The following is a 43,973-nucleotide window of genomic DNA, read 5'->3' on the forward strand; positions in this document are numbered from 1 at the left end:
GGTTTAGAGGCTTTCGAGTTGCTGTTTCTGGGCTTTTCCCTGCAAAATCCGCCAGATGAGTAACTTCTGTTCACTGCTCAGCAGTGAAGCCCAGGGTCTTTTCTGGGCCGCCCAGGGTCTGCCTCAAAATGCTCAGCCATGTCACCAGATGGAACACAGTCAGGCAACCTGCAAAGCATTTTCGCTTTTCGCCAAAAGCGAAAATGCTGCGAACCTGCCGAATGGTCCAACCTCTGGAAAACAGAGTCACCATAAGGCTTTTTCATCAAATACCATATTTCACTGCATCAGTGAAACACATGATAAAATGAAAACATGCTTGCTGCTGAAGCATTTCAGGCCGAAAATCGACTCCTCACCTTGCTCAGCCGACCCAGTCTGGGCCTGCAGGTCCAGAAAACAGTGCACTCCACCCACGACGTGCAAGTCATCACCCCGCAAGGTGAAGCCCACACCTTCACCTTGAAGCACCTGCAGCACAGCACACCCGGAAGGGTGAAGGACTGGCTGAAACGCAACTGGACCGGATCCCGTCCGAACCACACCCTGGTCCTGTCGTTCCCGTGGGTGTCCGAACACACCCTGGACCTCCTGGAAAGTCATGGGGTGAGTGCCCTGGACCTGGCCGGAAACCACCGGCTGCGTTTCGGGACATACCTTCTGGAACGCACCGGACACCCGGCACCCAAACACGCCCCGGGGGACACCTCACTGTTCACCCCGAAAGCCAGCCGGATCCTGCGGGCCTTTTTTGCGGACCCCCAGCACCCGTGGGGCACCCAGGAACTGGCAGACAGGTGTCAGGTGAGCCTCGGACAGGTCAGCAAAATCCGACAGAAACTCATCTCCGAAGGTCACCTGGTGGACGGCCCACAGGGGCTGCGCCTTTCAGACCCGCAGGCCCTGCTCAGCAGCTGGGTCGAGTCCGGCCTGAACGTCAAATCCCAGCCCCTCTCTGCATACACCCCCCTGCACGGCAAGCGCCTGGAGGACGCCCTGAGAACCCTCTCCCCCCACGCCACTGAAGTGCTGCTTTCCCACGAGAATGCCGCTGGGTGGATGAGCCCTTTCCTCACCCCCACCCGCACCCACCTGTACGCCAGCACAGACGGCTGGCACCACCTGCAAAAAGTGCTGCAGGCCGAGACGGCCGACAAAGGGGGCAACCTGACCGTGCACCTCACCGACGACCCTGGGGTGTTCCTGGACCGGGTGGAGGTCGCTGAGAACCTGTGGACCACCAGCCCGGTGCAAACTTACCTGGACCTCCATCAGCAGGGCAACCGGGGCAAAGAAGCCGCACAGAAACTCCTTGACTTGCACCTGCTTCCCCTCTGGCAGGGCACTTTCCCTTACCGTTCCTGGCCCCTGAGAGGAGAGAGGTATGCCTAAACCCCAGCACCACAGTGGTTACAGTGACCGCACCACCGAAGCCGTCCGGCGGGTGCTGCTCGACCTCGCCCACCTGCTCGGACCATATCGGGACCGGATTGTCATCGTGGGCGGCCTTGCCCCTTCCCTGCTCATCACTGATGCGGAAGAACCGCACGTGGGCACCATGGACATTGATCTGGCCCTGGACGCCAGTGGGCTGCAGGATGGGGACGCTTACGCCCACATGATCGAACTGCTCGAACACCACGGCTTTTACCGCAACACCACCGACCCGGAACTGAGAGGCTTCCAGCTGGCCACCCGGGTGGACCTCAAAGACGGAGGCCCAGCTGTGGTGGTGGAAGTGGACTTGTTGATTCCCAAAAACGTGAAACTCAAAAAACACCGCCCTCCCCTCACAGCAGGGCTTCGCACCCAGCAGATGCCCGGCATAGACCTGGCTTTACAGCACGTGGTGGACACCCCCCTCAGGGGCCGCAACCGCAAAGGACAACAGGACCCGCCACCCTCAGGGTCACCGCCCCCGAAGCGTTCCTGGTGCTCAAAGGCCTTGCCCTGTTGAACCGCACGGAACCCAAAGACGCATATGACGTGCACTACGTGATCCGCCATCACCCTGAAGGTCCAGAGGCACTCGGAGAGAAATGCCAGGGGCTGCTGCACGACCCCCTGGCGGTGCAAGCCTACCAGGCCATTGAGGAGAAATTTTTGCACCTGGACAGTCGTGGGCCCGGCGATGTGGTGGATTTCCTGCAGGGCCGTGACCCCGGGGTGGATGAGGACTTCCTCAGGCTGGATGCCCAGCGGCAGGTCCGACTGTGGGTGGAGGGCATGAAAAAGTAGTTGAGGTCCTGTTCGCAAGCCAGGATGCTGGCTTGCTGGGTGTCCCGGCAGGACTCACTTGCGCCGGGTGCGGTGTGTCCCCTGCTGTGCTGACGGGAGCATGTTCGCCAGTCAAACGGTTCTTTGACCCGTTTGGCCTGAATTTCATGGAACTTGCTGAGGTGTTGTATTCGATCCGGGGTGCAAACGGTGTTTCACCTTGGGGAAGGCTGACCTGGACTGCCTAAATCGTCTACGGCATGCACTGCTTTGCACTTGTGGGTGACGTTCGGTAGGGGATTTCCCTGAGGATCCACTGTGATCCACTGGTCAGGAAAATGAAAAACATTGGCTTAAACTGAATTTCAACTGTGGAATCTTCCTCTCCGCTCTTTGACCACCTGGACCACAATGACCCTGGGGACAGCACCCTCAACAGGTACCGTTACCAGCATGCTTACGGGGTGATCCTCGCCCTGGCCTCCGTCCGCAAAACTGCGGTCGGGTTTCAATCGATCTACTGTGAGCACCACGAAGACCTGCTGGGGGTCACCCCTGACCTCAAAGTCCATGCTTTTCAGGTGAAGACCACCAACGGTGACAAATGGCAGACTACCACCCCGGCGTTTTGCCATGCGATTGCACGATTCATCGAACTTCACCGCAAGTACGGGGAACAGGTGGCACGGTTTCATTTTGTCTCCAACCAGGATTTCAGCCGGGTGGGCCGGGACGCCCAGAGCAACAGGGACAAGGCGAAAAGCCCCACACTGCTGCTGGACATCTGCAAGGACACGACCCTGGAAGCGTACCCGGAGTATTTCCTGGATGCCTGTGACCGTTTGACAGACCATTGCCACTGCACCATGGAGGAATTGCTTTCGGTGCTGAAACGCACCGTGCTGGTGCTGGGTCCATCCCTGAATGGTTTCATGCATGAACTGGTCGCCGAGCACCTGCCCAAAACCCTGGGGACCACGGAGATGAGCATCGAAAGTGCGAGCCAGACGTGCCGGGAGCTGCTGGAGTTGTTCACGGTGGCGTCGGGTTTGCCTTCAGATCCGGATGCCAGGGTGCTTCCGGTGGAGCAAACCAAGTCGGGCACCACCACGGTGGAGGCCAAACGCATCTGCCTGGAACAGGTGCAGGGGGTGCTCGGTCGGCGGTTGCAGCGGTCCCGTCTCGGTGCTTTGCCAGATGATCCCACCCTGGAAACCCTGGAGCAAAGCAAAGGGGCAAAGCGTTTGATCAAGAAATTGCAGCGGGGTGGGCTGGATGCCCAGGTCAGGACCATGCAACGCCGCAAGACCACAGCTTTTGATTTTTTCATGCGGTGGCAGCACCGGAATCCGGTGGAGGCAGAGCAGGCCTTGCAGGCCGTTCAGGCAGAGGTGGAACGCTGCCACGCAGACCACCATGTGAGGATCTCCAGTGAGCACGAGGTGTTTGGCCGCAAATTGTTTGCCGCAATGGATAAAGAATTTGAAAGAATGATTATCAATCAACCTCACATGATTTATAATGTGGGTTATGATATACTGTTTGGTGTCACTGCCATGCGAACTGAAGATTGTATCTTATGGTGGAGTGAGCCATTTGATTTAGAGGAAGCCACATGAGCATGCTGTTGTTGAAAGAGGCCAGAGAAGTGGAGCAGAGCCAGGAATTGCACATGGCCAGGCTGCTGGTCTTGATCAATGCCCGAAAAGGCAAGAAACACATCGATGGCATCATGAAACTGGCCAAGCTTGACTTCCTCCTGAGGTACCCCACATGCCTTGAGCAGGCCCTGGAACACAGTGGCCTGAGCCCTTCTCTGGTTCAACTGGAAGAACATGAAAAAACCTCCATTGAAAGCAAAATGGTGCGCTTCAAATACGGACCCTGGGACGCCCGTTACCGGCAGTGGATTGGCCTGCTGGTGGCCAGGGGCCTGGTCCAGACCGAACTGAAAGGCAGGAGCGTGCAAGTGACCCTCACCGAACAGGGCCAGAGGATCGCACAACAACTTGAAAGCCTGCCAGACTTTCAGGACACCCTCCTGCGCAGCAAGGTGATCCAGGATCACTTCGGTCACCTGGGCAGCACCCGCATCAAAGAATTCGTGTACCAGGTGTTCCCGGACCTGAAAAACATGCGTTGGGGAGAAGAGATCACACCATGAAATTCGAACTGATCCAGTTGCACCTGCAATTCAAACAGTCCCTGGAAACCATCCGTTTCAAGCACTTCAATTACATCCATGGTGGTATCACCACCGGAAAATCCAGCATTGCCCAGCTGGTCGATTACTGCCTGGGCGGGAACATCAAGCTGACCCCGGCCCTGCAATCCGAACTGGTGCACGCCTCTCTGCACCTGGAAATCGAATCCCATCCCCTGCACCTGCAACGCACCCAGGATTCCGACGACATCCTCGCCGAATGGATCGAAGAAGGTCGGGCTTACACGGTCAAGTTGCCCTCCCGCACAGCCCTGGACACCGAAGTGATCCCGAACACAGGGATCAAGGTCCTCAGCGACCTGCTTTACCACCTGGCAGGGATTCCTGCACCCAGGGTCAAAAACAAAGCCAACAAAGAATCAGGCATGGCCCGACTCAGCTTCCGTGACCTGTGGGAGTACTGCTACCTGATTCAGAAACACATTGACAGCGATTTCTTCTCCCTGGCCATGGACGAAAAAATCGACGCCAACCGCAGGCACAAGGCCCGCAGTGCCCTCAAATTCATCCTCAAGCAACACGCTGAACAGGCCGAACTACTCGGGGCAATGCTCGACAAAACCAACAAACTGATCAAAGAAAAACGCCTGACGGTGGAATCCACCAAAACCGTGCTTTCCACCCTGGGCATCAAATCCACCGCAGACCTGAAAAAGCAACTGGGCACCCTGGATGGCAAAATCAAAAAGGCTTCTGAAGCCATCGCCAAAAACAAAACCCGCATTTACCCGACCACCGACCATGAAGTGGACCTGCTCAAAGAGCAGGCCAGAAGCATCCAAAAAGAGCTTGATCACCTGCAAGAAAACATCCGTGACCTGCAACTCCTTCTCCAGCAAGACGAGCGGCAGAAAAACGAGCTCCTCACCCTGCAAAACAAATTCAAACGGGACACCAGCGCCAGGGGGGTGCTCGGAGCCCTTCAGTACACCCATTGCCCCAAATGCACCCAGGCCCTGCCACACCGAGAAGAACCCCTCTGTCAGGTGTGTGGACAGCCCGACCTCCCACAACACCCCTCCGATAAGAACCACCAGGCGGCCGAAGCGGACCTCAAAGACCGCCTCCTGGAACTCGATGCCATGATCACGGGTCAAAGGCAAGAAATCACGGACCTGCAAAAAGACCTGAAATTGGCCCGGCGGGAGAAGCAATTTCTGGACAGCCGCATCAACCAGGCCCTGGAAAAGTACGACTCGGCTTACCTCTCACAGGCCCTGGAACTGGAACGCGAACTCGCCCGACTGGAACGGCAGCGGTTCGACCTTGATCGGCTGTCCACCCTGCCAGCGCTCATCGAAACACGCAAAAATGAAATCGATTTGCTGAAACTCGACGCCAGCAGGATGCGCGAGGACATCCAGGAACTCAAAGCGCAAATGGAAGCGGATGCCCAGAACCTCAAGCGTTTCATGGAACTGTTCCTGGACTGCCTGGTCAGGTGCAAACTGCCCAACGTTGCAGAGACCGACCAGATCGAATTCGATGCCAAAACCCTGTACCCCAGGATTTCTTCGGCGGGAAACCCCGATGTGGTTTCCACCTTCACAAGCATCGCCAGTGGGGGCAAGATGACCCTCTTCAAATGCTGTTTTGCCCTGGCCCTGCACAGGGTGGCTGCACGGATTGACAGTCCACTGCCTGAAATTCTGGTGATCGACACCCCCTCCAAAAACATGAGCCCGGACGAGGACCACGAGCAATACGAAGCCTTCCATGATTTGCTTTACCAGTTGGCTGCAGGAGAACTCAGGTCCACCCAGTTCATTTTCATCGACAACGACTTCCGTGCTCCGAAAGACGACAGTTTTGCAGAAGAAGACATCATGACCCGGTACCTGTCAAACACCGATCCCCAGCATCCTCCCTTGATTCCGTATTATCGGGGGCAGTGAGGATCTGCTTCTGGGCGCCTTGTAAGTGAAACGCAGGCACATCCAGGGGGATAAGCCCAAATGGGCGCCTGTAGATGAGGAACGTCCTACAGGGAGCCTTGAGAGTTCACCAGATAATGTGAGGTTCAGGAGGTCAGTAGAGGGTGGTGGGCACCTGGAATACCGCAATGATCTCCCGCAATTCTTGTGGGGTGAGGCCTTCCCCTTGCCCTCCAGATGACAGGTCCAGGTACTCGTATCTGGCTGCGGTTTCAGCGTACTCAATGCGGTCCACCACTTTGGTCACCGACTGGTCGCTTCTGGCCATCACCCCGTGTTTGCTCCACAACACGATGCGGTGCTGTTGCAGGGCCTTCACGGTGTGCTGCATGAGGATGCTGGAACCCGGCAGCATGAAGGGAAGCACCCCGATGCCTTCAGGGAGGTTGACGATGGTCTCGGGTTGCCAGCGCATCAGTTTGTGGTTGAGCACCAGGGTGTCCTGGTGGCTTTTCAGGTGGCTGAGGTAGGTGAGGTGCAGGGGCTGGGCGTGAACCACTGCATGAAAATTGGTTCCGGACCTGCCAATCTGGTCGTTGTGCACGGCAAGGTGTGAGTTGAATTCGCTGGTGATTCGCTCAAACAACCGTGCAGGGGAACTCAGCAGGGTGGCGGTCACTCCGTCCTGGTGGACCTTCACCACTGCAAGGTTGCCGTGCGGGTCCCGTTTGACGTCCCTGAGCCGGCGTCCGGAGCCGGTGACGATCAAGGTGCGGCCTGCGAGGTGAGGCACCACTTCGGGGAGGGTGTACGTTTCCCGCTGGGTGAACTCGGCTTCAGGGTAGAGTTCCCAGTTGACACAGAGGGAAATGTTGCCCGCAGCACCTTCACTGGCTTCGATGCTGGAGATGCGTTCTCCTGCGGCGCCCATGGCGGCAAACAACTGGTGGAGGGTGGGCTGGCTGATGTTCATGTTGACTCCTTTTGATAAATTTTATCAGAATATTGTTAAAACATGTCAAATTGTTGTTCATAAAGGGCCATTGAAACCAAAAAAGCCGTCCCAGCTGGACGGCCCCTGCAAAACCTCTGAACGTCAGGGGGTGGCAGAAGCCACCACCAGCTTCACCCCATGGTCCAAAAGGAATTTCCTCATGCCAGCATCCGGCTCCTGATCGGTGATCAAAACATCAATTTCAGTTGGTGAGACGATGCTGGAAAATGCCAGCACCCCAAACTTGGTGTGGTCAATCAGGGCAATGGCGGTTTTGGCAGAGTGGATCAGGCGGTTTTTGACTTCAGCTTCCACCAGACTGGCATCGGTGAGACCCCCTTTCAGGCTGAGGCCCCGGGCAGAGAAAAACACCTTGTCAGGATGCAGACGGCCCAGAATGAGTTCACTGATCGGACCCGAAAAGCCCCTGACCACCGGGTTGAACGTGCCGCCCACCACCGTGAAGGGCACCCGGGCCTGGGCCAGCACGTTCGCAGCATCCAGGCTGGAGGCCAGCACATGGACATCCTGCCTGGCCGACACCACCCGAGCCACTTCCAGGGTGGTGGTGCTGGCGTCCAGGGCGATGGTGTCCCCATCTTGAATGAGCCCGAGCGCTGCCGCTGCAATGCGGCGTTTGGCTTCAAGTTCGGCCTGGGCCCGCATTTCGTAAGCCACATCCACCTGCGCTTGCTCAATCAGCCTGGCGCCACCCCGCACCACCTCCAGCACCCGCTGCTTTTCCAGGTCCTGCAGGTCACGTCGGATGGTGATGTCGTGCACCTCCAGGCATGCAGCGAGGTCACGGATGGGGACGAATTTCTCCACCAGCAGGGTTTCGAGGATTTTGCGTTTGCGTTCCGAGGCATTCATGTTGAAAGTATATCAAGTGTGAACAAAGTTCTGCTGGGTTTGCACATCACAGGTTGCAAGGTGATTGGCCGCCACCCACCAGGAGAAAACCCTGTTCAAAACCGTGCCATGGCCAATTTGTGCAGGGCATTTGTGTGGGATGGTGAACGCAAAACCCTGGCAATTCTGCAACATGAACAGACAATGTTGCATAAAAATGTTCGTTCATGCTAAAAATGTGCTATATTCAAGCCATGAGCACCGACAACCCAGCGGTGTCGGACTTCCGGCACCAGCGCATCCTGCGCCTCGCCACCACCCAACCCGAAGTCCGCATCCGCGACCTCGCCCAAAAGCTCGGGGTCAGCGACATGACCATCCGCCGGGACCTGAAAGAACTCACCGACCAGGGCCTGCTCGAACGCACCCACGGCGGTGCCCGCCTGAAAGCCCAGGGAAACACCGAACTCGCCCTCGGCCACCGGCTCCAACGCCAGACCCACGCCAAAGAACAGATTGCCCGCACCGCCCTCAGCCTGATCCAGGATGGGGACACCATCGCCCTGGACGCCAGCACCACCACCCTTTACCTCGCCCACCTGCTGGCCGGGCGCAACGTGCACTGCCTGGTGACCGGCCTGGACGCCGCCAACACCCTCAGTCAACTCCAGGTGCCCTTCACCCTCATCGGCGGCACGTTCCACCCAGCGGCACGCAGCTTCATCAGCGGGCTGTTCAACGACATCCAGGGGAGGCTCCATCCGGACAAAGTGTTCTTCTCCTGCATGGGTTACACCTCCCACGCAGGCTTCACCGACGCCCACCTCCCAGAAGTCTCCAGCAAAGCAACACTCCTCTCCACGGGCAAGCAGGTCATTGCCCTGCTCGACCACACCAAATTTGGCCAGCAAGCCGTGGCCACCATCACCCGCATGCACAGCGTGCACACCCTGATCACCGACGCACCTCCCCCCGAAGGGGTCACCCGTGACATTACCCTGCACCACACCGAGCTCATCATCACCCCGTGAAAAGAGGAAGACATGAACGAAGACTCCATCAAAAACCACCTCAGACAACAAAAAATTGAGACGCCCAGCTGGGGATACGGCAACTCCGGAACCCGCTTCAAGACCTTCCCGGCAAAGGGCGCAGCCAGCACCGTGTGGGAAAAAGTCGAAGACGCTGCGTTCATTCACACGCTGACCGGAATCGCCCCCTCCGTTGCCCTGCACATCCCCTGGGACCGGGTCGAGGATTACGCGGAACTGAAAAAATACGCAGAAGACCGGGGCATTCAACTGGGAGCCATCAACCCGAACGTGTTTCAGGACCGGGAGTACAAGCTGGGATCTGTGACCAACCCGGATCAAAGCGTGAGGGAAAAAGCCACAAGGCACCTGCTGGACTGCGTGGAGGTCATGAAAGAAACCGGATCCCGGGACCTGAGCCTGTGGTTTGCAGACGGCACCAACTACCTCGGGCAAGACGACCTCAGAAAACGCAAACGGCACCTGCGTGAAGCCCTGCAAAAGGTGCATGACGCATTGCCCGACGGAACCCGCATGCTGGTCGAATACAAACTCTTCGAGCCTGCCTTCTACCACACCGACCTCGCCGACTGGGGCCTGGCCCTCACCCACTGTCTCGCAGTGGGCGAAAAAGCCCAGGTGCTCGTCGACCTCGGACACCACGCGCAGGGCACCAACATCGAACACATCGTCTCCACCCTGCTGGATGAAGGCCGCCTCGGGGGCTTTCACTTCAACGCCAGACGCTACGCCGATGACGACCTGGTGGTCGGCACCACCAACCCGCTGGAGCTGTTTGCCATCTACTTTGAAATTGCCCAGGCACAACAAGATGAGAATGAACAGCTGAGGAAACACACCTCTGAAGTGGCGTTCATGATCGACCAGAGCCACAACATCGAACACAAACTCGAAGCCATGCTGCAGAGCGTGCTCAACTGCCAGGAAGCCTACGCCAAAGCACTCAGCGTGGATTTTGACCTGTTAAAAGAAGCCCAGGAAAAAGGTGAAGTCCTCAAAGCCAACCGCATCGTGATGGACGCCTTTTACAAAGATGTGCGGCCCCTCCTGAGGGACCTGCGCGAAGAGATGGGGGTTCCCGTCGATCCATTCCAGGCCCTCGAAGAGAGTGACCACCTGAAAAAAGTGCTCCGTGATCGCCAGTCCACGGACACCGGCGGCGGCTTCCCCTCTTGAATCCACCCACCCCCATGCCTCCCACAAACCCCCAACACAGGAGAATGACCATGCCCAAAAACCTCTGGAACACCGAACTTGCCCCCCAGACCGACGGCCTTGACGCCCTCACCTACCGCAGCCAGCTGCTCGGCTCAGACCGCACCCTCGTCAACATTTACGGGGGCAACACCAGCGTCAAATCCACCGAAAAAGACCACGTTGGGCGCGACGTGGAGGTGCTGTGGGTGAAAGGCAGCGGCAGCGACATTGCCACCATCACCTCCCGTGGTTTCGCCGGACTCAAACTCGATGAGGTGCTGCCCCTGATCGAACGAGAAAGCATGACCGACGAGGAGATGACCCAATACCTGGACCGCACCACCTTCGAACCTGGACGCCCCAGGCAGAGCATCGAAACCCTGCTGCACGCTTTTGTGCCCTTCAAGCACGTGGACCACACCCACCCGGACGCCATCATTGCCCTGGCCTGCAGCCCGGACGGTGAACAGGTGATGCGCAAAATCTACGGGGACCGTGCCGCCTGGGTGCCTTACATCCGCCCCGGATTCACCTTATCGAAACAGATTGGTGAGGCCGTCCGCAACAACCCCCATCTGGAGTGCGTGGTGATGGGCAAACACGGGCTGGTCACCTGGGGGAACACCAGTGAAGAAAGCTACCTCAAAACCCTGAGCATCATCCAGGAGGCCGAAGATTTCATTGCTGCGAAACTCACCGGCGATGAATTCGGACCCCAGGTGGTTGAAAGTGTCCCTGCAGCAGACCGCAGAAGAATCTACGGGGAAATTGCTCCGGTCCTCCGGTCCAGCCTGGGCAAAGCGGGAAGCTTCATCAGCATCTTTGATGACAGTGAAGAAGTCCTCTCCTTCGTGAACAGTGAAAAAGCCCCCACCGTGTCCCAGGTGGGTGCAGCCTGCCCCGACCACCTGGTGCACGTCAAGCGCACCCCGATGTTCGTGAACTGGAAACCCGAAGACGGCCTGGAAAGCCTGGAAACCGCTGTGCAACAAGCCAGCGAGGCTTACCTGAAAGAATATGCCGAGTATTTTGATGCCCACAAAGGCGAGGGGGACAAAATGTTCCCCGCTTACCCCCGGGTGATCCTGATTCCCGGACTCGGCATGGTCAACACCGGATCAGACATTCAAAATGCGGACGTTTCCAACCAGCTGTACTACCGTGCCATTGCCGTGATTCGTGGTGCAGAAGCCCTGGGCGGTTTCGTGTCCCTGAGTGCCGCTGAGGCGTTTGCCATCGAGTACTGGCCGCTGGAGCTTTACAAACTTTCTCTCAAGCCCGCCCCCAGATCCCTGGCCGGCAAGGTCGCGTTTGTGACCGGAGGGGCCAGCGGCATCGGCAAGTCCATCGTGCACCGCCTGGCCGCAGAAGGGGCGCACGTGGTGGTCGCCGACATCAACGCCGAGGGTTCTGCAAAAACCGTGGAAGAAGTGGAACAAAAACACGGCAAAGGCAAAGCCCTGGCCGTACACTGCGATGTGACCAGCGAACAGGCCATCCAGAACGCTTTCCAGCAAACCCTCGAAACCTACGGGGTGGTGGATGTGGTGGTGTCCAACGCTGGCATTGCCTCTTCCGCCCCCATCGAGGAAACCAGCCTCGCCATGTGGGAGCTCAATCAGAAGATCCTCTCCACCGGGTACTTCCTGGTGTCCCGGGAGGCCTTCAAGGTGTGGCGCAAACAGAACGTGGGGGGAAGCCTGGTGTACGTGGCATCGAAAAACAGTGTCGCTGCCGGGAAGAACGCCGCTGCCTACAGTGCCGCGAAAGCCGCCGAGCTGCACCTCGCACGCTGCCTGGCCGAAGAAGGCGGGGCTGCAGGCATCCGGGTGAACACCGTGCTGCCCGACGCTGTGCTCTCCGGCTCCAGCATCTGGGACGGCAAATGGCGTGCAGAACGGGCCGCCACCTACGGCATTGCCCCCGACCAGCTGGAAGAGCACTACCGCAAACGCACCACCCTGCGCGTGAACGTCTTCCCGGAAGACATCGCCGAGGCTGTCAAATTCTTCGCCACCAGCGATTCCGCCAAAACCACCGGCGGGGTGCTGACCGTGGACGGCGGGGTGCCGATCGCCTATGTCCGCTGAGACCCGGCACGTTGCCATCGACCTGGGGGCCTCCAGCGGCAAGATTGCCCTGGTGACCGTCCGACCGGACGGACTTGAGGTGCAAGAGATTCACCGCTTCGACAACATTCCAGTGGAGACCCCCCAGGGGCTCTACTGGAACATGCTTTCCCTCTGGAAAGACATCGTTGCGGGCCTGAGGAAACTCTCCGGTCAAAACATCCACTCCATCGGGGTGGACACCTGGGCGGTGGATTTTGCCCTGCTCGACGAGCATGACCTGCTTCTGGATGGGGTGCACCACTACCGGGACCCTCGCACAAACGGCATCATGGAGAGGGTGCAAGACGAATACGGCAGCTGGAAGGTGTACCAGCGAAACGGCATCCAGTTCCTGCCGTTCAACACCCTGTACCAGTTGCTCTCCGTGAAACAGGACCACCCCCAGTTGCTCACCCAGGCCAGAACCCTCCTGATGGTCCCGGACCTGCTGCACTTCTGGCTGACGGGCGTGAAGAAAACCGAGCGCACCAACGCCAGCACCACCCAGTTCCTGCATGCCAGCACCGGGCAGTGGGACACCCTGCTCCTCGAAGACCTGGGGCTCCCCCACCACTTCCTGCCTCAGATCACAGAGGGAGGTGAGGGGGCATTCCCACTCCGGGAGGACCTGCAACAAGAATTGAACTTTCCTTCGGTCAAAGTGGTGCCACCCGGCACCCACGACACCGCTTCCGCCGTGGTGGCTGTTCCTGCAGAGGGGGAAAACTGGGCGTACATCTCCTCAGGCACCTGGTCCCTGGTCGGCACCGAACTGGAACACCCGGTGCTCACCGAAGAGGCTTTTGAGCGGAACTTCACCAACGAACTCGGGGTCTCAGGCACCGTCAGATACCTCAAGAACGTGATGGGCCTGTGGATCCTGCAGGAATGCCGTCGCAGCTGGGGGCATGCGGACTACCTGGAACTCTACCGGGAGGCCGATGAAGCCCGGGACACCTCCCTTTTCGATGTGGACGACCGGCGTTTCCTGGCCCCCGGACTGGACATGCCTGCACGGATTCAAACGTGGTGCAAGGAACATGGTGGAGAAGTGCCCACCACCCGTGGGGAAGTGGTGCGCGCGGTGCTCAGGAGCCTCGCGAGGCAGTACGGTCAGGTGATCAAAGACCTCCAATCCACCACCGGCAAAACCCTCCAGCAGCTGCACATTGTGGGAGGGGGAGCCCACATCGAACCCTTGTGCCAGTGGACAGCCAACGAGACGGGCCTCACCGTGCTGGCGGGACCCACCGACGGCACCCTGCTGGGCAATGCCCTCACCCAGGCCATGTTTGTGCGGGGCTGGAGTCTCTCTGAAGCCAGAGAAAAACTGAAACAGAACATCAAGCCCAGGGTGTTCACACCTGCCGTTTTGCAGGTGTGAAACCCGGAGTGACCCACCAGCCTCCTGTTCAGGAGGCTTTCTTTCTCCCAAGGAGTGAAAGCATGAAAGTCGATTTGTTCATCACCTGCCTGAACGACGCACTCTTTGCCCAGACCGGCAAGGCCACCGTTGAGCTGCTCAGGCGCCTCGGGCAGGAGGTGCACTTCAATGCCCACCAGACCTGTTGCGGTCAAATGCACTTCAACACCGGTTACCAGAAAGACGCCCTGGTCCTGATCCGCAAGTTTGTCCAGGATTTCCAGGACAGTGAGGTGATCGTGGCCCCGTCAGGAAGTTGCGTCGCCATGATCCGCGACCTGTACCCCAGGGCCGCAGAGTGGGCCGGGGACCATCAGTTGCTGGCAGAGGTTCAGAAACTGGCCGAGAAGACCTTTGAACTTTCCGAATTCATTGTGAATGTGCTCGAGGTGGAAGACGTGGGGGCGTACTACCCCCACAAAGTCACCTACCATCCGACCTGCCACGCTGCAAGGGTGCTGAGGGTGGGGGAAGCGCCTCTGAAGCTCCTGCGGAACGTGCGGGGCCTGGAACTGCTGGAGTTGCCCAACAAAGACCAGTGTTGTGGTTTCGGGGGCACTTTTGCGGTGAAAAACGCGGAGACCAGCACCGCCATGCTTTCAGATAAGGCCTCCAGCATCATGCAGACCCGGGCGGAAGCCTGCACAGCAGGAGACAACTCCTGCCTGCTGCACATCGGAGGGGGACTCTCCAGAATGCAGAGCGGCACCCGGACCGTGCATTACGCCGAGATTCTGGCCAGCACTGAAGGTCAGGTGCTCCGGTGAGCGGGGGGGGCATCCACCCACAGAAAACCTTTGTGGACGCTGCGCACGACACCCTGTCCAACACCCAGATGCGCAGAAACCTCCGGCACGTCACGACGGCCATTCGGGACAAACGCAGCCGGGTGGTCTCTGAAGTGGAGAACTGGGAGGAACTCCGTGAGGTGGCCTCCGGGATCAAACAGCACGTGCTGGAGAACCTGGACACTTACCTTCTGCAGCTTGAAGAAAGCGTCCACAAGGCCGGCGGACAGGTGCACTGGGCCTCCAATGCCCAGGAGGCCCGCGAGATCGTCGCAAAGATTGCCCTGCAGCACCAGGCAAAAGAAGTCATCAAGATCAAGAGCATCACCACCGACGAAATCGAACTGAACGACTTTCTGCAGGGCCGGGGGGTCGCGGCCATCGAGACCGATCTGGCGGAACTGATCGTGCAACTCTCCCATGACCGGCCCAGCCACATTCTGGTCCCGGCCATTCACAAAAACCGCGCGGAAGTGAAAGACCTCTTCAATGAAACCCTGGGTGCGGGCCTGGAGACCGACGAACCTGTGCAGATTGCAGGAGCGGCCCGCACTTACTTGCGGGAAAAATTCTTCAGTGTGAAGATGGCGGTGTCCGGAGCAAACTTTGCCATCGCAGAGACCGGTACCGTGTGCATTGTGGAATCGGAAGGCAACGGACGCATGTGCCTAACCCTTCCCGAGGTGCTGGTCTCCATCATGGGCATTGAAAAGGTGCTCCCCAGGTGGGAGGACCTGGCGGTCTTTCTGGAGATGCTGCCCCGTTCCTCGACCGCAGAGCGCATGAACCCCTACAACAGCATGTGGACCGGGGTCAGGGAAAACGATGGTCCGAAGGAATTCCATCTGGTGCTTCTGGACAATGGCCGCACCGAGGTCCTCAAAGATGAGGTGGGTGCCCAGTCCCTCAAATGCATTCGCTGTTCGGCCTGCCTGAACGTGTGCCCGGTGTATGAGCGGGCTGGAGGTCACGCTTATGGGAGTGTTTATCCTGGTCCCATCGGTGCGATCCTGACCCCGCAGTTGTTGGACATGAAGGATGACAAGGCCAACACCTTGCCTTACGCCTCATCTCTGTGCGGGGCGTGTTATGACGCCTGCCCGGTCAAAATCAACATCCCAGAGGTGCTGATCTACCTGCGTGGGAAAGTCACCGAGAAGAAAGGCACCACCCTGGAATCCCTGGCTTTGAAGAGCATGCTGTGGGTGATGAGTGAGCCCCACCGTTTTGAGGGGGCTTTGAAACTTGGGCGCATTGGGCAGGGACCCCTGACCAGGGATGGCAAATTCACGGCCCTGCCCGGTTTGCTTTCGGGCTGGACCCATTCCCGTGACCTGCCTGAATTGCCAGGCAAATCCTTCCGGGAATGGTGGAAGGAGGAGGGACAGTGAAAGAGCAGATCTTAAAAGCCGTGAGGGCAAAGAAACGTGCTGCGGTCACCCCTCTTCCTGCTTACCCCGAGAGACCCAGACGCACCGATGAGGAGGTGCTTGCCCGTTTTCTGGAGCATGTGGAAGACTACAAGGCCAGGGTGGAACGGACCCAGGATCTGGCACTGCTCCCCGCGCTGATCCAGCGGTTCCTGCAGGGTCAGACCCGTGTGGTGATCCCTGCAGACCTGCCGGTGGAATGGTTGCCAGAAGGGCTGACCCTCATCCGGGACACCCCGGACCTGTCCTTGAACACCTTGAAGCAACAAGAGGTGGTCATCACCGGGTGCAAACTGGGCATCAGTGACACCGGGACGATCGTGCTGGACTCGGCAGTCAGGCAGGGAAGGCGCATCATCAGCCTGATTCCCGACCACCACATTTGCATCGTCTTCAGGGATCAGGTGGTGCAGGGGGTGTTTGAGGCCACCACAACCCTGGAGCCGAGCGTTCAGGCCGGGTTGCCCCTCACCTGGATCAGTGGTCCGAGTGCCACCAGTGACATTGAACTGGTCCGCGTGGAGGGGGTACATGGACCCAGAACCCTGGATGTCCTTGTGGTGGGTTGACCCACCTGCACGCTCCCCTTGAAGCGCCTGGTTTGCCAGGCGTGTTTTTTTGAGGCCCTGCCCAACGCAGGGCTGCGCTGACCATCAAAAACCCCCTGCCTTCGCTGGCAGGGGGTTTCATCGGTGGTGTTCATTCGGGCAGTTGCACTGGGCTGACCCCCCGGAAGGGCACTTGCCCGGTCAGGGCCAGGACCACCGCTTGCTGGACAGGCAGCACCGGGCTGTAGGCGTTCACGTACGTCTGGCATTCCGGAACTTCAAAGAGGTGGTACGGGTTCCCAAACGACACCACCACCGTGGGCAGGGTGTGCCAGTGGCGTTCCATGGCCCGCAGGCGGTTGCCGTGCAGGGCCGCCCAGGGGATGCGCAGGGTGTCTTTGAGCATCGCCCCTTCGTCGGCCAGCAGGTAAATGAGCACATCGAAGTCTTCGCGTGAGACGCGGGTGTTCACGTCGTACACGGTCACCTCAAAGCCTGCCTGTTGCAGCAGTCCTTGCACCTCCAGGGGCTTGAGGGGAGAAAGCAGGGAGTCTTTGCGTTCTGGGTCCTGGATGACCAGCACCCGCCGGTGGGTTTGGGGTTGGAGGGGCAGCAGGCCCTGCAGATCCCGCACCAGGGTCACGGAACCTTCAGCGATCTCCCTGGCCCATCCCTGGTGCTGTTCGGTGTGGTACAGGGATTGCATCTGGTCCTCTCCGGGAAGGTCCCGTGACAGGTGCAACCCCAGGTGGGCTTTGAGGGCCAGGATGCGCAAGACCGCCTCATCCACCCGCCGCATGCTGAGCCTGCCGTCTTCCACGGCGTCACGCAAGTACCCCAGTTCGGTTTTCACGTCCCCCGGGAAGAGCAACAAATCGCAGCCGTTTTCAATGCACTGTGGCACGGTGATGCGCCGTTCACCGTGGGAGGTGAAGCCCGCCATCATCGAAGCGTCCGAAGTGATCACCCCATTGAAGCCCAGTTCTTCCCGCAGCAAATCCACATTCAGTGCTTTTGAGAGGGTGGCGGGCAGGAAGTGCCCGGCGGCGCTCCTTTCCCCTGCCCTCCCCTGCTGGTAAGCCGGAAAGGAGATGTGCCCACCCATCACCGTGAGCACCCCGAGGTCCACCATGCTGCGGTACAGGTTCCCGAAACTGCTGTTCCAGGCATCAAGGCTCAGGCTGTTCACCGAGGTGACGAGGTGCTGGTCCCGGTCGTCCACCCCATCTCCTGGCCAGTGTTTGGCGCAGGCCGCCATGCCTTCTTCTTGCATGGCCTGGATGTACGCCTGACCGAACCCGGTGACCTTCTGTGGGTCCTCCCCGAAGGCGCGGGAATTGACGATGGCACTCTGAAAATTCAAGTTGAGGTCCAGCACCGGGGTGAACGACCAGTTGAATCCACAGTACCGTCCTTCTCGCGCCGCAAGGCGGGCGGTCTGTTCCGCACTGCGCACCTGTCCAGTGGCAGCCACACCCATCAGGTTCGGCAGGGCTGTGCCCCACTCCCCGCCGATGGTGCCGAGTTCACTGAACTCCAGGTCTCCGGCAACCAACGCTGGAATTTTGCTGTTTTGCTGCATGGTGGTGGTGAGCAGCCGCAACAGTTCTGGAGGCAAACCGGTCATGAGGAACACGTTGTTGATTTCCAGTTCCAGCCATTCGTGCAGCACCTGCGGGCTGGGGGGCACCACCAGTGGCATCAGGAGCTGGGCCAGTTTGGTGGAGGTTTTCATCTGGGAGAAGGTGTCTTGCACCCATTGCAGGGCGGCATCGTCCAGGAAGAACGGTTTGAGGGTCAGGTGCTTCAAATCAGCAAGGGTCTGGGTGTTCATGTTTTCCTTTCCAGTGTCCATTGGGTGGGTCATGGGTTGTGCTGGTCCAGCCACTGCTGGATCCGCTCACGGAGCGGTTGCTGGTTGGGCACCGGAGGCACCGCTTGCTCCAGGGTGAAATTGAGGATCCCTGCCGTGCCCGAATCAAAGTGCCTCACGGCGTCCTCTGAGTGGCTGCCGAGCACCCGCAAAAACCCCCGGTACGATTCACGCTGGTCGAGCAGGTCCCGCACCCGGGTGTGCCAGGTGAGGCGGGGGGGCTGGGTTTGCGGGAGGGCCAGCTGAAAGTGGTGGGTGCCGCTTCCCACCATGATGGCATCCCTTGCAGGCAAATGCACCGTGCCGGTGGTGTTCGGGGGCAGGATCACCGTGCATTCCAACGTGCCTCCCTCCACCTTCCATCGGGATTCTACCCGGCCGTAAGGGGAGTCGAAGGTGGCGGCAGCAGAAGTGAACTTTCCTTGCACCTGAGGTTGGAACCTGATTTCTCGGTAGCCGGGCCCTGCAGGGGCCAACCCTGCCACACAGCGGTGCAAGAAATCCGCCACCGCACCGAGGGCGTAATGGTTGAACGAAGTCATTTCTCCAGGGTTGATGGTTCCGTCCGGCAGCATGCTGTCCCAGCGTTCCCACACCGTGGTGGCCCCCATCGTCACCGGGTATAGCCACGAAGGGCACTCCGTCTGGGTTAAGAGCAGGTGGGCAGTCTCCACTTCACCGACGCTGCACAACGCGTCACAGATGATTGGGGTGCCCACAAACCCGGTGCTGATGTGGTGCTTGCTGACCCGCACCAGGTCCGCGAGCCGCCTCCCAGCCAGCTGCCGCTGTTGCCCATCGTTGATCAGCTGGAACTCCAGGGCCAGGCTGTATGCGGTGGTGGCGTCCCCCAGCACCCGACCCGAAGGGGTGACGTACTCCCGCTGGAAGGCGTCTCTCACCTGCTGGGCCAGCTGGCTGTATTTCACCTGGTCGGTGTCCCGTCCGAGCACCCGTGCGGCGTCCGCCACAATCTGGGCACTGCGGGCAAAATACGCCGTGGCCACCACGGCAGCCGGGGTCTTGGCGTTCTCTGGACGCTCCGGCGGGGCGTCCGGGTCCAGCCAGTCCCCATACTGGAAGCCCATGTCCCACAGTTTGCGCTCCCCGGTGAGCGCAACCAGGCAATCCACCCAGCGTTTCATGCTCTCAAACTGCTGTTTGAGGATGCCCGTGTCACCGAACCGCTGGTACTGCGTCCACGGCACGATGGTCGCTGCATCGCTCCAGGCCGCCACCGGGCTCAAACCGAACTCCAGCACGTTGGGCACCACGAAAGGCACGACCCCTTCAGGGGACTGTTCGGCCTGCAGGTCCCTCAGCCACGAACTCAAAAACCCCCGGGTGTCATACAGGAAACTTGCTGTGGGCGCAAAAGCCTGAATGTCTCCGGTCCAGCCCATGCGTTCATCCCGTTGCGGGCAGTCGGTCGGCACATCCAGAAAGTTCCCCCGCATCCCCCACACCACGTTTTGGTGAAACTGGTTGATCAGGGGGTCCGAGCACTCAAACCACCCGGTCCGCTCCAAGTCACTGTGCACCACCACCGCCTCAATGTCTGCAGGGTTCAGTTCCCCTGGCCAGTTCTCGATCTGGGCGTACCGGAACCCGTGAAAAGTGAAGTGGGGCTCATACACTTCCACCCCGTTTCCTTTCAGGGTGTAGGTGTCGGTGTTCGCAGCATGCCTGAGGGGCCTGATGCCCAGTTCGCCGTTCTCGAGCACTTCAGCGTGCCTGAGGGTCACGGTGTGGCCCCTCTCGCCTCGCACTTTGATGTTCAGCCAGCCAACCAGGTTCTGTCCGAAGTCCAGCACTGTTTTGCCTGATGGGGTCTGGATCACCTCTTGCACTTTCACGGATTCGATCCTGCGCACGGGTGGGCCTTCGGGGGCGACCAGGGTGGTGAAGTTGAACGGCAGGGTCTGCACATTCTTCCAGCCCTGGTCGTCAAAATCTGCTGTGTCCCACCCCGGCTGTTCTTTGCGGGCGTCGTAGCGTTCCCCGTCGTAAATGTCGTCGAACTGAATCGGCCCTTCACTCCACGTCCAGCTGTCATCGGTGGTGAGGGTGACGGTTTGACCGGTTTCCAGTTCGACTTCGAGTTGCGCGAGCAGGCCCAGGGTGTTGCCATAAAGGTTGCGTCTTCCGCCTCCAAAACCGAGCCTGCCCCGGTACCAGCCGTTTCCAAGCATCGTTCCGATGGCATTTTCACCCTTTTTCAGCAGTCCGGTGACGTCGAAGGTGTGGTACCTCAGGCGGGTGGTGTAGCTGGTCCAGCCTGGCGAGAACAGTTGATCGCTGACCCTCTGTCCGTTGATGCGGGTGTCGTGCAACCCCAGGCTGGTGATGTACAGCCGTGCAAGGCGCGGGTGGCCGGGGAGGTTGAAGTGTTTCCTCAGCAGGGGGGCCGGTCCAGGTGTCTGGGGGTCTTCTTCCCTTCGTGGACCGACCATCTGGGCGGTCCAGTCCTCGCTCTCAAGCAGTCCGGCTTCCAGGGTGAGGGGGGCACTCCATTCGGAGGGATGCCCATCGTTTCCAGTGGTTCGGACCTGCAAGGTGACTTTTTCGCGGGACTTCAGGGGCCGGAACGGCCAGTCGACCAACACCGATTCCCTTCCGGAAACCTGTCCGGTGGTGTGGTGTTCTCCGTTTGCAAAGACCGCTTCGATTTCGAAGTGGGTTTGCAGCCAGTGGGATGTTTCGGTGTGGGTCTTCCAGGAGAGGCGGGGTTGGCCGGTCCCCAAGCCGGGGTGGGCCTGGGGGTGGTGTTCTGCGTGGAAGCCGGTGATGGTGGTCATGCTGGGGCGGTCCGGGTTGACGGTGGGAGGGTGGGGGTGGGATCGGGTCATGGGACGCTCCTGGGGTTTGGGTTCAGCCTTTGACGGCGCCGCTGGTGATGCCGTTGATGTAGTAGCGCATCAGGGTGGAGAAAATCAGCACCAGGGGGAGGCTGGCGAGCACGTAGCCGGCCATGAGGGGTCCGAAGGCGGTGCTTTGTGCGCTGCTGCCGCCGTTCTGGAAGCCGACCAGGGCCATGGTGACCGTCTGGGTTTCGCGGCTGAGCACCAGTTGGGGGAGCAGCAGGTCGTTCCACACGGGGATGAAGCTGATGATGCCGACGCTGATCAGGGCGGGAACGGAGAGCGGCAGGGCAATCTGGGTGAAGATTTGCAGGTCGCTGGCCCCGTCGATGTGGGCTGCTTCGAAGAGTTCTCTGGGGAGGCCCTGGAAGTAGTTGCGCATCACCAGGATGCAAAAGGCCTGTCCGGCGGCGATGTAGGTGAGGATGAGGCCCCAGTGGTTGTCGCCCAGCCCGAATTTTTTGAGTTGCAGGTACAGGGGGATCAGGGTGAGGAAGCTGGGAATGAACAGAAGCAGCAGCACCATCACGTACAGGACGTTCTTGCCGGGAATGTAGAGCCGTGCGAAGGCGTAGGCGGCCACCGAGCCGACGAGCAGGATGCCCAGCACGCTCATCACCGAGATGAAGGTGGAGTTCCACAGGGGCCCGTCGACGACCTGCCAGGCGGTGAGGTAATTCTCCCAGCGGAGGGTGGTGGGGAGGGAGAGCAGGTTCTGGGAGAACTCACCGAGGTTCTTGAAGGAGTTGGTCAGCACGAAGTACATCGGGAAGAGGCTGGCGAGGGCCAGGAAGGCCAGCACGAGGTGTTTGGGGAGGTCCTGGACGTTGGCTTTGCGGGTCCGGCTTTGGGTGGTGGCGGTGACGGAGCGTCTCATTGGTTTCTCCTCTGGGCAATCTGGGAGATCACGCTGAACAGGGCGGTGACCAGGAACAGCACGAAGGACTGGGCCATGCTGTAGCCGAACTGTCCGTACTGCACGCCGGTGTTGTACATGTAGAGGGCGGGGAGGGTGGTGGAGTAGCCGGGTCCTCCGTTGGTCATCACCAGGGGGGCGAGGATGTTCTGGGTTGAGCCGATGATGGTGAGCATGAGGATCAGGCTGAATTGGGGGAGGAGCAGGGGGATGTCGATGGAGAAAATCCTGCGCCAGGGGGTGCACCCGTCAATTTCGGCGGCTTCGTAGACTTCCCCGGGGATGCTTTGCAGCCCGGTGTAGAGCAGCAGCAGGTTGAAGGGGATCACGTAGGGGAAGCCCATCAGGATGATCGCACCGAGGGCGGTGGCGGGTTCGGCCAGCCAGGTGTGGGTGAGGTTCTGGAGGTGCAGGAAGTTCAGGATCTGGTTGACGGTGCCTTCGGTTTTGTAGAAGTACATCCACAAGAGGATCATCACCACGGTGGGGACCACCAGGGGGATCACGAACATGCTGCGGTACAGGTACTGGGAGAAGTGGTTTTTGAGGGCAAAGATCAGTTCGGCGGCCAGGAAGGGGAACAGGGTGTGGATGACGATGGTGACGGCGGCGTAAATCAGGTTGTTGAGGGCGGCCTGGCCCATCACGGGGTCGCTGAACACCCGCTGGAAGTTCTCAAGGCCCACGAATCGGGGGGTGTTGAAGCCGTCCCAGTCGGTGAATGCCCCGGAGAGTGCCGTCCAGGCAGGGTAGTAGAAAAACACCCCCAAAAACAGGAAGGCAGGCAAGACGAACAGGAGTCCCAGGCGGCCTTTCCACAACTTGCCCAGCAGGTGGGCGATGGGGTGGGTGTCCCTGGTGGGTTTTTTCTGGACGAGGGTGGGGGTGATGTTCTTCATGGGGCTCCTTGGGGGGAGGGGCGTTCACCCCTCCCGGGCGGGTTCACTCACTGGTATTTCTTGAGGTCGATGACGCCGTTTTCCCGTTCGAAGTCCCTGAGGGCCTTGTCGAGGTTGGCTTGCACCTGGTTGGTGGCGGTTTGCAGGTCAATCGAGCCGGTGAGGTACAGCCCGAAGGTGCGTTGCATGTCCTGGTCGAGGGAGGAGGAGACGCTGTCCAGCCACACCGGGGTGAGTTTGGTTTCGGATTGCTCGAGCAGCAGGTCGGTGCCGGGGGCGGCTTTCGCGCCGGGGATGGTGGGGACGTTGCTGGGGCTTTCGTTGATGACGGTTTCAGCAACCCGGGGGCTGCCGAGGTACATCAGGAAGTCGATCACCGCGTCGAGTTTGCCTTTTTCGGAGAGGGATTTGTTGGCTTTGGGGGATGCAACTTGCCACTGGTAGTTGCCTTGTGGTCCACCAACCTGGCCGGCGGTGTTGAGGTTCGTGGAGTACCGGGTGACGTTTTTGTTGACCAGGGGGAAGTTGAAGGCTTCCCATTTCATGCCGGCCTGGTTAAGTTGAGGTCCGGTCCAGCTGCCGTTGTAGATCATGGCAGCGCGGCCGCCAATGAAGTCCTGGATGCTGGTGTCGGCGCTGTTGAAAGGGAGGGTGGTGAAGAAGTCTTTGTTCCAGTAGTCGGTGAATTCTTTGAGGATCGGCCACCAGGCCATGAAGCGGGCGTCTTTGGTGGAGAGGATGCCTTTTTTGATGGCCACGGCCTGGTCGAGGGCGGACATGCCGGGGATGTGGTCGGGACTCTGCAGTTCACCGTAGTCTTTGGCGTAGAAGTTGGTGAGGAACAGGCGCTGGTACCAGGAGTAGATGGGGACGCCGGTGCCGACGGGGATCCCTGCGGCCTTGAGTTTTTTGGCGGCGCTGATCAGGTCCTGCCAGGTGCGGGGTTCGCGCTGGATGCGGGCTTTTTTGAAGAGGGTGGGGTTGTAGTAGAAGCTGGTGGCCACCCAGTCCCCGTTGAGGGTGTAAATCGAGCCGTCCGGGCCGCTCATGGCCCCGTTGATGGTTTTGTTGAGGGCGTCCCCCCAGGTTTTGGCATTGGGGGCGTAGGGGCTCTTTTTGGCGAAGTAAGGCCTCAGGTCCAGGGCGATGCCTTCGGGGAGGTTGCCGAGCAGTTCGTACCAGTTGGTGGAGAAGATGTCGTAGAGTTCTCCGCTGGCGGCTTTGGCCCGGACCAGGGTGTTGAAGTTGTCGTTGGGGATGTCGACGAATTTGATTTTGATGCCGGGGTGGCTTTTTTCGTAATTGTCGGCAATGTCGCGCAGGCCGGTGAGTTTGATGCTGTTGGGGAGGGTGCTGTTGGGGGTGAGGTTGGCGCTGGGCCGCACGGTGATGGTGCCCGTCCATTTCTGGGCGGAGGCCACACCGGTGAGGAGCAGCAGGCTGAGGGTCAGGGAGCGGAGGGAACGGGAGGTGGGCATGGTGTGTCCTTTCTGTGGAGCTCAGGGGGTGGGGGTTCAGGCGCGGGGCTGGGCGAAGGCGTGCTGGGCGGCGAGGCTGGCGGCTCCCCTGCCCCAGTGGGTGAAGTCCTGGGTGTTCCAGGGCACCAGGATGAGGGGGGTGTCCTGGCCGTATGGGGTGAAGCTGTGCGTCTGGAGGGCTTGCTGCATGGGGTGGAAGAAGGGGTCTCCGAGGCGCACGGCTTCTCCTCCGAAGACGATGAGTTCCGGGCTGTAGGTGTTGACCAGGTAGCTGAGGTGAAGTCCCAGCAGGTGTCCGGCCCGGGTGAACAGGCGGTGGGCGGGGGTGTGGGGGTGCTGGGCGAGGTCGATGAGGTTTTCGATGCTGGTGACCGATTCGGTTTTGGTGGGGTGGAGTTCGTGGTATTGCTGCAAGAGGGCGGGTTCGCTGACGTAGGCTTCCAGGCAACCTTTGCGTCCGCAGCTGCAGGTCCGGCCGTGCAGCACGGCGGTGTTGTGGCCGAATTCTCCGGCCCCTCCGTTTTTTCCGGTGTGGATCTGTCCGTCCAGCACCAGGGCTGCGCCGAGTCCGTTGCCGTTGCCGATCACCAGGAAGTTCTGGCTGTTTTTGCCGTGCCCGTAGAGGCGTTCGGCCACCGCGAAGGTGTTGATGTCGTTGTCGATGACGGTGGGGAGTCCGGTGAGGCGCTGGACCATCTGGGCCAGGGGGATGTGGTGTCCGGTGAGGGAGGGGGTGTGGATGGCGAGGCCCTGGTGGGTGTCGATGATGCCGGGGAGGGCCACCCCGATGCCTTTGATCTGGGTGGGGTTGAGGCCCTGGGTGACGATGAAGTGCCGGGCGATGCGTTCGATGCTGTGGGCGACGTGTTCGGGGTTGTGGTCGGTGAGGGGTTCGGTGTGGTGGGTGAGCACGGTGGTGGCGAAGTCGGTGAGCACCGCGTCGATGCGTTCGGGGATGACTTTGAGGCCGATCAGGAGGTGGGCCTGGTAGTGGATGTCCAGGAAGATGGGTTTGCGTCCCCCTTGCTGGCTGGCCTGGCCGATGCTGGTTTCGAGGATCAGGCCTTCGTCGAGCAGTTCACCGGTGAGGATGGAGATGGCGGTGTTGCTGAGGCCGGTGGACTGGGCGAGCTGGGTGCGGGTGGTGGCTCCGTGGGTGCGGAGGTGGTTGAGGACGCGGCTGCGGTTGTGGGCACGCAGGTAGCTCTGGTCACCTTTGGGTTGGGGCTGTTTCATGGGGTGATCCCTGTCCTTCTGTTGGTTGTTTTCTTTTTTGAACTAACCAGATTGTAGGGTTTACTCAGCCACTTAGTCAACCATCCAGGTGTGGGCACCTGCTCGAAAAGTGGGTTTTACATCATGTTTCTGAACTGTAACTGAGTGGTCAAGGGATCCGCCGCAGATGAAACACCTGTGCAGCACAGCAATGCCGTGAAATCATGCCTGCCCCAAAAAAGGCACAACACCACCCTCCGCCTTCTGCAACAACCGTTCGAATTGCTCAGGCGGCAGGGAATCAGACAGCAAATGGCCCTGAATGCACTCACACCCACTGCCGAGCACGGTCTCCAGTTGCACCTGGGTTTCCACACCTTCTGCAACCACCTTGAGGTTCATCACCCGGGCCAGTTGCACCACCACCTGAATCAGCTGGCGGCTGCCTTTGAGGGGATCCCGGCCGGTGATGTCCTGAATGAACTTGCGGTCGATTTTGAACCCCGAAATCGGCAGGTCCTGCAAACGGGACAGGGAAGAATAACCGCTGCCGAAATCATCCAGGGACACCCGCACCCCCAGGGACTGCAAAGCCTGCAGGCTTTCCCTGGCCCCCTCATGCAGCACCGTCCGTTCGGTGAGCTCCAACTCCAACAGGTGGGCAGGCAAACCGGTCCATTGCAACACCTGCTGCACCGTCTGCACGAAATCCGACCGGTTGAACTGCACCGGGGAGACATTCACGCTCACCACCAGACCCCGCTCCTCCCAGCGTTTGTTGTGGGTGCAGGCTTCCAGCAAGAGCTGCCGGCCCAGTTCCACCACCACACCGGTGTCCTCGGCCACAGGAATGAACACCTCCGGGGGAACCCAACCGAGGGTGGGGTGGTTCCAGCGGGCCAGGGCTTCCATGCCCACCAAATCCTGCCCCTCTCCCTGGTAGATGGGCTGGTAATGCAAATGGATGGCTTTTTGCTCCACCGCATGCTGCAACTCCCTTTCCAGCACCGTGCGGCTGATGCCTTCACTGCCCTGCTGGGCATCCGCACAGTACACCGTGTACCGGCCCCGGCCATGGATTTTGCTCTGGTACATCGCCTGATCGGCAGCCACCAGCAACGCACTGGCGGTTTTGCCATGCTCCTGGTACACACTGATGCCAATGCTGGCAGAAGCCGGATGGGGCTCTCCCAGGACCGTCAAAGGGGCTTCCAGGCTTGCCATGATTTTGTCCCCCAGCAGGGTCGCATCCTCCAGCCCGGCCTCATGGGCGATGATGGCAAATTCATCCCCACTGAGGCGGGCCACCGCGTCCGACTTGCGCACCGCCTGGCGGATGCGGTCCGCAAACTGCCTCAGCACCTCATCCCCCGCCTGATGCCCAAAACGGTCGTTGACTTGCTTGAAGTAATCCAGGTCAATGAACATCACCACAAACGACTCCCGGTTGCGCTGGGCACGCAGCAAGGCCCCTTCCAGCCGCTCATGGAACAGCTTTCTGGAGTCCAGTCCAGTGAGGGTGTCTTTGAGGGCCAGTTCAGCGGTGAGTTCCGCAGTGACCCGGCCCCGCACCTGGTTTTCATTGAACAGGGTCATGGCGGTCAGGAAGGCAATGCCCATCAGGCTGGCAATGCAAAACTTGATGACCATTTTGAAATAAACGAGTTGCAGGCCTTGCAGTTCAGCCACGTGAGGAAGGTAATGGGAGAGAAGCAGGGTGCTGGCCCCCACAAACACCATCCCGGTGGCCACCAGGCCCCGTTTGAGCCCCAGGAAAATCAAGGTGGTGATGTAAAAGAGGGGGATGTAAATGACGTGGCTGGTGACGTCCAGGTTGTCTGGGTGGTTGAGCAGGTCCAGGGTGATCAGCAACAGGGGCATCACCACGGACAGCACCGCATTGCCCCACACGTACAGAGGCTCCAGGCGGGGCCACCTCCAGTACACCAGAAACAAAAAGAGGTACAGGAGGGGATTGAGGGTGATCAGGGTGCGGGAGATGACCGGCATCTGGGAGGCTTCCAGCAAAGGCAGCCATCCCACCACCGCGTTGATTCCGCCCAGCAGCAAGAAGATAAAGCGTTTGGAGCTGTAAAAAGCAGCCTTTTGGTTCACATGGACCTCCTGGGGTGCCTCGCAGCATCCGGGGTTGTTCCAAAGGTACTTTTTCACCCAGCACAGAACTCTTGCTGCGCGGGAACCAAATGCTGTAAGGGTTCGGCCCGAAGTTCAGGGGTTGGGTCTGGACTGCAAGGTCTTGACGACTTCTCCGGTCTCAAAGGCACTGTGCACCGCGAGGCTGGCCGCTCCCTGCGCCCAGGGGGTGAAGTCGTCCTTGTTCCAGGGCACCACCACCACCTGCAGGTCCTCGGCGAGGGAGTCAAACGCCTGCTGTCTGAGGGTCTGTTTGAGGGGGGTGAAGTAAAACGGACCGAGTTGTGCCCCTTCCCCACCGATGACGATGAGCTCAGGGTTGAAGCTGTTCACCAGGTAAGAGAGGTGAACGCCCAGCAGGCGACCTGCGGTTTCCAGCACTTCACGCGCCCCCATGTGGCCGTCCTGGGCGAGTTGCACCAGGTTCGGCAAGGTGATGCCGGTGTGCTCCGGGTGGCGTTCTTGGAACTGGGCCAGCAAGGCGGGTTCAGCGGTGTAGGCTTCCAGGCAGCCTTTCCGTCCGCAACTGCAGGTCCGGCCGCCGGGCTGCACCATGTTGTGGCCGAATTCTCCGGCTCCGCCATTTCTGCCCCGGTAGATGTTCCCGTCCAGCACCAGAGCGGAGCCGAGTCCCCGGCCAATGGCCACGGTGAGGAAGCTGTCAAATTGCTTGCCATGGCCGAACAGCCGTTCAGCGGCTGCAAAGGCGTTCACGTCGTTGTCCACCCACACGGGAAGGCCGGTGTGCTCGCTGACGGTCTGTGCGATCGGGACGTTGCTCCAGCCGAACAGGGGGGCGTTGATGGCCACCCCATGGCGGGCGTCAATCACCCCACTGAGGCCAATGCCAATCCCCAGCACATCCTCAGGGGCCACCCTGGCTTTTTTGTAGAGTTTCTTGCAGGCCACTTTGATCTGCAAGGCCACTTTGTCCGGGTCCTGGCTGGTGAGTTCTTCGGTACGGTGGGCCAGCACCCGGGTGGAAAGGTCGGTGAGGACGGCCTCCATGCGGTCTTCGCGGAGTTTGATGCCCACTGCGAAATGGGCGGTGTAGTCGATGTCCAGGTAGATGGGTCGTCTGCCGCCCGTGGCCCCGGCTTCCCCGATGGAGCGTTCCACAATCAGGCGGTCCTGGATCAGTTCGGCGGTGATGCCGGTGATGCCCGCACTGCTCAGTCCGGTGATGTCAACAAGTTGTGCCCGGCTGGTGGGGCCCAGTTTGCGGAGGTGGTTGAGGATGGTGCGCCGGTTCTGGGTGCGCAGGGCCCTGGGATCGCCTTTGTTCACTGTCATGGAAGCTCCGTTTGACTCATAAACTGAGTGAAAGCAACATACCATGCTTTCTGAAGCCGGGTCAATGTGTGGGCAGAACATCCTGGAATTTGTTGTAGATCTGGTCTTTCTGCTGCCTGGGTGCGGAGGCAATTGGCAGATCTGGAAGCGCCCTCTTCAAGCTTTTCATTTGTATACGTTGACTCAGTGAGTGAGTATTGACCAATCGAGATCCAGGTGTTAATGTGTGCTTACTTCACAAGTCGAGGAAACCGCAGGGTTCCTCCTGCCCTTGCAGCACACCAAACGGCGGACCCCATCGGGTCCGCAGCAAGGCAGGCTGGACTGACCCTGGTGACCCCGGAGGAGACCCCCAGATGAAAAAAGCAACCCTCACCGCCCTTTCCGCCCTGCTGCTCATCGGCATGACCAGCACCGCCAGCGCCCAGAAGAAAACCGTCACCTTCCTGTCCGGACAAAACGAAGACGTCGGCTACACCCGCATCATCAGCGACCTCGCCAAAGAATACCAGCAGAAAACCCCCAGCGTGGTCTACGAGTACCAGAACAACACCACCAACGGCACCCAGAAACTGCAACTGCTCGCCAACTCGGGCAACCTCCCCACCCTCTACTCCATCAGCGAACCCACCCTGCTGGTGCAGCTCTACAACAAAGGCGAAGTGGCCGACCTCGAAGCCACCTTCAAGAAACTCGGCATCTACAACAAACTCAACCCCGTGGCCGTCAACATCAACAAAAAGCTCACCGATGGCAAACTCCTCGGCCTGCCCCTGGAACTCAACATCGAAGGCATCTGGTACAACAAAAAACTCTTCAAAGAGAGTGGCATCAAAGAACCCAAAACCTGGGATGAAATGATGTCGGCCGCCGAAAAATTCAAAGCCAAAGGCATCCAACCTTTCTCCGCCTCCGGCGACCAGAAATGGCCGCTGACCCGCCTGATCGGTGGATACGCGGCCCGCAAGTACGGCGCAGACGTGATGGACCGCGTCAAAGCCGGCACCCTCAAACTCACCGACCCCGGCTTCATCGAAGCCGCCCGGGTGGTGCAAGACATGGGCAAAAAAGGCTACTTCGGACAGGGCGTCAACACCATTGACTACGACACCGCCGTCGACACCTTCTTGCAAGGCAAAGCCGCCATGTTCTACATGGGCAGCTGGGTGTTGCGTGACCTCAACGACGAAAAACGCAACAAAATCGGCGCCGCCAACGTGGGCTTCTTCAACCTCCCCAATGTCACCGGCGGCAAAGGCAGCACCAGCGACTGGTCCATCAACACTGGCCTCACCGTCGCCGTCAACCAGAAACAGAACGACGCCCAGCTCGGCAACTGGCTGAAATACGTCTTCAACAGCTACGCCAACAAATCCATGGCGGACCTTGGCATGCTCACCGGCTTCAAAGTCAGCAAAATGCCCAAAAACGTCCCCACACTCACCAGCATGACCCAGAAGAAACTCAACGCCGCCAAAAACGGCTACCTGTGGTGGGAAGGCCTGTTCAGCGCCAAAGCCACCGCCGTCTCCTGGGACAACGTGCAACCCCTGGTCACCGGCGACCTGAGCCCCGAAGAATACATGCAGCAACTGCAAAACGCACTCAAGTAAACCGACTTCGGGCCCAGGCACCCGGCCCCCCAACCACCCCCGAAGCATCAGGGGGTGGGTTTTTCGGTGTTGACCCCAAGGACAGACATGAACAAAACCCTCAGCGACTGGAAAGCCATCCTCATCTTCGTTGGCCCCGCCCTCCTCCTCTACACCCTCGTGCTGCTGGTCCCCATCGTGTGGTCCCTGGGCTACACCCTGTATGAAGGCAGCCCCATCACCGGCTTTGAATTCGTCGGCATCCAGAACTACCTGCGCATCCTCCAGGACCCCACCTTCCTCAAAGCCCTGTGGTTCGGCACCAAATTCGCCCTCGTCGTCTCCACCGGCCAGGTGATCCTCGGGCTCCTGCTGGCATTGCTTTACCACTTCTACCTGAAAAACTCCAGCGCCCTGGTGCGCACCCTGATCTTCCTGCCGGTGGTCCTGCCCACCGTGGCCGTCGCGCAAATGTTCTCCAAGATGTTCGCCATCGCCCCCCAGTACGGCCTGGTCAACAGCCTGCTGCACAACATGGGCCTGGATGGGTACATCCAGCCCTGGCTGGGACAGGCCGACACCGCCTTCTGGATCATCGCACTGATGGAAATCTGGAAGGCCATGGGCTTCTACGCGATCCTGCTGTACACCGGACTGGTTGCCATTCCCGATGAAACCCTCGAAGCCGCACGCCTCGACGGGGCCAAAGGCTGGACCCTCACCCGCTTCATCGTGCTGCCCCTGCTTGCACCCATCACCATCTCCTCGCTGATCTTCAGCCTCAACGGCACACTTAAAGTCTTTGACACCATCGTCGCCCTCACCAACGGCGGACCCGGCACCACCACCACCCCCCTCACCTTGCTGATGTTCAAAACCGCCTTCACCTACAGCGAGTACGGTTACGGCAGCACCATCGCCCTGGGCCTCGCCCTGCAATGCCTGGTGGTGACGCTGCTGATCGTGTGGCGCAACCGCAACGGAGGACAGTGACCATGATTGGACAGGACCCCATGAAAACCGGCGTGCAAAACAAAGCCGCCTACAACCCCACCCAGGCCAGAATTCAAAAAACCCTCTTCGGTCTGCCCATCACCCTGCTCATCCTGATCCTGGTGCTGCTCGCCATCTACCCGGTGTTCTGGATTTTCATGTCCTCCCTCAAAGGCAGCGAAGAATTCAGCCTCAAACCCATGTGGGCCCTCCCCGAAACCCTGCACTGGGAGAACTACGCCCGGGCCTGGACCGAAGGCAACATGGGCAAATACTTCGTCAACTCCGTGCTGGTGGTCTTCCCCTCCCTGTTCCTGCTGGTGATCCTCGGCACCGCCGCTGCGTTCGGCATTGAAATCATGCGCTGGAAGATGGCCAAAGGGGTCAACCTGATGTTCCTGGTCGGCATCATGGTGCCCATCCAGATCGTGATTTTGCCCCTCTTCACCATGTACTACCAGGCCAACCTGCTGGACACCCGCCTGGCCCTGATCATGACTTACGTGGCCTTCGGACTCCCCCTGGTGGTGTTCTTCCTCGCCGGATTCTTCCAGAGCTTCCCCAGGGAAATCATCGAAGCGGCCATCGTTGACGGGGCCACCATCTACCAGGTGTTCTACAAAATCGCCCTGCCGATGGTGCAAAACGCCATCGTCACCGTGGCCCTGGTGCAATTCTTCTTCCTGTGGAACGACCTGTTGGTCTCCCTGACCTTCACCAGCAACCCCGACATGCGCACCGTGCAATCCGGCCTGCTGGCCTTCACCGGACAGTACGGCCAGCGGGAATGGGGACCCACCTTTGCCTCCATCGGCCTGGCTGTCGCCCCCACCGTGATCATCTACCTGTTCCTGAACCGCATGGTCATGAAAGGCATGGCGGCCGGCGCCGTCAAAGGATAAGGAACCCCCACATGACCCTCCTGAACGACACCACCCTCACGGTCACCCACCTCCACGCCGAACACCACAACCGCCTCGGGCTGGGCGTCCACACCCCCCGCCTCTCCTGGCAGACCGAGACACCCACCCCCAACTGGCAACAAGACGCTTACCAGATCGAAGTGGTCTTCGCAGAAGGGGAACGCCACACCACCGACAAAATCCCCTCCGGGGAATCGGTGCTCATCAACTGGCCGTTTCGGCCCCTGAAGTCCCGCGAACAGGCCCAGGTGCGGGTGCAGGTGTGGGGCAACGACCACAGCACGGCCTGGAGTGAGGTGCTCACCCTGGAAGCCGGACTGCTCGAAACGGAAGACTGGACCGCCCAGATGGTCGGACCCCTTCGCGAAGAAGACCCACAGGTGCCCGGACCCTCTCCCCTGCTCAGGAAAAGCTTCCAGGTGAAAGCCAGTGTGAAACACGCCCGACTGTACGTCACCAGCCTGGGGTTGCACGACACCCGCATCAACGGACAGAGGATCAGCGATCAACTGTTCTCGCCGGGCTGGACCAGCTACACCACCCGCCTGAGGTACCACTCCTTCGACGTCACCCCTCTCCTGAAAGAAGGTGAAAATGCCATTGGAACGATGCTCGGAAACGGCTGGTACCGGGGCAGGCTTGGCTTCGGAGGCGGAAGACGCAACCTTTATGGCAACACCCTGGGCCTGCTCGCGCAACTTGAAGTCACCTACCAGGATGGCACGGTCCAGACGGTCCACACCGATGACAGCTGGACGTGGAGTGAAGGGCCCATCCTGTTCGACGACATTTACGACGGGGAACGCTACGACGCCCGCAAAGAACAACCGGGGTGGGACACCCCGGGTTTCAATGACCTGGACTGGAAGACGGTGCAGGCCGTGCCGTTTGACTTCACCACCCTGGTTGCCCCCGAAGGCCCACCCGTGCGCAGGATCGAGACCCTGCCTGTGAGAGACGTCCTCACCACCCCTTCAGGCAAAACGGTGCTGGACTTCGGACAGAACCTGGTCGGCTGGCTGCACATCAAAGTGCGAGGCGAGAGGGGCCACACCGTCACCTTCAGGCACGCCGAGGTGCTCGAGAACGGCGAACTGGGCATTCGCCCCCTGCGCTATGCTGCGAACACCGACACCTACACCCTGCGTGGCGAAGGCATCGAGGTTTTCGAACCCCATTTCACCTTTCATGGGTTCCGGTACGCCGAAGTCGAGAACTGGCCCGCCCCTCTGGACCCCTCGGACATCGAGGCGGTGGTGGTGCACAGTGACTTGCAGCGCACAGGGTGGTTTGAGTGCAGTGATGAACTCATCAACCAGTTTCACCAAAACGTGGTGTGGGGGATGCGGGGGAACTTTCTGGATGTGCCCACCGACTGTCCGCAGCGGGATGAGCGTCTGGGGTGGACGGGGGACATTCAGGCGTTTGCTCCAACCGCTGCTTTCCTTTACGACGTTTCAGGTTTCCTCAAGTCCTGGTTGAGGGACCTGGCAGCGGACCAGTTGCCGGATGGGGCGGTGCCGGCGGTCATTCCGCAGGTGCTGGCTGCGACCCTGCCTGCTGCGGCTTGGGGGGATGCGAGCACCATTGTGCCGTGGACCCTGTACCAGCGGTTCGGGGACTCTGGCATCCTCAAACAGCAGTTTGAGAGCATGAAACGCTGGGTGGAGTACCAGCATTCCCGCACCGGGGAGCGTCTGGTGTGGGACATGGACATGCAGTTCGGGGACTGGCTGGATCCGGATGCCCCGCCGACCAGTCCGGGGAAAGCCAAGACCCTGCCGGGGGTGGTGGCCACCGCTTATTTTGCCCGCTCGGCCGACATTGTGGCCCAGGCGGCCAGGGTGCTGGGTTTCGTGGAGGAGGCCGACCATTATGGGGAATTGGCCTCCCGGGTGCGGAGGGCCTTCCAGCGGGAGTACGTGACCGGTTCCGGCCGGGTGTTGAGTGACAGCGTCACCGCTTACAGCCTGGCGTTGCAGTTTGCCCTGTTGCCCGGGGAGGAGCAGCGTCACACGGCAGCAAAACGCCTGCGCGAACTGGTGCGGGAGAATGGTTATTTGATTTCGACGGGTTTTGTGGGCACCCCCCTGGTGTGTGATGCCCTGTCCTCCGTCGGAGAGGTGGAGGCCGCATACCTGCTGTTGACGCAGACGGAGTGCCCTTCGTGGCTGTACCCGGTCACCATGGGGGCCACCACGGTGTGGGAGCGCTGGGACAGCATGCTGCCGGACGGAACCATCAACCCTGGTGAGATGACCAGCTTCAACCATTACGCCCTGGGTGCGGTGGCGGATTTCTTGCACCGCTGTGTGGCAGGGTTGGCCCCTGCGGCGCCTGGTTACCGTCAGATCCTGGTGAAACCCCAGGTGGGTGGGCCTTTGACGTTCGCCCGTGCGGTGCACCTGACCCCGTATGGACGGGCGGAGGTGGCGTGGTTCAGGGAGGGGAATCAGTTGCGTCTGGAGGTGACGGTTCCTGCCAACACCCGGGCCCGGGTGGAGTTGCCGGATGGCCAGGGGTTTGAGGTGGGTTCCGGAGACCACCGGTTCAGCTGCATTTTGCCTGCCGGGGCTGTGAAGCCCCTATCCATGGATTCCACGTTTGATGACCTGGTCCAGCAACCTGAGGCGTACCGTGCCATTTTGAAACTGGTGGGGGAACACTCGGTGGACCATGTGGATGTTTTCAAGGGCATGTTGCGCAGCAACCAGCGGGGCATGTGCCTCAGGAACGCCGTGTGGGGGGTGCCCCACCGGGAGGCTTTGCTGGAGAAACTCCAGGCTTTTGTGGGTTCCCGGTGACTGCGCAGACGGCGGCCGGTGCAGAACTTCCTTTGTGGGAGGGAGAACAGCCTGGTGGGTTCCCGGAGGAAGGGTTTTTCCTTCCCTCCGGGGCCTGGGCGGTGAGGGACGTGGTGTGTCCAACGTTGACCGTTCACCGGCCGGATCAACCCGGTGGGTTGGGGGTGCTGGTCTGTCCGGGGGGTGGGTTTCAGGCCCTGCACCTGGAGCATGAGGGGCACCGGGTGGCGGAGGTGTTGCGGAGGCTGGGGGTGACGGTGTGGGTGTTGAAACACCGCCTGGTGCCGTCCGTGGCCTGTGCTGCACAGGGCCTTTCCCCGGGGGTGTTTCAATCCCATTTGTCGGTGGTGCACCTGGACCTGATGACCGCCTGGCAGCGGATTCAGGAGCATCCCCTGGGTAGGGGCCTGGATCGCCTGGGCCTCCTGGGCTTTGGCAGTGGTTCGCGGGTGGTGCTGGAGCAGGTGTTCCGGCCCCCTGGCAACGCGAGGAAGGTGGATTTTGTGGGGGTGTTCTCCCCTGAAGTGGAGGGTGTGGGAACCTCATCTGGTGCCCTGCCGCCCCTTTTTGTGGGCGTGGAAGATGGGCTGCGGTCGGTGGCCGGTTTGCGCCTGGAGTTCCTGTGGGGGAGGGTCGGGCAGCAGGTCACGTGGCACCAATGTCCGTCTTCCTCGCCTGGGGTTGAGCACAGGGGGTGGTTGGAATTCCGGGACTGGCTGGGGGTGCTTTGAGCTCGTGTGGATTGAGGTGCACTTCTGGGTGCGCCTTTCGGCGTGAAAAAGGCCTGCATTGCTGCAGGCTGGAGGGAAAGGAAGGCTTTGCTGGGACAGCGAGTTGCCGCTGGCTGTCTTGGGTTGCGGCTGTGGGACCGCCCCACCGGTGGGTGTGGAGGTGCAGGTGGGTGGGGGTGTTTGAGGTGGTTCAACCGACACCCATATATTAACTCACAAAGTGAATCAAGTCAACAGATGGGGTGTTGTTCTCGGTTCCTCAGTGGCACGGCATTGCTGGTGAACTGGATCATGCACGTTAAGGGGAAAACCTCACCCTGGAGCACCAAATGGCCCTAATCGGTCCGCCTTTGTGCAAAGTGTTGATGCAACGCCCCTAAGAAGCATTCCCTGGTAGGGTGCTGCCAGACTTGAGCGTACCCCTGTACCCACAACTTGACATCTTCATGTCGTGTCAGGAGAAATGGTGGTTTCAACCTGGGCGTCCAGTCCTCTTACCCCAGCAAGAGGACCATCCTGGATTCAAAGACCAGGCTCGAATGCTTCCCAGGGCAGCACCCGGACCCCGCCGTCTGTCGTGTGGACCTCCCACTGAAGGTGGCGGGACACGGACCCAGACGAAAACACCACTTCATCCTCAAAAGGATCCCAGCACAGGTGGGTGTTGGAGGCCACAAACACAGACCGTTGATACATCAGAACGTCATCTGCCACCTCATGGAGGTGCAAAAAACCGTCCATTGCGGGAAGCAACAACCTGGAACCGTCGGGAGAGTGCAACATCGAGTTACGCCAGGCTTCAGGGGCATCAGCAAGCCATTGGCGCGGTTTCAGCTGGCTTTCTTCCACCAATGCAGCCTGTTGACGGTCTCGCTCCTGTTTTTCATCCAGCCACCGGGTTTCTTCCCCGCTCAACTCGCGCAGGGTTCCATCGCTGTATAGCTGCAGGCCTGGGTGACCCCAACGAAGCACACTGACCGCACCATATTCTTGCAGATGCATGAAGTGGGCCCGAAGTTCAAGGTTGGAGTAAAGCACCTGACCTGATTTCAAGTCCAGCAGTTGCAACCCTCCCTGCCCGCCAGACACCAGCACAGCCTCATCGTCTGGGAGAATCAACATTTCTTTGGGAACGAAATGGAGCGTTCTGTTCCACTCCACGTGCAGAGGGCTGATTTTCACATGCAACACTGCCTGTCTGGAAGTCAGCAGCAACCCTGTGCCTGAAGAGGCCCACTCCATGAACCGCAGGTCTTGCTGATGGCTGAGGTCCAATTCCTCCACAACCTTGCCCTGTCGATTCAGCAGCAGCAACCGCCTGTCATGACCCATGCAAGCCAGCAGTTGTCCGTCCGGACTCCAGGCCAGCCTGGGAAGGTCAGGCAACACCACATGCTGAAAACACTGGGTTTCTCCTGTCTTGCAGTTCAACCAGCACAAGGGTTGACCACGGAGCGGCAGAATCAAAAGTTCACTGTCAGGGGACCACAGGTTTGGCTGCATGAACGACACCCCTTCCAGATGCTGGTACAACAGGCGCCCAGAGGAGCCTTCCAGCACACTGGTGCTTTTCTTGTTGCCAACCACCACCCATGTGCTGTCAGGGGACCAGACCACATGTTCCAGGCCCCTTCGCACCCCAACCAACCCCGCCTGGACCTGGTCTGTGCAAACGTCAACCACGAGCAGCATGTTCATGTAGACCGCAGCGAGCTGTTGGCCATCAGGAGACCACTGAATTGCACCCAGGCCGTGACCGAAGGTCAGCAAGGTCTGCTGCCACTCCAGCGTCAGGGGGTCACGGAGTTGCAAAAAACCACTTCCATCGTTGATCAAGAGGGCTTCACCTGAAGGAGATGTTTTCAACACATGAATCTGCTTCAATCCGTGCGGCATTTCTTGCAACACTTCTCCAGTTTGGAGGTCACACTGGTACAGTTCTTTTTCGCCCACCACGTACACTTCCCGGAAATCCGGTGAAGCTTCAATCCATGCCCCATCTTCAGGGGTGTACCAGGTGTGCTGGGTTTCCAGGGTGTGGGCGTCCAGCAGCTGCACGGCTCGCCCGACCCCTGCCAGCAGCACCTTGCCCGCAGGGTCCACCTGCAGGTGATGGCACCCCATGAAGAGCTCTTTAAGGATGGACAACCGGGCACTGCTGAGTTCTGGAAAAAACATCAACTTGCCGTTGGCATCACTGGCATAGAGTCCTTGACCGCTGGGATGCCATATGAGGTGATGCCAGGATGAAGTCCAGGTGTGGTGTTCGTACACCACCTTCCTGGTGTTTAACTCATGCACGCGGATCACCCCGGAGGTGCAACAACTGGCCAGCCAGAGGCTGTCTGGTGAAAACGCCACCTGATGCACGGTGCCGGGATGATGGAACCGGTGGAGGATCCGCAGGGTGCGGGCATCCAGCACGGTCACCACACCCTCAGCGTCCCCATGGGCCAGCAGGTGTCCGTTTGCGGACCAGTCCAGGGTGCCAGTGGACTCAAAGTTGCTGTTGCGAAGCACGGGGGTTCTGGGTCCTGCGGGTTTCATGGGGAGGCACATCCCGGGGGTGTCATCTGGCATGTTTTCCGGTTCAACAAAATACAGTTGGTGGTCTTCCACCCCTTCCAGGACCACGCCTCCCATTCTGGGGTGGTGAAAAATTGCGCCCGTGAGGTTGGTGTTGCTCAGGTTTGCGAACCGCAGGGAGCACTCTTTCCACTCTGTGCGGCTCAGGTTTGCACCAACCAGATCCGCCTGATCCAGTGAAACTTCGACCCAGGTGGTCTCTGTTAAGTCCGCTCCACCCAGTTTGATGCCGCGCAGGTTCAGTGGAGATCCTGCCACCCCGATGGTTTGGAACTTCAATTGGGCGCCACGCAAATCCATGCCTTGCAGGGGGAGTGGAAACATGGCGTTGGCATGCAAGGTCAAACCCAATTGAAACAGCAATTCGCTGGCCCTGGGCAGGTAGTTTGCCCGAAGTTTCCGGGCGTTTTCCCGCAACTTCTGGGCCGCTGCACTGGAAAGGTCCGCCAGGAGTTCAGCGAGAAAGTTCAGTGTTTCACTGCTGGGGGTCTGGATCTGCCAGTGTTCCAGCTGGCCTTCCAGCAGGGCTTCCAGGAGATGCTGGGCCAGGAAGTACTCTTGCAGGCTGGTGTGGGCGAAACGAAACCCGTATGTTTTTCCGCCCAGGTCATGACGCACCAGGAAAGTGCTGGTGCGCAGGTCCTCTTCGAGTTGCTCCACAAAGTCCTGGGGGTAACGGGATTGCCGGACTCTTGAGGCGCTCCTCCAGATCTGGAAGCTGTCCTCCAGTTGCTGGGCGGACAGGAAAGAGGCGCCCTGGGTGCTCATGGTGTGGGCAATGAATCCAGCCAGGTTGATTTTGTCTTCCACCCTCAGGTGGTGCTTGCCTGCGTCCCGGGACAACCAGCGGTCCACCACCCGCTGGTAGAGGTGCACCACCCGGATGGGGGTGCCTTGCTGCTTTTGGGTCAACAACTCAGGAAGCAAGGTGCCCAGCAGGTTGAGGGTGTAAGGCCGCTGGCAGAATTCACTGAGGTTGTGGATGCTGCCGAGGGTGCGCATCACCTCAGGCATCTGGTCAGCAAACAGGGTTTGCAAGTAGTGCTGGATCTGGTTGGAGGTCAACGGCAGGAGTTCCATCACCTGGTATTCGTCCTGCAGGTGCAACCGGTCTTCCCCACCGAAGTGGTTTTTCTGGGCGGTGATGTCCCGGAAGTAGTGCGAGCGGCAGGTGAGCAGCACCCGGGGAATCCACCTGGGGTCAGGTGCTCCAGGGTGGGTTTTGCGGTGTTCGCGCAAGGCATTCAGGTGCCGGGTGACCAGGCTGAGCAGGTTGCGGGTGAAAGCCTGACCTTCCCTGCCATTCATTTTCACCAGGGCTTCGTCCAATCCGTCAAAAATCACCACGGCCCCCTGAGCAATCCATTCTTCCACCATGCCTGGGGTGTAAGGCTCCCCATCCCCTCTGGGGTCCCAGCCGCGGGCCATGCATTCCTTGAGGACGTCTTGCAGGGTGGGCACCCGCAAATGTAACCCGGTGAGGTGCCTGAGATCGAAGAGCAGGGGGATGCGTTTGGCGGGGTCCTGCTGGGCCTCTTTTTGCAGGGTGCGGGCGAGGTGCTGCACGGAAATGGTTTTGCCCATCCCGTATTCGCCAAGCAGGGCGAACAGGGGCTGCGCCCGGTCCGCGTTGGCCCACTTCTGCAGGCGCTCTTGAACGTTGACGGCTTTGACGGCTTCTTTGATGGCCTCAACCAGATCCATCCCCATTTCCAGGTGAAGGGTGGTTTCCTGCCCAAACGTGGGGTAAAGGGCATGTTCGGGAAGCTGCTGCAAATCCAGGGCTTTCACTTCAGGCACAGGCAGTCCGGAGGGTTTCTCGGGTGGCTGGAACAGCATTTCCAGCAGTTCCCTCACCACCTGTGCAGCATTGCCTGCCGCCAGTTTCTGGTCCCTTTCTTTGCTGCTGGTGTTTTTTTGACCGTCTGCGAAATCACAAATGGCTTTCACCACCAGCCACGGCACCCCTTCAGCGCTCGCAGCCTGCAGGGTGCCCATCCCTTCCATTTCACCTCCAATGGCGGTGGGATAATCGGCTTTCAGCTGGTCCCTGAATGCGAGGTGATCAATGAGTTTCTCGCCACTCAGCAGCAAACCCACCTCAATGTCAGGCCAACCCAGGTTGCGTTGGTGCTTCAACACCGTGGCAGCCTGCACCAGGCGTGCTGGGGCTTCCGGAATGCTGCCCCGGCGTTGTTCCCCAGTTGCCTCCACGCGGTTCAGTTCGTACTCGGCGATGTGGCTGCTGATCAAGACGTCCCCAATGTTTTGTTTTTTGGGGTTGATCCCAAAGCAGATTCCGGTGGCGATGATGGCATCCAGGCGGGGTTCCCCCAGGTCCTGCATGGCCTGCAAGATGGTGCGCTGGGCACGCAAATTGCCCTGCTGGCTGATCAGGTGGTAAACCTCAAGATGTGCGGGTGAGGGGAGTTGTTGCAGAATGCATTTGCCTGTGAGGTGGTTCAGGGGGGGCCCGAACACTTCCGTGACGGCCCTGGATTCATGTTTATTGAAGGTGACCAGCAGAATGCGCTGGCGTTGCCCGTAAAGCACCTGCCCTTCCAGGGGCAGCAAGGGTTGGTTGTTCAGGGCGAGGTACTCCAGGGTCGTGAAGGGAGCGGGCACCTGGATTTCACCTTCGAACCAGACCTGCCTATTTCTGGCTCCAGCTTTGCGGTTCTGGGTGATTCTGGCTTCAATGGGAAGGTTTTGCTGGGTGAAGTGTTTGTTCAGGTCGCTGAGCAGCCGGTTGAGCATGGTGTTGGCACTGGCCAGCTGGGCCAGCGGGAAGAGTTTGGTGTGGATGTCTTCCACCCTGGCGTAACCCTCATCATTGACGACCTGCAGGAGGTTGCCGGTGAGGTCTTTCAGGGCACCCTGAGGAGGATGTTTTTTGAGTGCGGTTTGAATGTGGTATCGGCTCAGGGTGGCCATGGTTCACCTCTACTCCATGGTACTGCATCTGGTGCGCATGAGCAAGTTTGAATTGTTTGAATGTTGTTTGAATAGATTGCAGTGAGGCAACGGGGAGGATCCCAATGCTAGCGCGGAAAAACAAGCTCTGGAGATCATGGGTTCACCCTGGCCACAGTGTTCCACACCCATTGGTGCAGGATTTTAGAATCTTCTTTGCAGCACCCACTTGATTTTCCCTGCACACTGCTTTGCCTCCAATACAACCAAAGCAGTGTCACACGTTCATTCAGTCAAGCGGGAATGGCAAGACACCAAGACGTTAGAATCCTTCAAAACCCCAGCAGTTCCAGAGCGTCCTGATACAACCTGATCGTCACTTTGACCTGCGTTGAAGTGGCCTGAAGCACCACTTCTTCGAGGACATCCAGTTGGTTGCCAATGGTTCCAGAAGTCCGCATGTACACCATCTCCGCGACCTTCTGGTAAGGGGCCGTCCATTCCTCCAAACCCAGGTGAGCAAAAAAAGCTGCAGCCACCCCCAGGCTGTCCTCAAAAGACAACGCATCCAACCTCGCCCGGGTGAAACGGGTGGAAAGTTCTGGGTTGATGGAAAGTGCGTCCACCATGCGGTCCGTGCCCACAGGAACAATCCGCAACCCGGCATTGTTGAGGTCTTTGATTTTGGTCAGCATGTGGTGCCGGGTCTGGCTGCCCACACTCAGCACATCGTGAAATTCATCCAGCACAATCACTTTCGTGCCCACCACCTCCAGCAGGTTCAGCAGGTGCTCGGTGCGTTCATCTTCATTCCCAATGACTTTGACGGGAGACACCAGGGCCAGCAGTCGGTCCACCAACTGGGAGGTGTTCCTGAGTGGGGACATCCGGAGAAGCAAGATGGGTTTCAGGTCCAGTTCCTCCCCATAAACAGGAGGATGCAACTTCATGAATTGGGTGATCAGACGGCTCTTTCCAGAGTTGGCGGGCCCAATCAAACCCAGGCTGCGCTCCCGGTGCCTCGGAGGATCGGTGACCAGCTGCGACAGGCGCTCCAGCAACCGCTCTCGTTCCGGAATCAGGAACCATGCGGATTCCCGGGAGCGGATCAGGTCCTCACGGGAGAACTTCAATGCCTTCCCCTGTTGCGTTCTGGAGGTGCTTCCTGGATGCCAAACTTTGGCCAGTGGGCGGAGGGAAATTTCGTTCCTGGCGCCGGTTCTGTGGGGGTTGCTGGAGGATTGGGGTCCGCTGGCACGTCATCATCTCGCATCTGCAGCACCTTCTGGTAGATTTGATGGGCACTGCGGGCGGGTTTGAGTTCCAACTCCAGTTGCTTCCTGGCTTCCTCCCACGCCCAGATGCTGGTCGGCCTGGGAATGTCCTTGCAGAACAGTTCCATGGATTCCCCTGTTTCAGGATGAAGCAACCACACCTGCTGGATGTTGTGGGGATCAAAGAGCACCGTGACTTCTCCCACCGCTTTTCGGCGGCGCACCAGGTTCAGGACCTCAGGATGGAAGGACACGTAATGCCTGTACTTCCACTGCAAACCGGTTTTTTGCAGGGAGCGTTTGAAGCAAGGCATCAGCATTTTCTGGATTTTCTCGTGGTCTCCTTCAGGAAGGGGGCTGAATTGGCTTTTTCCCTCACTCACCTGCACCCAGGCGTTTTGCAGGCGACTGAGGACCTCTCCCCTTTTCACCTGCACATTGATGCGGTCCAGCAGGTACTGGGTGAGGTACCGCTCCAGGTCCTTTTCACCAAAAAAAGCATAATCCTTTCCTGTTTTGCCCCTCGTGCGGTGTCGATTGAGGGTGGAACCAGGCAGGTGCCTCAAAGCCTCGTTGATGAGACCGATCAACCGTTCAATGCGGCCCCTGAGGTGCGGATCGGAAGGGATTGCCTGGAAGGCCACCCCATATTGGTGACAGAACCGTTCCAGAGATTGGTTAACTGAGATTTTTGTGTGTTAGGCCAGGTCCCCAAAGTGGGAGAATGAGCCTGTCATACCCCTTCGAGCCGACAAGCC

31 protein-coding genes are annotated in these 43,973 nt (G+C 59.5%); 18 read left to right on the forward strand and 13 right to left on the reverse strand.

The window, feature by feature from the left end; genetic code table 11:
• The first annotated feature begins 315 nt into the window (after nt 1-315).
• From IEY52_RS23740 to IEY52_RS23765, 6 genes are all read left to right on the forward strand, one after another.
• On the forward strand, nt 316-1,392 hold the full coding sequence (locus IEY52_RS23740) for a type IV toxin-antitoxin system AbiEi family antitoxin (protein ID WP_189008096.1): 1,077 nt from the start codon (nt 316-318) through the stop codon (nt 1,390-1,392).
• Entirely contained in the window at nt 1,385-1,957 is a 573-nt protein-coding gene (locus IEY52_RS23745) for a hypothetical protein (RefSeq protein ID WP_189008098.1), read from the forward strand. The genes IEY52_RS23740 and IEY52_RS23745 overlap by 8 nt, the downstream gene beginning before the upstream one ends.
• Complete coding sequence (locus IEY52_RS23750; RefSeq protein ID WP_229684943.1) at nt 1,933-2,238, forward strand: hypothetical protein; 306 nt, start codon at nt 1,933-1,935, stop codon at nt 2,236-2,238. Before IEY52_RS23745 ends, IEY52_RS23750 begins: the two co-directional genes overlap by 25 nt.
• A 350-nt stretch (nt 2,239-2,588) precedes the next feature.
• Entirely contained in the window at nt 2,589-3,836 is a 1,248-nt protein-coding gene (locus tag IEY52_RS23755; RefSeq protein WP_189008100.1) for a dsDNA nuclease domain-containing protein, read from the forward strand.
• A complete protein-coding gene (locus tag IEY52_RS23760) occupies nt 3,833-4,381 on the forward strand; it encodes a hypothetical protein (RefSeq protein WP_189008102.1) in 549 nt (182 codons plus the stop codon). Before IEY52_RS23755 ends, IEY52_RS23760 begins: the two co-directional genes overlap by 4 nt.
• Nucleotides 4,378-6,336 carry a coiled-coil domain-containing protein gene (locus tag IEY52_RS23765; RefSeq protein ID WP_189008104.1) on the forward strand — a complete coding sequence of 653 codons (1,959 nt, stop codon included), beginning with the start codon at nt 4,378-4,380 and terminating at the stop codon, nt 6,334-6,336. The genes IEY52_RS23760 and IEY52_RS23765 overlap by 4 nt, the downstream gene beginning before the upstream one ends.
• Before the next feature lie 133 nt (nt 6,337-6,469).
• On the opposite strand, the gene rhaD is transcribed toward IEY52_RS23765, so the two are convergent.
• Both rhaD and IEY52_RS23775 read right to left on the reverse strand, forming a co-directional pair.
• Complete coding sequence (gene rhaD, locus IEY52_RS23770) at nt 6,470-7,288, reverse strand: rhamnulose-1-phosphate aldolase (RefSeq protein WP_189008106.1); 819 nt, start codon at nt 7,286-7,288, stop codon at nt 6,470-6,472.
• Nucleotides 7,289-7,411: 123 nt separating this feature from the next.
• Nucleotides 7,412-8,182: a DeoR/GlpR family DNA-binding transcription regulator gene (locus tag IEY52_RS23775; protein WP_189008109.1), complete on the reverse strand. Its 771-nt coding sequence runs from the start codon at nt 8,180-8,182 to the stop codon at nt 7,412-7,414.
• Nucleotides 8,183-8,415: 233 nt separating this feature from the next.
• Here IEY52_RS23775 and IEY52_RS23780 point away from each other — a divergent pair, with 233 nt between their 5' ends.
• The 7 genes from IEY52_RS23780 (at nt 8,416) to IEY52_RS23810 (ending at nt 16,731) form a co-directional block, all read left to right on the forward strand.
• Entirely contained in the window at nt 8,416-9,192 is a 777-nt protein-coding gene (locus IEY52_RS23780; RefSeq protein ID WP_189008112.1) for a DeoR/GlpR family DNA-binding transcription regulator, read from the forward strand.
• A 12-nt stretch (nt 9,193-9,204) separates the two neighbouring features.
• The gene (gene rhaI / locus IEY52_RS23785) at nt 9,205-10,389 is read left to right on the forward strand and encodes an L-rhamnose isomerase (RefSeq protein ID WP_189008115.1); all 1,185 of its coding nucleotides are present in this window, start codon (nt 9,205-9,207) and stop codon (nt 10,387-10,389) included.
• Between the two features lie 50 nt (nt 10,390-10,439).
• Nucleotides 10,440-12,500, forward strand: a complete 2,061-nt coding sequence (locus IEY52_RS23790) for a bifunctional aldolase/short-chain dehydrogenase (RefSeq protein ID WP_189008118.1) — start codon at nt 10,440-10,442, stop codon at nt 12,498-12,500.
• Nucleotides 12,490-13,905, forward strand: coding sequence for a rhamnulokinase (locus IEY52_RS23795; protein WP_189008121.1), 1,416 nt, complete (start codon nt 12,490-12,492; stop codon nt 13,903-13,905). Before IEY52_RS23790 ends, IEY52_RS23795 begins: the two co-directional genes overlap by 11 nt.
• 62 nt (nt 13,906-13,967) lie before the next feature.
• Nucleotides 13,968-14,711: a (Fe-S)-binding protein gene (locus IEY52_RS23800; protein ID WP_189008124.1), complete on the forward strand. Its 744-nt coding sequence runs from the start codon at nt 13,968-13,970 to the stop codon at nt 14,709-14,711.
• Nucleotides 14,708-16,123, forward strand: a complete 1,416-nt coding sequence (locus tag IEY52_RS23805) for a LutB/LldF family L-lactate oxidation iron-sulfur protein (protein WP_229684944.1) — start codon at nt 14,708-14,710, stop codon at nt 16,121-16,123. The genes IEY52_RS23800 and IEY52_RS23805 overlap by 4 nt, the downstream gene beginning before the upstream one ends.
• A complete protein-coding gene (locus IEY52_RS23810) occupies nt 16,120-16,731 on the forward strand; it encodes a LutC/YkgG family protein (RefSeq protein WP_229684946.1) in 612 nt (203 codons plus the stop codon). The genes IEY52_RS23805 and IEY52_RS23810 overlap by 4 nt, the downstream gene beginning before the upstream one ends.
• Before the next feature lie 130 nt (nt 16,732-16,861).
• Here IEY52_RS23810 and IEY52_RS23815 read toward each other — a convergent pair whose 3' ends face one another.
• From IEY52_RS23815 to IEY52_RS23850, 8 genes are all read right to left on the reverse strand, one after another.
• Nucleotides 16,862-18,544, reverse strand: a complete 1,683-nt coding sequence (locus IEY52_RS23815; RefSeq protein ID WP_189008130.1) for a glycoside hydrolase family 3 protein — start codon at nt 18,542-18,544, stop codon at nt 16,862-16,864.
• 29 nt (nt 18,545-18,573) lie between these two features.
• Nucleotides 18,574-21,432: a family 78 glycoside hydrolase catalytic domain gene (locus tag IEY52_RS23820; RefSeq protein ID WP_229684947.1), complete on the reverse strand. Its 2,859-nt coding sequence runs from the start codon at nt 21,430-21,432 to the stop codon at nt 18,574-18,576.
• 22 nt (nt 21,433-21,454) lie between these two features.
• Entirely contained in the window at nt 21,455-22,321 is an 867-nt protein-coding gene (locus tag IEY52_RS23825) for a carbohydrate ABC transporter permease (protein ID WP_189008133.1), read from the reverse strand.
• Nucleotides 22,318-23,259: a carbohydrate ABC transporter permease gene (locus tag IEY52_RS23830; protein WP_229684948.1), complete on the reverse strand. Its 942-nt coding sequence runs from the start codon at nt 23,257-23,259 to the stop codon at nt 22,318-22,320. Before IEY52_RS23830 ends, IEY52_RS23825 begins: the two co-directional genes overlap by 4 nt.
• 47 nt (nt 23,260-23,306) lie before the next feature.
• Entirely contained in the window at nt 23,307-24,737 is a 1,431-nt protein-coding gene (locus IEY52_RS23835) for an extracellular solute-binding protein (RefSeq protein WP_189008136.1), read from the reverse strand.
• 36 nt (nt 24,738-24,773) lie between these two features.
• Entirely contained in the window at nt 24,774-25,973 is a 1,200-nt protein-coding gene (locus IEY52_RS23840) for an ROK family transcriptional regulator (RefSeq protein WP_189008139.1), read from the reverse strand.
• Nucleotides 25,974-26,174: 201 nt separating this feature from the next.
• Nucleotides 26,175-28,067, reverse strand: coding sequence for a putative bifunctional diguanylate cyclase/phosphodiesterase (locus tag IEY52_RS23845; protein WP_189008142.1), 1,893 nt, complete (start codon nt 28,065-28,067; stop codon nt 26,175-26,177).
• 114 nt (nt 28,068-28,181) lie between these two features.
• Nucleotides 28,182-29,399 carry an ROK family transcriptional regulator gene (locus tag IEY52_RS23850; RefSeq protein ID WP_189008145.1) on the reverse strand — a complete coding sequence of 406 codons (1,218 nt, stop codon included), beginning with the start codon at nt 29,397-29,399 and terminating at the stop codon, nt 28,182-28,184.
• 356 nt (nt 29,400-29,755) lie between these two features.
• Here IEY52_RS23850 and IEY52_RS23855 point away from each other — a divergent pair, with 356 nt between their 5' ends.
• The 5 genes from IEY52_RS23855 (at nt 29,756) to IEY52_RS23875 (ending at nt 36,442) form a co-directional block, all read left to right on the forward strand.
• A complete protein-coding gene (locus IEY52_RS23855) occupies nt 29,756-31,012 on the forward strand; it encodes an ABC transporter substrate-binding protein (RefSeq protein WP_189008148.1) in 1,257 nt (418 codons plus the stop codon).
• Nucleotides 31,013-31,099: 87 nt separating this feature from the next.
• Nucleotides 31,100-31,984, forward strand: coding sequence for a carbohydrate ABC transporter permease (locus IEY52_RS23860; protein ID WP_189008151.1), 885 nt, complete (start codon nt 31,100-31,102; stop codon nt 31,982-31,984).
• A 2-nt stretch (nt 31,985-31,986) separates the two neighbouring features.
• Nucleotides 31,987-32,886, forward strand: a complete 900-nt coding sequence (locus IEY52_RS23865) for a carbohydrate ABC transporter permease (RefSeq protein ID WP_229684950.1) — start codon at nt 31,987-31,989, stop codon at nt 32,884-32,886.
• An 11-nt stretch (nt 32,887-32,897) separates the two neighbouring features.
• Nucleotides 32,898-35,711 (forward strand): family 78 glycoside hydrolase catalytic domain, encoded by a 2,814-nt coding sequence (locus IEY52_RS23870; protein WP_189008156.1) that lies wholly within the window; start codon nt 32,898-32,900, stop codon nt 35,709-35,711.
• A gap of 125 nt (nt 35,712-35,836) precedes the next feature.
• Nucleotides 35,837-36,442, forward strand: coding sequence for an alpha/beta hydrolase (locus IEY52_RS23875; protein ID WP_189008159.1), 606 nt, complete (start codon nt 35,837-35,839; stop codon nt 36,440-36,442).
• Nucleotides 36,443-36,964: 522 nt separating this feature from the next.
• Here the strand turns inward: IEY52_RS23875 and IEY52_RS23880 are convergent.
• The 3 genes from IEY52_RS23880 to IEY52_RS23890 form a co-directional block, all read right to left on the reverse strand.
• Nucleotides 36,965-41,962, reverse strand: a complete 4,998-nt coding sequence (locus tag IEY52_RS23880; RefSeq protein WP_189008174.1) for a pentapeptide repeat-containing protein — start codon at nt 41,960-41,962, stop codon at nt 36,965-36,967.
• Between the two features lie 311 nt (nt 41,963-42,273).
• Nucleotides 42,274-43,074: a TniB family NTP-binding protein gene (locus IEY52_RS23885; protein ID WP_189008177.1), complete on the reverse strand. Its 801-nt coding sequence runs from the start codon at nt 43,072-43,074 to the stop codon at nt 42,274-42,276.
• A complete protein-coding gene (locus IEY52_RS23890; protein WP_189008179.1) occupies nt 43,071-43,859 on the reverse strand; it encodes a Mu transposase C-terminal domain-containing protein in 789 nt (262 codons plus the stop codon). The genes IEY52_RS23885 and IEY52_RS23890 overlap by 4 nt, the downstream gene beginning before the upstream one ends.
• Between the last annotated feature and the right edge of the window lie 114 nt (nt 43,860-43,973).

Origin of the sequence: Deinococcus roseus (assembly GCF_014646895.1) — a bacterium.
GTDB classification, from domain to species: Bacteria; Deinococcota; Deinococci; order Deinococcales; family Deinococcaceae; genus Deinococcus_C; species Deinococcus_C roseus.

What these genes read in the sequence shown, in the direction of transcription:
- rhaD (WP_189008106.1), bottom strand. Translation starts at nt 7,288, where the DNA reads ATGAACATCAGCCAGCCCACCCTCCACCAGTTGTTTGCCGCCATGGGC.
- IEY52_RS23855 (WP_189008148.1), top strand. Translation starts at nt 29,756, where the DNA reads ATGAAAAAAGCAACCCTCACCGCCCTTTCCGCCCTGCTGCTCATCGGC.
- IEY52_RS23860 (WP_189008151.1), top strand. Translation starts at nt 31,100, where the DNA reads ATGAACAAAACCCTCAGCGACTGGAAAGCCATCCTCATCTTCGTTGGC.
- rhaI (WP_189008115.1), top strand. Translation starts at nt 9,205, where the DNA reads ATGAACGAAGACTCCATCAAAAACCACCTCAGACAACAAAAAATTGAG.
- IEY52_RS23800 (WP_189008124.1), top strand. Translation starts at nt 13,968, where the DNA reads ATGAAAGTCGATTTGTTCATCACCTGCCTGAACGACGCACTCTTTGCC.
- IEY52_RS23740 (WP_189008096.1), top strand. Translation starts at nt 316, where the DNA reads ATGCTTGCTGCTGAAGCATTTCAGGCCGAAAATCGACTCCTCACCTTG.
- IEY52_RS23835 (WP_189008136.1), bottom strand. Translation starts at nt 24,737, where the DNA reads ATGCCCACCTCCCGTTCCCTCCGCTCCCTGACCCTCAGCCTGCTGCTC.
- IEY52_RS23765 (WP_189008104.1), top strand. Translation starts at nt 4,378, where the DNA reads ATGAAATTCGAACTGATCCAGTTGCACCTGCAATTCAAACAGTCCCTG.
- IEY52_RS23780 (WP_189008112.1), top strand. Translation starts at nt 8,416, where the DNA reads ATGAGCACCGACAACCCAGCGGTGTCGGACTTCCGGCACCAGCGCATC.
- IEY52_RS23850 (WP_189008145.1), bottom strand. Translation starts at nt 29,399, where the DNA reads ATGACAGTGAACAAAGGCGATCCCAGGGCCCTGCGCACCCAGAACCGG.
- IEY52_RS23825 (WP_189008133.1), bottom strand. Translation starts at nt 22,321, where the DNA reads ATGAGACGCTCCGTCACCGCCACCACCCAAAGCCGGACCCGCAAAGCC.
- IEY52_RS23840 (WP_189008139.1), bottom strand. Translation starts at nt 25,973, where the DNA reads ATGAAACAGCCCCAACCCAAAGGTGACCAGAGCTACCTGCGTGCCCAC.
- IEY52_RS23880 (WP_189008174.1), bottom strand. Translation starts at nt 41,962, where the DNA reads ATGGCCACCCTGAGCCGATACCACATTCAAACCGCACTCAAAAAACAT.
- IEY52_RS23865 (WP_229684950.1), top strand. Translation starts at nt 31,987, where the DNA reads ATGATTGGACAGGACCCCATGAAAACCGGCGTGCAAAACAAAGCCGCC.
- IEY52_RS23790 (WP_189008118.1), top strand. Translation starts at nt 10,440, where the DNA reads ATGCCCAAAAACCTCTGGAACACCGAACTTGCCCCCCAGACCGACGGC.
- IEY52_RS23760 (WP_189008102.1), top strand. Translation starts at nt 3,833, where the DNA reads ATGAGCATGCTGTTGTTGAAAGAGGCCAGAGAAGTGGAGCAGAGCCAG.
- IEY52_RS23815 (WP_189008130.1), bottom strand. Translation starts at nt 18,544, where the DNA reads ATGAACACCCAGACCCTTGCTGATTTGAAGCACCTGACCCTCAAACCG.
- IEY52_RS23870 (WP_189008156.1), top strand. Translation starts at nt 32,898, where the DNA reads ATGACCCTCCTGAACGACACCACCCTCACGGTCACCCACCTCCACGCC.
- IEY52_RS23830 (WP_229684948.1), bottom strand. Translation starts at nt 23,259, where the DNA reads ATGAAGAACATCACCCCCACCCTCGTCCAGAAAAAACCCACCAGGGAC.
- IEY52_RS23795 (WP_189008121.1), top strand. Translation starts at nt 12,490, where the DNA reads ATGTCCGCTGAGACCCGGCACGTTGCCATCGACCTGGGGGCCTCCAGC.
- IEY52_RS23745 (WP_189008098.1), top strand. Translation starts at nt 1,385, where the DNA reads ATGCCTAAACCCCAGCACCACAGTGGTTACAGTGACCGCACCACCGAA.
- IEY52_RS23775 (WP_189008109.1), bottom strand. Translation starts at nt 8,182, where the DNA reads ATGAATGCCTCGGAACGCAAACGCAAAATCCTCGAAACCCTGCTGGTG.
- IEY52_RS23820 (WP_229684947.1), bottom strand. Translation starts at nt 21,432, where the DNA reads ATGACCCGATCCCACCCCCACCCTCCCACCGTCAACCCGGACCGCCCC.